The sequence below is a fragment of the Amycolatopsis taiwanensis DSM 45107 genome (assembly GCF_000519205.1).
In the GTDB taxonomy this organism is placed as follows: domain Bacteria; phylum Actinomycetota; class Actinomycetes; order Mycobacteriales; family Pseudonocardiaceae; genus Amycolatopsis_E; species Amycolatopsis_E taiwanensis.
Map to the genome: position 1 here is coordinate 457742 of NZ_JAFB01000003.1, position 41376 is coordinate 499117.

Below are 41376 nucleotides of genomic sequence, written 5' to 3' on the forward strand. Positions count from 1 at the left end.
CCCGGCCGGGGCCCCGACGAGTTGGCGGCGGATCTCGACGGCGAGTGCGAGTGGCTCGTGGCGAACGGCGTCCTACCCGCCGACCTGGTCACGCGCAACTACCAGGTCGCCGCGGCCGCGCTCCGGCCGTGGACTCCGGTGTTCACACACGGCGATCTGCAGCTCACTCACGTGTTCGTGGACGGTGACGAGATCACCGGCGTCATCGACTGGTCCGAGGCGGGCCAGGGTGATGCCCTGTTCGACCTCGCCACCTTGACGCTCGGACACGAGGAGCACCTCGACGACGTCGTCGCCGGCTATGGCACCGACGTCGATCTCGACATGATCCGCGCGTGGTGGTCGTTGCGAAGCCTGCTGGCGGTTCGCTGGCTGGTCGAGCACGGCTTCGACCCGTCCGCGCCGGGCTGTGAGGTCGACGTACTGAGATCCAACGTCTTCACCCGAAACAACTAGGAACGTAAAGCCCGCCGCGAGAGTTGATCGGCATGGCGAACGGGTTCCGGGATGCGGTAACGAGGACTGAGGTCGAGCACGGTCATCACGGCTGTGGTCGGCTCGATCAGATGTCCGGCCGAAACGAATACCGGCTTGACCTCCGCCCGGGTTCGCACCGCATAGCCGACGACCTCGCCGTCATGCCTGATGGGTGTCCGGGATCCCCGCTCGGGCCCGGGATCGGAGAAAACACCGACGAAATTGTTCTTCGCCACCCCGATGGTGGGAAGGCCGGTAACCAGGCCAACATGGCATGCGAGCCCGAACCGGCGTACGTGCGCAACACCGTGCCCGTCGCAGATGACGACGTCCGGGATGGTCGACACCTTTCGCATGGCTTCGATCAGCGGCGGCAATTCCCGGAAGGCGAAAAGGCCGGGTACGTAAGGAAAACTCACGGTACCGGTGACGACGTACTCCTCCAGTATCGTGAAATCGTCCGCCTTCAGCACGACCGCCGCCGCCGCGATTCGCGAAGAGGAATCGTCGTAGGTGACGTCCAACCCGAGAACGGTACGCACGGGGTCCGCGATTCTGCCGCCCAGCTTCACCAACCGGCGGAGACTGAGTTGCAAATCGACCGCTTCGGCGAGGCTCGCCGGCCATGTTTGAGGCTCGTCAACGTTCAAGAGAGCATTCCCCACGCGGAAAACATCACGCTACGGATTGTAGTAAGCCTCATTCGACGTCGGAAACCGCTTGATGCCGTACTCTGGGTCATGTCACGATTGCGCTGTGTTCACCGTTCGCAGTGCTGAGCCCGCCGACGCCGCTGGTTGTGCCGCTATCGCGCGAGGATCACCCGACTATTTCACCGACTATGCCGTCACGGAAATCGCGACCGAGGCAACGAGTCAGCCGACCTGGATCGCGGCTGACGGCGACGACCTCGCCGGGTTCGCGATCGTCGACCGCCGGTCTCCACGTGCCGCGGAGATCCTCTGGATGGCCGTCGCGGCGCCGCTGCGCGGTGGAGGCATCGGCACGCTGCTGCTGGGCCACGTGCTGCGCGATCTCGCCGAGACCGGGGTCCAGGTAGTGGAGGTCAAAACGCTCGACGCCAGCGCTGGGTACGAGCCTTACCGGGCCACTCGCGCCTTCTGGGAGCGACGCGGCTTCATCCACGTCGACACGATCGATCCCCCGCCCGGCTGGGAACCGGGAAACCCCGCAGCGATCTACATCGCCGCGCTCGCGCCCACTCGGCGGGGAACACAGGACGACGGTGGGCGGTTGCACTCCATGTGAGCAGGCTTGGACCATCCACGGACTACGCTGCCGCGCGCCGTCGCGCGATCCTGGCCCAGGTGCGGGCCGCGATCGCCAGCCGGCAGCACGACCCGGCCGCGCTGATGACGTTAGACGACGTCGTCGCCGCGCTCGGCTTCACCAGTGTCTCGGGCAGCCGGCGCACCGAGGTTCCGGCTGAAGCGATCATCGGCACGATGGCCCGCCGCGACGAATTCGATCGCGAGTTCCGCCCCCGCACGACGAGGGTGCGCGACCGGTGGCTGCGGGTGGCCGGCGCCGTCGAAGCCGGAGAGGTCCTGCCACCGGTCGAGCTGACCCGGGTCGGGGACATGTACTTCGTCCGGGACGGGCATCATCGGGTCGCGGTGGCCAAGGCGCTGGGCCACCCGGTCGTCGACGCTCATGTGCGGCGACTGTGCACCGTGGCGTTCGGGATGCTGTGCCTGCAGTTGAAGCACCTGCCGAGCAAGGCGGCCGAGCGGCTGTTCCTGGAGCGGGTCCCGCTACCCGACGACGTCCGGACCAAGTTGTGGCTGGACGACCCCGCGGACTGGATGCGGCTGGCCGACTCGGCGGAGGCATGGGGATTCCGCAGCGGCATGACCGCCGCCACCGAGCGCGAACGCCGGGTCTTCGCCGAAGCATGGTGGACCGGCGAAGTGCTGCCGTCGCTTGCGGCACATCCGGACGTGCAGTGCCAGTATGAGGTCCAACGCTATGTCACCCTGCTGCATCGACGGCAACGCACGCCAGCGCGGCCTAGCAATCCAGCGCGATGATCAGGTCCGAGGGTCCTTTTAGGACTGTGGCGGGGTTCGCGTGCTCGCCATCCATGTGCTGCGGCATTTGACCGTATCCGTGCCTTCCGTCAGCACTTGATCACCGACATCGACGACCGGCCCGCCCAGCACCGGCGCTCACCCAATTCGTCGATGACATTACGACAATTAGCGATGAGTAAAGCGGTATTGATCAACACAACCGCCCTTCACTGCTGCCGGCCCACGGGCCAGAGCATTTTCGAAACTTAATAAGTCCGATACTCGTGGTTACGGCAATTGGTGGCTGTGGGCTGGGCTGCGTTACGCAAGACTCCGGCACAGTGGTTGTTTCGCTGGTCAACCTCCTGGGGGTCGGACCCTTGCATATTCCACTGATCGTGGTGGTCGTGGTGATCACCGCGCTCGTTATGGATTTCACCTGCGGCTTTCACGAATGCTCGGACGCGGTGGCCACGTCCGTGGCCACCGGTGCGTTCCGGCCACTCGTCGCGGTCGGTGTCGCCGCAGTGGGAAACCTCATCGGCGCGTTGCTGTCCACCAAGATCGCGTTGACGATCTCCAACGGCATCGTGGACGACACCAAGATCACACCGACGGTCATCTTCGCCGGCCTGGTCGCCGTGATCATCTGGAACCTGGTCACCTGGGTGGTCGGCCTGCCCTCGAGCACGACACATGCGCTCTACGGCGGGCTGATCGGAGCGACCGTGGTCGCGGTCGGCATGGGCGGTGTGCATTTCGCGAAGGTCGCCAGCACGTTCCTGATCCCCGCCATCGCGGCTCCGGTGATCGCGGGCATCGTGACACTCATCGGCACCCGGATCTCCTACCGCATGACCCGCGGAGCCAGTGATCGGGTCGCCACCAGGGCGTATCGGGCCGGGCAGATGGTGTCGGCATCGATGATGTCGCTGGCACACGGCAGCAACGACGGACAGAAGACCATGGGCGTGATCACCCTGGCGCTGGTGACATCACACCTGTTGCCGCACAACTCCCACCCGCCGTTGTGGGTCATCCTGTCGGCGGCGGTCGGGATCGGAGCGGGCACGTTCTTCGGTGGCTGGCGCATCATCCGGACCGTGGGCAAACGCCTCACCGATTTGCGGAGCCCGCAGGGTTTCGTCGCGGAATCGGCTTCCACGGCGGTCGTGCTCGCCTCGGGCCATCTCGGTCTCGCGCTGTCCACCACGCATGTCTCCGGTGGAGCGGTGATCGGTTCCGGGCTGGGCAGGCGGGGTGCGGCGGTCCGTTGGAGCGTCGCAGGCAGGCTTTTGCTGACGTGGTTGGTGACGGTTCCCGCCGCGGCCATCGTGGCCGGTATCGCGGTTCCGGTGGCTTCCGCCGGCGCGGTGGGCACCGGAGTGGTCGCGGCCATCACCGTCGCGGTGGGCATCGTGACGTACCTGCTGTCCCGGCGAAACCCGGTCAATTCCGGAAACGTCAACGACGTGCCCGCGGTGCAACCGGCGGGCACACAGGAAACCGCCCCGGCCTGAGGGGAGAAGTGATGCAAATCGCCGGCGCGATCGGTTCGATCGCGGCCACCTCGCTGGCTGCGGTCATCGCCGTGGTCGTCCTGTTCGGGCTCGGCGTGCTGGGTATATCCCGGTACGAAACGGCACGCGCCAACGGCAGCCGCGGGTTGCTCAATGCTGTCGGCGCGGGAGCCGCTTTTATGGTCTGCCTCGCCATTGCGGTGTTCGGCCTGTACCTGATCGTCGTGAAGTAAGCGACCAGCACCTGAAGGGTGAGGACCGGCTCCCCCTTGACGACCCCCAACCCTCACTTCGCGTCGCCCAGTTCCCGCCAGAAGTCCCGGAGCACGTCGACGATCGCCCGCTCGACGTCGCCGTAGCGGCCGGCCGCGCGAGCCAGGTCGTTGCTGGTGGTGTGCAGGGTCTGCGCGGACCTCGTCAGTTCCGTCTCCCACGCGTCGGCGCAGTCGCCCAGCGCCTGGCTGGCCGCCCAGCCCCCGGCCGCGCCGCTGTCGACCAGATGTGGCGCGTGCGCGCGGACGTCGGCATGCAGTTGGTTGCCGATCCGGCCCGCCGCCCCGGCGGCCTCGCGAAGTGCGGCGGGATCGACGTGAATGTGATCCGTCATGTCGTCAGGATGTCCCGCACCGCTCCAAAACCGGTACAACCGCTGCTCAAGCACTGCCCTGGCCCGGGCGCTGAGCGTAGGCCCGGGGGGTGAGTGCAGGTTCACCCGGCTGTCCCGGCTCGTTGGCCGCCCGGACGGCCGCGTTGAGCTGTTCCGCCCGGCGCCGCGAAAGGCCGAGCCCGCTGGTCACGAGATTCGTGTACAGGCCCAGCTCGTGCGCGGTGCCGACGATGTCCACCACGTCGTGGCGCTGCAGTGGCTCGCCGCCCGAGAAATGTGCCTGCAGGACGCCCAGATCCCGCGCCTCTTCCAGCACCCGCTGCCACTGCCCGGTCGTCATCTCGTCCCGGTAACCGTCGAGGTCGATGGGGTTCGAGCAGTATCCACAATGGAGCGGGCAGGCGTAGGTGAGCTCCGCGACCAGTCCGAACGGTCTAGTCACGGCCGGCCTCCAGGTATCGCCGGGCGGCCAGCCGGGTGAGGAAATTCCGCACCTCGTCGACGATCACGTGGTCGTACCGGCGACTCAGCTCCCGCACGATCCCGGCCAACGTCGACTGCCCCTGGCACAACCGGAGCACCGCCGCGCCGGTCGCGTTCAGGACCATCACGGATTCCGGAGCCAGCAGCACGTGGTGCCCTCGCACCTCGTCGAACACCAACCGAACATGGGCGGAAAGCCTCGGGCGCGCCGAGAGCGGTAGTGAATTCTCAGTCGGGGTAACCTCGGTCGATGGCATCCAGCACGCTCCACAGGACGTCGCATTTGAAGGAGAGCGCCTGGATGGCGCGTTCTTGTTCGCCGATCGAGCGGCATCGTTCGGTGACCACTTCGAGCGCGTGTTCCGCGTCGCGGGGCGCCTGCTGCAGCCGGGCCCGGAAATAGGCGAGTCCGTCGCTTTCGATCCACGGATACGAACGCTCGAAGGCCGCGATCCGCTCGGCCATGAGATCGGGTGCGAACAGCTCGGTCAGCGACGACGCCACCGCCTCCACCCACGGCCGGGTGCGGGCGAAGTTCACGTAGGCATCAACGGCGAAACGCACGCCGGGAAGAAGGTGGCGCTGGTCCCACAGCTCCTTGCGGGGCAGCCCGACGGCCTCGCCGAGCCGCAGCCACGCCTCGATGCCGCCCTCCTGGCCGGCCGTGCCGTCGTGGTCGGTGATGCGCCGGATCCAGCGCCGCCGGACGTCGGGTTCGGGACAGTTGGCCAGGATCGCGGCATCCTTGCGGGGAATGCTTTCCTGATAATAGAAGCGGTTCGCCACCCATCCCTGGATCTGTCGCCGGTTCAGCCGCCCCTCGTTCATCTTGACGTGAAAGGGATGCCGGTCGTGATAGCGCTGAGAATGGGCGCGCAGCGCCGCGACGAAACTTTCCGTGCCGGACGAAGTCACATCAGCCCTTTCCTCGGCTTTCTCGGTGATGCGCCAAGTGTGGAGGGATGCCGGATTCCGGCATCCCTCCGTGGCCCGTCAGTCCTCCAGCCGGGCGACGTACATGGTCACCTCGGGTGCGACCCCGATCTCCTCGAACTCCGGGGCCTCCCACACTTCGGCGGCTTCCATCGCTTCACACCTCCTCTCTCGCGAGGATCGCGGCGCCAGCCTCAAACAGTCACTGGTCCGGGAGGGCGCGTTGAACTCGCCCGACGGCGTGCCGCAGAAGACGAGGTCGCCGGCCATGGCCAGCACCGAGGACGAGATCGGCAGGTGCCAGCTCCAACGCCACACCTCTTCACTCGTGGCCGCGTCGAACGCCTTGACCTGGCCCGCCATGTCGTCGGTGGGCGACCAGCCTGCCCAGCGTCGCCCGATTCTGCCGGTCCAGCCCGATCTCGCTTATCAGACCGGAAAGTTCCCGCTCGGCGGTTGCCACCGGCCTCACCTCCAACCCCGAGTTACCGTGTGAAATGAGAATTCAGCGCCCACGTGCCATTATGCGAAATTACCGGGGCGTCACCACCGTAGATAAACGACGTTATATCCGCTCCATCACCGCGGCATCAACGAACTTGTGCGGAACGGAACCCCACGGGCAACAAGCGGCGGTCACCGGGCAACCACCGGTCGGCGTACCGGGGCAACGCCGGCGCCGCGCGGTCCCATTGCCGCTGGTTCGCCGGCGGCCACCGTTCGTTGCCGCCTTGCTACCGCTGATCCCCGATTCCTTGCCAGACTCGCCGCTGGCGCAATACTTTCCGCCCGAAACGGCCGCGAGTCGAACCGTGTACCTGCGCGAGTTGAACGTGGGTTGCCGCGAGGTGAACCCATCACGGCGAAGAGAGGATTCCGATGCCAGGAAACCGCGTGGTTGTCTACAAAGGACCGGGAACGGTCGGGGTCGAGACGATCGACTACCCGAAGCTCGAACTGCCCGACGACGTCGTCAACGGGCTCGGCGTGCCGAAGAAGGCTCCGCACGCCGCGATCCTGAAGCTGGTTTCCACCAATATCTGCGGCAGCGACCAGCACATGGTGCGCGGTCGCACCACCGCTCCCGTCGGGCAGAGCCTTGGCCACGAGATCACCGGCGAGGTGGTCGAGACCGGTGAGGACGTGCTGTTCGTCAAGCCGGGCGACATCTGCTCGGTTCCCTTCAACATCGCGTGCGGGCGCTGCCGGATGTGCAACGAGGGCAAGACCGGGATCTGCCTCAACGTCAACCCGGCGCGGCCCGGTGCCGCCTACGGCTATGTCGACATGGGTGGCTGGATCGGCGGCCAGGCGGAGTACGTGATGGTGCCCTTCGCCGACTTCAACCTGTTGCGCTTTCCCGACCGCGACCAGGCGCTGGAAAAGATCCTCGACCTGACCATGCTGTCGGACATCTTCCCGACGGGCTACCACGGCGCCTACACCGCCGGGGTCACCACCGGTTCCACCGTCTACGTGGCCGGTGCCGGCCCGGTCGGGCTCGCCGCCGCGCACGCCGCGCAGTTGCTCGGCGCGTCGGCGGTGATCGTCGGAGACATGATCCCCGAGCGGCTCGCCCAGGCGCGCAGCTTCGGGTGCGAGACGGTGGACCTGCGCGAGTCCGCCGAACTCGCCGACATGATCGAGCAGATCGTGGGCGAGCCGGTGGTCGACGCCGCCGTGGACGCGGTCGGGTTCGAGGCCCGCGGGCACGGCGACGGTGCCGCCGAGCAACCGGCCACGGTACTCAACGACGTCATGACCATCGCGCGGGCGGGCGCGTCACTGGGCATTCCCGGCCTGTACGTGACCGGGGACCCGGGCGGCGTCGACGAGCACGCCAAGGTCGGTCAGCTCGGCGTGCGCATCGGGCTCGGCTGGGCGAAGTCGCATTCCTTCACCACCGGCCAGTGCCCTGTCAAGAAGTACAACCGGCAGCTGATGAACCTGATCCTGTCCGGCAAGGCGCAGATCGCCAAGGCGGTCAACGCCACCGTCATCACACTCGACGACGCCCCGCGCGGATACGCCGAGTTCGACGGCGGCGCGGCCAAGAAGTACGTCATCGATCCCCACCGCATGGTCGCCGCCTAGGGAAATCCGGCCTGGGGTGCAATTACAGTTGCACTTCCAGGCCGGCCAGGCCGACCTCGATGCCCATGGACGTGATCAGCGCGTGCTCGGGTGAGGTCCGGTCGAGGATCGGGTTCGTGTTGTTGATGTGGGTGAACACCTTGCGCTTGGCCGGCAGCTGGGCGAGCCGCGTCAGCGAGCCGTGCTCGCCGCCGATGGGCAGGTGGCCCATGTCCCGCGCGGTGCGGGTCCCGCCACTGACGCGCGGCATTTCGTCGTCGGTGAAGAACGTGCCGTCGACCATCACACAGTCGACGGCTTCGGCCCACGCCGCGAAGTCCTCGTCCCAGCGCGGCACCGTCGGCGCGTACACCGCCGTGCCTCCGGTGACGGTGTCCCGCAGGTGATACGCGACTTCCCAGTCATCGAACGCCTTCGGCTCGCGCACGTAGCGTGGTGGTTTCCGGCCCGTCGGAAACGCGGTCACTCGCAATCGCCCGTCGAGATCGAAGCCTACCCCGCTTTCGATTTCGTGCCAGGACAGTGCCGCGTAATCGGCGAGCAGATCCCGGACCGGGAAGTCGTTCGCGAGCGTGCCCAGTACCGGCGCCGTCCCGTAGACGGTCAGCGGCGAACCCTCTCTCAGGATCAGCAGCCCGATCGTGTGGTCGAACTCGGCGTCACTGAGCAGCACACCGGCGACCGGGGTGTCGCGCGGCCCGGGGCCGGGATGCAGGAACGGTGTCGCCGCGATCTGGTGATGGACGTCCGGAGTGGCGTTGAGCAGGTACCAGCGCGTTCCGTCGCCGGACACCGCGAGGCTCGCGTGCAGCGATGCTGTTTCCGGGTGGCGGCGAGCCCTGCGGCAGCCCGGGCAGGCACAGTTCCACTGTGGATAGCCGCCGCCGGCCGCGGCGCCCAGGGATCGAAGCAACATCCGCCGGTTACCCTCCCTTCACAGCCCGCTGTTGTCCGGGCGGCGTGGCTACGATGGCTGAGTCCGGCCGGTCCGGCAACAACCGGACCCCCAGTGGCGTGCTTTTCCGCACGAACGGACGACCACCGCCAACGAACGGTACCCGGCAGGTTTCACACGCCGAGCAGGCGGCGTACCTCGGCGGTGTGACTGCGCGAGACCGGGATGAACTCGGGTGCCCGAGGGTCGGTGATCAGGAGCAGCTCCCCCTTGACCCCGCGCTCCAGTTCCGCGACCCTGCGCAGGTTCACGACGAACCGGCGGTGCACACGGCAGAAGCCGAACGGCCGCAACTCGCGTGCCATGTTGTCGAGCCCCCGGGTGGCCGCCTGCACCTTCCCGCGGTCGGTGTTCAGCCATACCGTGTTCCGGTCGGCCTCGGCGTAGCGAATCTCCGCGGGCGAGAGCACGACGACGCGGTCCTTACGAACGCCGATGACACGTTGCGGCATCGGCAAGGCAGGCGGCTCGCCGGGGTTCTCGTAGCGCTCGTCGCCGTTCTGAGAGCCGAATTCGCACAGTATGCCGATGATGCGGTTGGCCGCGAGGATCGGCCGGAGGCTCACCGGCACGACCGCGTCGGGTTCGGTCCCGGACAGGCGGGCCCGTCCTGTCCACTGTGGATCCGTCAGCGAACGCTTGGTCGCCCAGCCGAGTACGGTGGACAGCTCGGGCCAGTCGGGCCGGGCGCGGTCGGACACCTCGACCCTCGGCGCGGCCGCCGGCAGGCCGAGCGTTGACTGGGCGGTCTCGTCCGCGACGATGGCCCGCCCGCCGAGATCGAACCCGGCGAAGGAACCGCCACCGTTGCGAGAGCTGAGGTCGGTCACCCGCTCGACGACGATCTTGCCCTCCCACACCACGCGACGCCGGATCTCAGCCTCCACGCCCGCCACCGACCTCGCCAGCCACGACGTCACCTGCGCCGGGATACCCGCCGACCAGCGGGACACGTTGATCATCGCGACCGGGGAGTCCGTGACCACGTCGCGGATCGCGATGGCGGCACAGGACCAGTGGTGGAACCCCTCGCACCAATGCTCCGGTCCGGTCACCGTGATCGGACCCCGGCTTTCCAGCGCGGTACCCATCCCGTTGGTACCCGTCGTGTTCTCCGCCCACGCCGACCACGGGGCGAGATTGCTCTTCTCCGCGTGCGCCCGCACCGCGGGATCGCCCCAGGAAGCGAGGACGCGGCCACGACCGTCCGCCACGGCGACGATGCCGTGCTCTCCCTCCAGCCGCTGCCCCGCCGTCGCGGCGATGCCGCCCAACTCGGCCAGCAGGACGTCGTGGTCCAGCCGGTGGTCGGTGTGGTCGGAGGCGCCCGGCGCGGCCTCGAGGTTCGGATCGACATCGTAGGTGTCGCGGCACCGGTACCACGACGCCAGGATCTGCGGCCGGACACCCCGCACGCTCGCCTCACCCGAGGTGAAACTCTCCCACGCGCGAGCGATGGTGCTGCGGTCGTTCGTGCCCGAGGTTTGTCCGGTCTTCCGAGTGCGACGACTGGTCGTGCGCTGCAGGGTGACAGGCGGGTCCGTCATCCGACCTCCTTGTCATAGATGCCGATACCGACCGCAGTGAAGCGCCAACGGTGACCCCAGTCACACGCTAACGCCGACCGGCATCTCACTCAAGGAGCATCGGGCACCGAACTCCGGACGGCACCGGCCGGGGAAGGCGGATCGTGTCCACTATGGACAATAGGCGCGGCTATCGGCCGCTCGCCTTCAACGCCTTGTCGAGCCGGGGATAGACGCGGCGGATGTTGTGCTCGTAGACCTTGGCCGCATCCCCGGCTGGAAGGCACAACGCGTCGACATAGCGGCGGGTTTCGTCGAAGTAATGGCCGGTCGCCGGGTCGATGCCGCGCACCGCGCCGACCATTTCCGAACCGAACAAAATGTTGTCCACGCCGATCACCTCGAACAGCAGGTTCATGCCCGGCTGGTGATACACGCAGGTGTCGAAGAAGACATTGCGCATCACGTGCTCGGCCGGCGCCGGCCGGCCGAGCATGTCGGCCAGGCCGCGATAACGGCCCCAGTGGTAGGGCACCGCTCCCCCGCCGTGCGGGATCACGAACCGCAGCCCGGGCAGGTCGCCGAACAGTTCGCCCTGCAGGAACTGCATGAACGCGGTGGTGTCCGCGTTGAGATAGGCCGCACCGGTGGCGTGGAAGTTCGGGTTCGCCGACGCCGACACGTGCACCATCGCGGGCACATCGAGCTCGATCATGGCTTCGTAGAACGGGTACCAGCTCTTGTCGGTCAGCGGCGGCGAGGTCCAGTGCCCACCGCTGGGGTCGGGGTTGAGGTTGCAGCCGACGAAGCCGAGTTCGAGCACGCAGCGCCGCAGTTCGGCGATCGAGTGCTCGATCGACACGCCGGGTGACTGCGGCAGCTGGCACACCCCGATGAACCGGTCGGGGAAGAGCAAGACGACCCGGTGGATCAGGTCGTTGCAGGCCCGCGCCCAGGCCGCGCTGACCGCTTCGTCGCCGATGTGGTGGGCCATGGCCGACGCGCGCGGCGAGAACACGGTCACATCGACGCCGCGTTCGTTCATCAGCCGCAGCTGGTTGCCTTCGATCGACTCGCGGATCTCGTCGTCACCGATGCCGGGATAGGCCGGCGGCGTGGTTCCCGCGTCGAACGCGGCCCGCTGCGCCTCCCGCCAGGAGGTGTGCGCGGCCGGGGCCGTGGTGTAGTGGCCGTGGCAGTCGATGATCACCTGTGTCCCTCCATTTCGGACGGTGTGCGCGCCGGGCGGCGCCGCCCCGGACACCGAACGTAACCACCTCGCCGGGATCGTCTCAACGATGTCCTACGAAATTGTTGACGATTTTGTCCGAGGTTGCCTACGGTAGAGGACGCCGAGGAGAGGAGCGGGCATGTCGCGTGCTTCGATCAGCGGTGTGCCGTGCATGCTCATGCGGGGCGGCACGTCCAAGGGAGCGTACTTCCTCGCCGGCGACCTGCCCATCGATCCCGCCGAACGCGACGAAATGCTGTTGCGGATCATGGGCAGCCCCGATCCGGGGCAGCTCGACGGCATCGGCGGGGCGCACCCGCTGACCAGCAAGGTCGCGGTGATCTCCCCGAGCGCCGGGCCGGACGCCGACGTGGATTACCTGTTCCTGCAGGTGGCCGTCGACGAGGCGACCGTGTCCGACCGGCAGAACTGCGGCAACATCCTGGCCGGCGTCGGGCCGTTCGCGATCGAACGCGGCCTGGTGTCGCCCGGACCCGAGCACACGACCGTACGGATCAGGATGGTCAACTCGGGCAGCATCGCGGTCGCGCACATCGCGACGCCCGGCGGTGTGGTCCGGTACTCCGGCGACACCGCGATCTCCGGCGTGCCCGGGACAGCGGCGCCGGTCGTGCTCGACTTCACCGGCACCGAAGGCTCGGCGGGGTCCGGGCTGCTTCCGACCGGCCACGTGACCGACGAGATCGACGGGCTGCGGGTCACCTGCGTCGACAACGGCATGCCGGTCGTCGTGGCCTACGCCAAGGACTTCGGGCTCACCGGATACGAGCCGGTGGACCAACTCGAGGCCGACGACGCGCTGGGAGACCGCGTGCAGTCGCTGCGATTGCGGGCGGCCGAGCTGATGGGGCTCGGTGACGTGCGGGAGAGCTCGGTCCCCAAGACGACGCTGGTGGCGCCGCCCGCGGACGGCGGCACGATCTGTACCCGGACGTTCATCCCGCTGCGGCCGCACACCTCGATCGGTGTGCTCGGTGCGGTCAGCGTGGTCACGGCGATCCTGCTCGACGGTGCCGTCGGCCACGACGTCGCACACATACCCGACGGCGCGACCAGGTTCGACGTCGAGCACCCGAGCGGGCACGTCCAGGTCGAGGTCGAGGTCGACGCCCGGGCCGGCCCGCCCCGCGTGCGGCGCAGCGGTGTCGTGCGCACCGCCCGGAAACTGTTCGACGGCACCGTGTTTCCCCGATAACAGGGCTTCCCCGACCACAGGAGCGTTACATGGCCCCGACACACGAGATCGCCCACCTCGGCCACGTCGAGCTCTTGACCCCCGAGCCGGAACGCAGCCTGTGGTTCTTCACCGACATCCTGGGCATGACCGAGAACGGCCGCGACGGCGATTCGGTCTACCTGCGCACCTACGACGACTACGAGCAGTACAGCCTGATCCTCACCGGGCACGAGACGTCGGGCCTCCGGCGCACCGCGCTGCGCACCTCCAGTCAGGAAAACCTGGACCGGCTCGCGAAACGCGCGGAGCAGGCCGGCCGCGGTGTCGCCCGGCTACCGGCCGCCGCCGGGATCGGCCCCAGCTACCTGTGCACCGACCCGGACGGGCACGAGATCCAGCTGTACTGGGAGACCGAGTGGTACCAGGCGCCGGAGGAGCTACGTCCGGCACTGAAGAACCAGCCGCAGGCGTTTCCGGGCCACGGTGTGGGCGTGCGGCGGCTGGACCACGTCAACTACCTGGCCGCCGAGGTCGAGCCGAACGGCGCCTTCGTCCGTGACGTGCTCGGCGGTGCCGTCAGTGAGCAGATCATGAACGACGACGGGTCGATCCCCGCCCAGTGGCTCCACTTCACCAACAAATCCTATGAGTTGGTCTACACCAGCGACTGGACCGGCAGCCGGGGCCGGCTGCACCACATCGCGTTCGCGACCAACGCCCGTGAGGACATTCTGCGCGCCGCCGACATCTGCCTGGAAAACGGCGTGTTCATCGAGACCGGCCCGCACAAGCACGCGATCCAGCAGACGTTCTTCCTCTACGTGTACGAGCCGGGCGGCAACCGCATCGAACTGTGCAACCCGCTGACCAGGCTGATCCTCGCCCCCGACTGGAAGACGATCACCTGGACCCAGGGGGAACGCGCCAAGGGCCAGGCGTGGGGCCTGAAGACCATCGAGTCCTTCCACACGCACGGCACCCCACCGGTAGCCGCGAACACCTGAGTGTCCGCGGCGGACTTCGCCCCGGACCGAACGCTGAGTCCGTCAGCGCATCGTTGCCTATGCGACCGAGTTCCGCACCAAGCGCCACAGTGAGGTGACTTCACGTCGTCGGGCTTCATGAAGTGGATCGGTGGCGTCCTTGGCCCGCGGGTGCCGCGGGGAGGTGTCGTATCGGGCGGCGACCCGAAGGCCGGCAGCGGCGATCCGGGTGAGGAGTTCATCGCGGGTCCGCAGTCGGAGGCGCTCGGCGAGATCGGACAGGACGAGCCATCCCTCACCGGCCGGGGTGAGGTGGTCCCGGAGACCGCCCAGGAAACGGTGGAGCATGGCGCATTCGGGGTCGTAGATTCCGAGTTCCAGAGCAGAGGCCGGCCGTGCGGGAAGCCAGGGCGGGTTGCACACGATCAGGTCGGCCCGCCCGCTCGGCCACAGGTCGGCCTCGACAATCCGCACTCGATTGGCAAGGCCGAGATGGTGCATGTTCGCGCGTGCGCAGGTCACCGCGCGGGGGTTGATATCGGTGGCCACCACCCTCGAGCCCCGTCGGGCGAGGACCGCGGCGAGCACTCCGGTGCCGGTACCGAGATCGAATGCGAGCGGCCGCTCCGACCCCGACGGGAATGGTGCTCGGGCGACGAGATCGACGTACTCGCCACGGACCGGTGAGAAGACGCCGTAGTCCGGGTAAATGCGTGCGTCCAGAGCAGGAACGTCGACGCCTTTCTGGTGCCATTGGTAGGCACTGAGCACGCCGAGGAGTTCAGGCAGCGACACACACATCCGCCCGGTGTCGCTGTTGATCGGGTCATCGGTGAATGCGCCGTACGCGTGGTCGCAGGCCTGCCGCACGTCCGGCGCACGACGCAGCCGGAGGGTGTGACCGGGCTCCAACAGGACCAGCAGCCTCCCGAGCAGTTTCGCCCGCTCGGCCCGCACAGCCCGATGGCTGTGGAAGAGGGCCGCCGCATCGCTTCCCGCCACGATGGCGTGGGGGCTTCGTTGCAGACGGCGGTCCAAAGCCCGCATGAGCTGGCGGGCATTGTGGAAATCACCTCGCCAGAGCAGACTCGTGCCGGCCCTGGCCAGACGGTAAGCGGCTTTCGCGGTGATGTGATCGTCGACAACGACAACGCGGGCGGGCGCCGGGGCCGCATTCTCGGAATGCCAGCGGGCAGCCAAGAACGATCCGTTCTCGGCCCAGCTGATCGTGGGCATGAGGTACTCCTGTGGGAACGAAGGTGCCTTGGGCCGGCGACGCTTCGATACAGGAGTACAGCAGGGATTACGCGCTGATCAGCACGATGACAGAACGGATCACTCCCGCGTCGAAGCGTGGGAGCGGTGATCGCCTAACACCATGCCCATGACCACGGTCGATCCTTCCGTCGTACGTCCCCATAATCGCAGAGGTTCACCCGGACAGGGTCAAGGTTTGCGCGCGACACCCGCCATGATCCGCGACTTCGACGGGGCATCCGCGAACGCCTGGCCCGCCACGGGATGCCACGCCGGGGCGTAGACCAGGCCGGGCTCCACCATCTCCCAGTCGGCGAAGAACCGCCCAAACTCCTCGAAGGTGCGAAACTGTCCGGGGTTGGTGGTGCCCTCGTAGTACTGGGCCAGGTCGAGCAGCGCCTGCCGCTCTTCGTCGTCTGCCGGGTTCTCGTCGGTCAGCTGGCACAACACCAGCATCGAGCCCGGGGCGGCCTTCTCACGGTAGAACGCGAGCGCCTCGTAGGGCCCCTGCTCATCCTTGACGAAGTGCAGGACCGCGTTGATCAGCAGCACGATCGGCTGGTCGGGGTCGATGATTCCGGTTGCGAGGACTCGCTTCCACAGGTCTCGCGGCTGGAGCAGGTCGGCGGCGATGGCCACGTGGCGCTCGGGGTCGGCGGTGTCGGCCAGCAGGATCTGCGAGTGCGCGAGCGCGATGGGTTCGTTGTCGATGTAGACGACGCGCGTGTCGTGCTCGGGCCGGGTTTCGTCGGCGACCTCGTGCACGTTGCCCGCCGTGGGCAGCCCGGAGCCGATGTCCACGAACTGCGTGATCCCGGCCTGCGCGCAGTGGCGGACCGCCCGGCCCAGGAACTGCCGGCAGGTGACCGCGGACTTGGGTATCAACGGCAGGCGCGCGGCCACCTTCTTCCCGAACTCTTCGTCGATCGCGTAGTGGTGAGTGCCACCGATGAAGTAGTCGTACACCCGTGCCGCGGAGGGTTTGTCGAGGCTGTCCTGAACGGCCCGCAACACTTCGTCATCCGCCATGATCGAAATCATGCCACAACCGAGAGAAGCGTCACCATATGGGGACGATCTTCACCAACCGGATAAGCGCAAGCTTTCGGCTGAAGAACTGGTGGCCAGGCACAGGACGCTGCCGCACGTCGACTTTGCCCGCATGCGCGCGGAGGCCGACGAGTTCTTCGGCACCGAAGACCGCGTCGGCGATGCCCCGGGGATCGACCACCGTGGCTCAGCGTCGACGGTCCGGCGTACTCGATACCTGTGTCTACCTGGACCTCGCCACGATCGACCCGGCGATCCTGCCGAACGTCCCGAAGATCACGGCGGTCACACTGGCCGAACTAAATCAGGGCGTGGCGATGGCCAGAGACCCGGCCGTCCGCGCGGCTCGCATCGAGCAGTTGGGGGCCGCGCTGGCCGGCTTTGACGCTTTGCCGTTCGACGACATGGCAGCTGCCCGGTACGGCACGTTGGTCTCCATGACGATTGCCGCGCGGCGGGATCCCCGGCCCCGCCGGATGGACCTGATGATCGGTGCCATCGCTTCGGTCCGGGACCTGCCGCTTTACACACGCAACGTGTGCGACTTCAGCGGCCCGGAACGCGCTCTCACCGTCATTCCGGTGTAGTCGCCGGGCGGGGCCGGTCGCGGATCATCCGGATCGGGCGCTGTCGGCCATCGCGTAGGCACTGAGCACGTCTTCGCCATAGATGTCCCGCAGCCAGTTCGTCTGGTACACCGTGTCCAGGTAGCGCTCCCCGAGGTCCGGCGCGATCGCGACCGCGGTCAGTCCGCCGGCGTCGTGCTGGGTGAGCCAGTCCACCGCGCCCCGGACGACCGTGCCGGTGGAGCCGCCGAACAGGAATCCCCGGCTGGCCAGCAGGTGGCACATGCGGATGGTGTCGGGTTCCTCGACCCAGGTCACGTCATCCACATAGGACTCGTTCAGCAGCGGCGGCCGGACGCTGGTGCCCAGGCCCGGAATCATGCGGCGGCCGGGCAGGCCACCGAAGATCACCGAGCCGACGCTGTCGACCGCGATGGTGTGCACGCGGGGGCGCCACTGACGGAAGTAGCGTGCGCAGCCCATCAGCGTTCCGGTGGTGCCGGTGCCGACGAAGAGCACGTCGAGGTCGGGGAACTGGCGCGCGATCGAGGGCGCGGTCGTGTGGTAGTGGACCTTCCAGTTGTTCGAGTTGGCGTACTGGTTGAGCCAGACGTAACGGCTGTCGGAGGCGCACAGTGCGCGCACGTACTCGATGCGGGCGCCGAGGAGATCGCCGTCGGCATCGGGTTCGGTGATGACGTGAACCTCGCTGCCCAGCGCTTCCATCAGGCGCCGGGTGGACAGGTTGCAACGCGAATCGGTCACGCACACGAACTGGTAGCCCTTGCTTGCGGTCAGCATGCTCAGCGCCACGCCGAGGTTTCCGGACGAGGACTCGACCAGGATCGAGCCCGGTATGAGCACGCCTTCGGCCTCGGCGGCCTCGACCATGGCGACCGCGGCCTTCAGCTTCACCGAGCCGGCGAAGTTGAAGCCCTCGCACTTGAGGAAGAGCGAATGTCCCAGCAGTGGCTGCAGATCCACGTAGAGCTCTTCTTCATTGAATTCTTCGGGAACGGAGATGACTGGCACAATCCCTCCTCAGCTGCTCTCCCCCGGTCATCCGTACCGGCGCAGGTCGTGGAAAAAGTCGTCGACGAGGCAAAGGCGGCCGGAGCGGGCCACCTCGTCGTAGACGTACTTGCCCACGGCGAGGTCGAGCACCCCGAGGCCGAACGGGGAGAACACCAGCGGCGCCTCGCGCGGCAGCCTCACCCGTTCCACCATCACGTCGTACAGCGTTCCTCGCACGAAATCCCGGTTGCCCGTGAGCTGTTCGGCCAGATGCGGCGATGTGTTGGCTCTGAGGCAGTGCTCGACGTCATCGACGATATTGGTCGACGCGAGCAGAATCTCCGGAGCGAGGTCGCGCAGCGACACGTGCAGGACCACGGGGTTGTGGTCGAACCACGAGAGGTCGCTGACGTGCGGCTTGCCGACACTGGTGGCAAAAACCACCAGGTCACTGGAGCGGATCAACCGCTCCGCGCGGTCATGGACGGTGATCCGGCCGCCGGTGCCGGACCGCTCGAGATAGCCCCGGAAGCCGGCCGCGCTGTCGGCGCACGTGTCGTAGACGCCGATCTCGTCGAAGGACCAGCCGGTGGCCGCCAGATACGTGTGGATGTAGCGGGCGATCAGGCCGGCCCCGAAGAACCCGGCCCGGCTGGGGCGGCAGCGGTGGCGGGACAGCCAGCCGGCCGCCGAGGCCGCCAGCGCGGCCGTCCGGCTGGCGCTGATGATCGAGCTTTCCAGGCAGGCGAACGGGTAGCCGGTGTCGTGGTCGTTGAGGATCAGCACCGCCGAGGCCCGCGGAAGGCCCGCCGGCACGTTGTCCGGGAAGCTGGAAATCCACTTCAGACCGTCCACCCGCACCCGGCCGTCGATCGAGGCGGGCAGGGCGATGATCCGGGCCGTCGGCCGGTCCGGGAACCGCAGGAAGTACGACGGCGGGTTCACCGACCCACCGGTGCTGTGCGCCCGGTAGGTGCCTTCCACCAGTTCCATGACCTGGCTCTCGCGGCCCCGCAACGCCTGCTGCACCTGGTTTCCGGGCACCACCGCGAACGTCGGCACGTTCACCGAGGAGTCCATGACGGATTCCGTGGTGGGAAGGATGCGCGTCATCCTGCCCTCACCTCGATCGACGGCGAGCACTCGGTCAGCCGCACCGGGCCGGCCATCCCCACCAGCACCTCGCGGGAACCCTGGTACGGCTCCCTGCTGTGGGCGGTGCGGATGTTGTCGACCAGCATCAGGTCCCCCACCTGCCACGGTTCGCGCTCGGTGTGGTTCTCGTAGACGTCGTTGAGCAGGTCCACGACCTCCGCGGGAATCCGGTCCCCGTTGCCGAACCGGGTGTTGAACGGCAGCCCTTCGGCGCCGTAGGAGTCCACGAGGTATTCGTGCACCTCGGGCTCCATCGTCCATTCGTTGAGGAACGCGATCTGGTTGAACCAGCAGCGCTCGCCGGTGGCCGGGTGCCGCACCACCGCGCTGCGCCGTTGCCTGGTGCGCAGCTCGCCGTCGGGTTGCCAGTCGAACTCGATCGCGTTGGCCCGGCAGTAGCTTTCGACGCCGGCACGGTCGTCGGTGCCGAACGCTTCGGCGACCGAAGCCCCGATCTCTTCGTTGAAGCTTCGGGTGAGCACCCAGCCTTCCCGCTCGAAGCGCTCGGTCAGCTCCGCCGGCAGCGCGCGGAGCACGGCCGGCGACGACGACACCCCGGTCGCCCCGCCCGTCGTCGGCGCGGCGAGGCAGGCGAACAGCATCAGGCCGGGAAATTCGAGCGTGTAACTGAGTTCGTGGTGCATGCACATGGGCTGGTTCGCCGGCCACTTCGCCGAGGAGTAGATGCCCTCGCCGTAAACCCGCCGGGATGCGAACGGTTCGCGTTCGGGCATCAAGCGGCCGGCGAGGCCTCTGAAGACGGCCGCCACTTCGTCTGGGTTGGACAGTCCCAGACCGCGCAGGAGCAGGGCGCCGTGCTGAGCCACCGCGGCGTGCAGCGCTTGCGCGTGCGCGGCTACCCACCCCGGCGGATCGCCGCCGGCTTCGGGCAGGAGCATCGGCGGTTTCCCTGGCGATTTCTCGACGGGTAATGCCGGCGCCGGGGGTGAGACAGACATTTCGATCTCCTTCTGCTGCATGGCTTGTCAAGGTTTCGCGGCGGCCGGCGACCGGGCCGGAGTCCGCGCGGCCGGGCCGTCGATGACCGCCGCGAGGTCGGCGAGGACCGGGTGCCGGGCCAGATCCGCCAGGGAAACGGCGCGGTCCAGGGCGATGGCCAGCTTGACCGCGGACAGGGAGGTGCCGCCGCGGTCGAAGAAGTTGTCGTGACGGCCGATTTCCTCCGCGGGCACGCCGAGCACGCCGGCCCAGGCGCGCGCGACCCGCCGTTCGGTCGGGGTGGCGGGGCCGTCATGGTTCGTGCCCGGGTCGAGCCCGGTGGCGAGGCGCACCAGGGCCTTCCGGTCGACCTTGCTGGTGGCGGTCTTCGGGAGGGTGGCCTGCCAGTGGAACGCGGCGGGAACCATGTAATCGGGCAAGGTGGCGCCCAGCCGGTCCCGCAGCCGCGACGCGGGCAGCGGAGCCGGGCTGGTGTAGAAGGCGACCAGCTGGGCGTTGGCACCGGCCGAGGTCGTCACCACCGCGGCGTCGCGGACGCCGGGCACGGTCAGCAGGGCATTCTCGATCTCGCCGATCTCGATGCGGAAGCCGCGGATCTTGACCTGGTGGTCGCGGCGGCCGAGGAATTCCAGCTTGCCGCCGGGATGCCAGCGGCCGTAGTCGCCGCCCAGGTAAAGGCGCTCCCCCGCGCGATACGGGTCGGTCAGGAAGGTCGCGCGCGTGCGTTCGGGGTCGTTGACGTAGCCACGGCCGACGCAGACGCCGGAAAAGGCGATCAGGCCGGGCGCGCCCAGGGGTACCGGGGTGAGGTTCTCGTCGACGACGTAAACGCGCACGTTGTTCACGCAGCGGCCCAACAGAATGCGCTCCGGCGGGCCCGTGATGACCTCGTGGTTGGTGTCGTCGGAGGTTTCGGTCAGCCCGTAGGCGTTGACCAGCGGAATACCCGGCTGCACGGCGAACCAGCGGCGCGCCAGTTCGGGTTTGAGCGCTTCCCCGGTGACCGACACGACCGTCAGGTCGGGCAGGGCGCGCGGATGTTGTTCCAGGCTGGAGACCAGCGCGTCGAGGTAGGAGGGCACCACCTGAAGCACGCCGACGCGGCCGGCGACGATCTTGTCCAGCAACCGCGGCACGTCGAGGATGACGTCCTGCTCGACGATCAGGGTGCGCCCACCGACCAGCAACGCGACCACCAGCTGCCACAGCGAGATGTCGAAGCTCTGGGGCGCGGTCTGGGCCACCACCTGCCCGGCGCCGATTCCGAGATCGTCGATCTTGGCGTGCAGGTGGTTGAGCATGCCCTCGTGCTCGCACATCGCGCCCTTCGGCTCGCCGGTGGAGCCGGAGGTGAAGTAGATGTAGGCGAGCTGGCCGGGCTCGACGGGCACGCCGAGGTCGCCGTCGTCATGGCCTTCGGCGTAGGCGTCGTCGATCAGCAGCCGGCCGGCGCCGGGCCACTCGGCCAGCGCGGCATCGAGGGTGCCGGTGCTGCCGGGTTCGGTCAGCACCAGCGCGCACTCGGCGCGGGAGAGCATGGCGGCGATCCGCTCGGCCGGCAACCGCGGCTCGACCGGCAGGTAGGCGGCCCCGGCCTTGAAGATCGCGATCACCGCGGCCAGCCAGTCCAGGTTCCGCTCGGTGACCACCGCCACCACGCCCTCGCGGCGCACGCCGCGCGCCCGGATCGCCCGGGCCAGCCGGTTGGCGTGCGCGTTGAGCCGGCGGTAGGTCCACGCCTGCGCACCGTGCACCGCGGCCACCGTTTCGGGATGCCGCCGCACCCGGTCTTCGAAGAGCTCGTGGAAACCGCGGTCGGGCAGCGGGCGGACCGGCCCGGCCAGGCCGTCCAGGTGCACGCACATTTCCTTGGGTGACAACAGGTTCTGCTTCGCGTGCGGCGCTGCAGGGTCGCGCGCGATCAGTTCCAGCGCCCGGCGGTAGTAGCCGGCGATCCGGGACACCGCCGCCGAGTCCAAGGCCTCGGTCCGGTACCGCAACCGCAGCACGATCTTGCCGCCCTTCCGGCCGGCCCCCACGCGCAGTGCCGTGCCGTCTTCGATGGCCTCATCTCCGGCCGGGTCGAGCACGGCCTCGAACTCCGGGCCCCGCACACCCAGTTCCCGCCGCAACCGATCGACGGGAAAGTCCGCGTGCGCGCGCAGATCGGCCTCCGCCCGCGCCGCCGTGTGCAGCAATCCCCGCCACGTCCGGGATCCGGTGGACACCCGGCACGGCAACACCCGGCCCGGCCCGGCCTGGTAACCCGTGACGACACTGCTCTCGCCGGACAACGCGGCCAATACCTTGGCATGCGCGGCCAGCAGCACCGAACTCAGCGGGATGGCGACCCCGCCGGCCAACCGTTCCAGCCCGGCCGAAACCCGGCGGGAAATCACGACCTCGCGCTCGGCCACTCCGCCCTCGGCCGCCTCGCTCCAGCGCGGAACCGCGGTCACTCCGCCTTCGGCCAGCGCGTCCCGCCAGAACTCGGTGCCTTCGTCAACCGGCGTGCCCATCGAGCGCTCCCTCCGGTTCTCGGTGGGACTGCCGGATGTGCACCGGCCTGGCCGGGTTTCCGGCCCAGAACGCGCCCGCCGGGACCTCCTCGCCCTTCATCAGGAAGGCATCCGGACCGAGTTCCGCACCGTCGGACAACGTCCCGCCATAGTGGATCAACGCGTGGTTCCCGATCGTGCAACCGGAGCCGAGCGTGATGCGGTCGGACTTGAAGGTGCCGTCCTCCTGGGAGTGGCACTGCAACCGGGCCTGGTAGTTGAGCGTGCAGTCGTCGCCGATCGTGATCATCGTCTTTTCCACCAGGTCGGCCCCGTCGTCGAAACAACGCTTGCCGATCCGCGCGCCCAGCAGCCGCCAGGCCCAGATCTTGAACGGAGTGCCGTCGAGGAACTTCGGCATGAAGCTGAGCTTCCAGTAGCGCTCGTGGAACCAGAAGTACTTGTCGTAGATGGAGCAGTACTGGGGTCGCAGCGGCCGGAAGCCGGCGGCCGCGCGTTCGAGCAGGATCAGGTAGAGGAAGCTGACGATCAGGGTGAGGATCGTGCCCACCGCGATCGCCCCGGCGCCCAGCGCATCGTAGAACGCGGCGGCGAACCAACCGATCAGCGTGCCCAGGAACACGTAGAACCAGCGTCCCAGCAGGAAAAGGCCCATCGTGCTGAGGTCGTAGCGGACCTTGATGGCGAGCCGGCGGCGCAGTTCGTCCTCCTGCTTCAGGTGATCGAACCGGCTGTCCCGCGCGACCGACCGGGGAATCTCGAAGCTGGGTGCGCCGAGGATCCCGATGTTTTCGTAGCTCTTTCCGTCGATCGGAACCGTCACCTTCGTCGCGAGCAGGCAGTTGTCCCTGGCCCGGGACTCCGGCGGGTAGGCGATGAGGTTGCCCAGGAAGTTGTGGTCTCCGATGGTCACCTTGGACACGCGGAAAGACGTGCTGGAGAACTCGGCGTTCATGATCGACAGCCCGTCGGCGACCATCGTCCCGGTGCCGACCCTGGTCAGGAACGGGTTCTCGTGCCGGATGTCGAAGCCGAAGTTCGAGCCGGTCTGCTCGACCGGCTTCATCTTGTATCCCAGGGAACGCAGGAAATGGACGATGAAACAGGTGTCGCCGAGCATCGTGATGAAGAACCGGACATTCGTCATGCGCGCGATCGTCCGGTGTGCCCAGTGGTGGAAGCCGTACAAGCGATACACCTTGCCGGGCTTGATAAACAGGTTGAGCAGCCGGGGAATCGTGATCATGAAAATGAACCCGAGAAGCGCGGCACCGAACAGCAACGCGAACGACATGAGCAAGGCGTCGCGATAGAAGTTCCAGCTCGTGAACGGCTCCGGCGGCCCGTCCGTCGTGGCCACCACCCCGTTGAGCTGCGGGGCCAAGGCGAGCATGAGAGCCACGCCACCCACGACAATCGGCACGTAAATGAACAACACGTTCAGCAGCTGTCCCAGGCCGAACACGGTTCTCCGCACGGCGCCGCAGGGAACGGGCGGGACGGCCCGGTGCGGCTCGTCGATGCGCTGCGCCGGGGATCCCTGCCACCGCTCGCCCGCCGGCACCGACTGCCCGGTGTGCAAGCACGACGCGTGGTCGAGTTCGGCGCCGTCGCCGATTTCGGTGTCGATGTCGAGCACCGACATTTCGCCGACGTGTACGTTGCGGCCGACGGTCACCGAACCGATTTCGATCATGCCCGCCCGGGCCCGGTAGCCGTTGTAAAAGACGTCCTTGCGGACCGTCGCGCCGTCGGCGAGCGTGATCAGGTCCGTGGCCACCGGCACGTTGCGCGAATAGATCGCCACGCCGCGCCCGATCTTCGCGCCCAGCGCGCGGAGGTAGAGGTTGAACAGCGGCGAGGTGGTGCTGGTGCGCGAGCGCCCACCGACCAGCAGCAGCAACGGGTTCGCCCGGATCATCATCTTCACGATCCAGAACCGCACATACGTCATGCTCCAGACCCGGAACCGGCGCGGCTTCCACCGTCCGATCAGGATCCATTTCACCAGGATCGGGATGATGCACAGGGCGGCCACGCCCACCGCGCTGAACTCGACCGCCCGCACGTAGATGCCCAGCGGGCCATTACCTCTGGCGACCCAGTCATAGCCGTGCGAGGTGACCAGCGCCGCCAGATAGGCATATGCGGCGAAGGTCAGGAACTGCAGTGTTCCGCACAGCACGTGCTGTGCGGCGCTGACCGGCTTCGGTGGCTGCGCCGCCGTCGCGACGGGGGCCTCGACCGCGGCCGGACCGCCGTTGCCCAGCGCCGTGGCCAGGCTCTTGACGGTGGGGTGCCGGTAGATGTCTTTCATGGACACCGACGGCAGGTCGGTGCGTTTCCTGACCCGGGCACAGAACCGGGCCATCAGCATCGAGTCCGCCCCGAGATCTTCAAAGAAATGGCTGTCCACCGGCACCGGATCGACGCCGACGATGTCCGCCAGCACTTCGGCGAGCGCCTGCTCGGTTCCGATGGTGTATTTGCGGTATTTGCCCTGATTGCTGGTGCGCCCTGGACCGGACGGCACAACGTCGACAGTCTCACCCACGCGAGCTCCCCTGACACTGAATCATACGCAGTGATTGTTCACATGTTCGGACGGCTTATGACAGGAGTGCACGGACACTTGAGAACGTCCAACATAGTGGAGTTCCGCGCAATTTCCCGGCGGACGCCTGTCCGCCCTGATGCCGGCGATCCCATGGCCTTCAGCGGCGAGTCGTCCCTCTTCATCGCGATCTCTGGTCGCTCGCCATCCACGATAGTGGCTCCGGGCGACTCTTGAAACATCAACCTGGAACAAATCCTTAACAACCCGTTTCGGCCGCCGTAACAGGCGCTCCGACCGCGCCTACGCGGCGGAGTCCGGATCGGACGGCCACCCGCCGGCGCCGGCGGTGACACAGCACGAAACGGTGGCAACTTTCGGCAACCGGCACGGTCCCGCCTGGCGTACACGATGGACCACGCACCACTCACCCGGACAACGCCTGAAGCATCCGCGGCGGCCGTCCTTGGAGGCGAAGCTAGCGTTGCCGGCCCGCGTCCGGTTCACGTTCTCCGGGTGAACCCACTCGTTATTCCGGCCTGCCGTCACCGAAGACCCGGCACGAAAAGAGGTATTGTTATCGACTTTCACAAGATTCTCCGCCGGATATCGAATTCCGCCAGTTGCCCCGGCGACCGGGCTCCGGCGAATGATCCTGCCGCGTCGGTCCGTGCCGCGCAGTTCAGCAAAAAGAGGTGAGCCTGTGTCCGGGCCGCAGTGCGAGGCTGCGGGAGGCCACCGCTAGGGAGGGTGAGGCGATGAAGGCCTTCGTGATGAAGGAGATCGGCAAGGTCGGTTTCACGGACAAACCCATACCGCAACCAGGCCCGGTCGACGCGGTCGTGCGCACGACCAGCGGGCTCATCTGCACCTCGGACACCCACACCGTCAGTGGCGGCATGGGGCCAAAGGAAAAGAACCTGACGCTCGGCCACGAAGCGGTCGGCGTGGTGCACGAGGTCGGCAGCGAAGTGCGGGATTTCCGCCCGGGCGACCGCGTTCTGGTCGGCGCCATCACGCCCGACTGGGGAAGCGCGGCCGCGCAGAACGGGTACCCGTCACAGTCCGGCGGTCCGCTGAACGGCTTCAAGTTCGCGAACATCAAGGACGGTATCTTCGCCGAGTACTTCCACGTGAACGAGGCCGACGCCAACCTGGCGAAGATCCCGGACAGCATTTCCGACGACGTGGCGGTCTACTGCGCCGACATGTTCTCGACCGGTTTCATGGGGGCGGAACACGGAAACATCCCGGTCGGCGGGACGGTGGCCGTACTGGCCCAGGGACCGGTGGGGATGATGGCGACGGTGGGCGCCCGGCTGCGCGGCGCCGGGCTCGTCATCGGGATCGAATCGGTCCCCCGGCGGCAGGAGATCGCGCGGACCTACGGTGCCGACGAGATCGTCGACTTCACCAAAGAGGACGTCGTCGAGCGTGTCCTGGAGCTGACCCGGGGCGAGGGCGTGGACACCGCGATCGAGGCGCTCGGCGCGGACAGCACCTTCCAGACCGCCGTCAAGATCACCAAGCCGGGCGGCACGATTTCCAACATCGGCTATTTCTGGGAAGGCGAGTTCGTGCACATTCCCCGGGTCGAATGGGGAGTCGGCATGGCCGACAAGACGATCGCGACCGGCCTGTGCCCGGGCGGCCGGCTACGGATGGAACGATTGCTGCGGCTGCTGGAAAACCACCGCGTCGATCCCACGCACATGACGACCCACCGGTTCTCCTTCGACGAGATGGAGCGCGCCTTCGAGGTTGCCGACAAGAAACTCGAAGACGTGATCAAGGTGCTGATCACCTTCTGATGCCGATCATCTTCAGCCACCGGTCGGAGACAGCACATGTTCGATCCCGATCCACCGTTCCGGTCTCTTCGCCGCCACGACGGCTACCTGCCGCTGGAGGATCTCGGCCTCATCGGGGACGGGACGACGGTGGCGCTGGTCGGGCTCGACGGTTCCATCCCGTGGCTGTGCCTGCCCCGGTTCGACTCCGATCCGGTGTTCTGCGGGCTGCTGGATCACGAACGCGGTGGGCAGTTCACCGTCGCACCGGAACACGTCACGCAGGCACGCCAGCACTACGAGCCGGACACGGCGGTCCTGATGACCGAGTTGGCCACCGCCACGGGCCTGGTCCGCATCACGGACGCGCTGGCCCTGCGTTCCGGTGCCGATCTCACCGACGACACTCCCGCGCAGCGGGCCGAGCTGGTGCGGTCCGCCGTCGTCCTCGACGGCGACGTCCGCCTGCGGGTGGACCTGGAGCCACGCGGCGCGGCGCAGGTCCGATCGCTGTTCAGCGGGCTGGAACTGCGCCTGCACGCGCGGCCCGAACTGCGTCTGCACCTGCGCTCCAACCGTCCGGTGACCGGCCTGACCAGCACGCATGACCTGCGCAAGGGTGAGCGTCTCGACCTGGTCCTGTCCTGGGGCCGCATTCGGCGCCACCACCGGTTCGACGCCGAGGCGCTGCTGCGGGACACCGTCGACGCGTGGCACCGGTGGATGACGCACTTCACCTACGGCGGGATCGAGGAGCCGCTGGTCCGGCGCGCCGCGATCACCCTGAAACTGTGCGATGACTGGGTGAACGGTTCGCTGGTCGCGGCGCCGACGTCCTCGCTTCCCGCGCCGATCGGCGGGGTCCGCAACTGGGACTACCGGTACGTCTGGATCCGCGACGCGTCCTACACCGTGTTCGCGATGCGCAGGATCGGCTTCATCGGCGAAGCGGACGCCTTCCTGGGCTGGGTCATCGACGCATTCGAGCAGAGCCGGGCGGCACGGATCATGTACGACGTCGGTGGCCACCCGGTCCCTGACGAGTTCGAGGACGCCGAGTTGGCGGGCTACCGGGGCTCGGCGCCGGTGCGCTGGGGCAACGGCGCGGCTGACCAGCGTCAGCACGACGTGTACGGCGAGGTGCTGGATTGCACCTACCAGTGGCTGCGCGCCGGCGGCGACCTCGAACCCGCGCTCTGGACCGGCCTCGGCCGGCTCGCCGACACCGCGGGGCGGGCGTGGCGGCAGCCGGACCAGGGCATCTGGGAGGTGCGCAGCGAAGGCCGGGTGTTCACCTACTCGGCCGGCATGTGCCAGGTGGCCCTGGATCGGGCGGCGCGGATCGGCGAGCGGCTCGGCCTGCCCGGGCCGATCAAGACCTGGCGGGCGTCGGCCGAGCGGCTGCGCAGGCTGATCCTGAGCAGGTCATGGGACGCCGATGCCCAGACCTTTCGCGAACATCTCGACGGGAGCGGCGGCCTGGACGCGAGCCTGCTCGCGCTTCCGCTGCGCCAGGTCGTGCCGGCCGGCCATCCGCGCATGGTGGCCACCACCGCGGCCGTCGCCGAGCAGTTGTCCGCCGGAGACGGGCTGCTCTACCGGTATCTGCACGACAAGTCGGTCGACGGGCTGCCCGGCGACGAGGGCGCTTTCCTGCTGTGCAGCTTCTGGCTGGTCGACAACCTGACCGCCCAGGGCCGGGTCGACGAGGCCGAACGGCTCTATGCTTCCCTGTGCGCCCGCGCGAGCCCGCTCGGGCTGCTGTCGGAACAGATCGACCCGACGACCGGGCAGTTCATGGGCAACTTCCCGCAGGCGTTCAGCCACATCGGCGTCATCGCCAGCGGGGTGAACCTCGCGCGAGCCCGCGCGGAGGAAGGGCATCCATGATCGATCGACTCGCCATTTTCGGTGCCACAGGCGATCTTAGCGCACGCTACCTGTTGCCCGGACTGACCGCGCTCTGGACGGCCGGGCACCTCGGCGAAGGGTTCCAGCTGGCGTGCGCCGACCGGAGCGACTGGGACACCGAGCGGTTCCGGTCCTGGGCGACGGCGCAACTGGAACGGCACGGCGGCGACTATCCGGCCGACGCCAGGAAGGCGATCGTGGCGTCCGCCCGCTTTCACCGCGCCGACGTCACCGACCCTGCCGGCGTCGCGGCGGTCATCGCCGGCGACCGGCCCATCGCCGTCTACCTCGCGCTTCCCCCTGCGCTGTTCTCCCGCTCGGTCTCCACCCTGCATCGCGCGGGACTGCCCGCGGGCAGCCGGATCGTGCTGGAGAAGCCGTTCGGCGAAGATCTGGACAGCGCGGTCGAGCTGAACCGGGTGCTCGCCGAGCTGGTGCCCGAGGACGCGGTGTTCCGGGTCGACCACTTCCTGGCGATGACCACCGTCGAGAACGTGCTCGGCAGCCGGCTCGCCAACCGGGTGCTCGAGCCCCTGTGGAACAGCGCCCACATCGCCGAAGTGGAGATCGTCTGGGACGAGCGCCTCACCCTGGAAGGCCGGGCGGGGTACTACGACCACGCCGGCGCGCTCAAGGACATGGTGCAGAACCATCTGCTGCAACTGCTGTGCCTGGTCGCCATGGAGCCCCCGATCAGCCTCGGCGAACGTGACCTGCGGAACCGGAAGGTCGACGTGCTGCGCTCGGTGCGGCCGCTGACCGGCGAGGACGTGCTGCGCCGCACGCGCCGGGGACGCTACCTGGCGGGCCGTATCGATGGCCACGAAGTGCCCGCCTACACCGACGAGGACGGTGTGGACCCGAGCCGGGACACCGAGACCTTCGCCGAGGTCGTGCTGGAGCTGGACAGCTGGCGCTGGTCGGGCACGAAGTTCCGGCTCCGCAGCGGCAAGGCGCTCCGGCGTGACCGCATGGAGGTCGCCGTCCACTTCCGGCCCGTGCCGCACCTGCCGTTCGGGCACAGCGGTGACGTCCTGCCGAACGTGCTCCGGTTCGGGCTCGACCCGGAGGGCCTGACCCTCGATCTGACCGGAACCGGTTCCCGCGCGCGGACGTTCGCACCGCTCCGGCTGACCGCGCAGATGCCGCAGTCCGAGCTGCCGCCCTACGGCCGGCTGCTCCTCGACGTGCTCACCGGGAACCCCGCCCTGTCCATCCGCGGCGACGAAGCCGAGGAGGCGTGGCGGGTGCTGGCCCCGGTGCTGTCGGCCTGGTCGGAGAATCTCGTTCCGCTCGAGGGGTATCCGGCCGGATCGGACGGGCCGGCCCCGCGCTAGCCGGTGTTCGAAGCGGCGGAGCCGTCGGCTTCTGACCGCGGGCTCACCACAGCACGGGAACGTTGTCCAACCCCCCGGCGAGCCGGTTCGAGCGGATTTCGAGCGCGTCCACGTCGACGGCGAGGCGCAGGCCGGGGAACCGGCGGAACAGTGCGGGGAACACGGTCCGGAGTTCGGTGCGGGCCAGGCTGGCGCCGATGCAGAAATGCGCGCCGTGCCCGAAGGCGAGGTGCGTGTTGGGCTTGCGCCCGGGATTGAACTCGTCGGGGTCGGCGAACACGGAATCGTCACGGTTTGCCGCGCCGTTGGAAATGATGACCGCGTCGCCACGCGCGATCGTCACCCCGCCGATCTCGACATCGTCGTGCGCGTACCGCAACAGGCCCATCCCACCGGGTGCGGCGATACGTAAGATCTCCTCGACGGTCGGCTCCACCAGGTTGTCCGGGTCGGCGACGAACGCGTCCCGCCGGTCCTGCTCGGCGAGCAGGAACAGCACGCCGACGTCGATCCGGTTGGAGGTCGTCTCGTGCCCGGCGAAGAGCAGGCCGGCGGCCAGTTGCGTCAGCTTGTCGTTGTCGAACGTGGGATCCTCGGTCTGGGCCCGCACCAGGTCCGAGACGACGTCGGGCCCCGGGTTCTTCCGCTTGTCCTCCGCCAGCCCGGCCATGTATTTCTTGAAGTCCATCATCGCCTGCTGCGCGTCCGCGCCCCCGTCGAGCATGCCGATCCGGTCGGACAGCTGGCGGAAATGGTCGCGGTCGGCGTACGGCACACCCAGCAGTTCACAGATCACCAGGACGGGCAGCGGGAACGACAGCAGTTCGTGCAGGTTCACCGGCTCGCCGGGCGAACGGTCGCGCGCCGCCTGCATGTCGTCGAAGCAGCGGCCGGCCAGTTCTTCGATGTGGTCGGCGAGCCGGCGCATCCGCTTCGCGGAGAACGCGGGGACCAGCAGCTTCCGCATCCGGCTGTGTTCGCGTTCCTCGTTGTCGTAGTCGCCCATGGGACCGGCCTGAATCGCCGCTCTGGACACCTGTGACGCCTGTTCCGGCGCGGGATGGGACCGGCCGAACCGGCGGTCGGCGAAAATCTCCCGCGCCTCGGCGAAGGTGGTCACCAGCCAGGCGGGATCGCCGGCCGGGGTGGTCACCCTGGCCACCGGCCCTTCGCGCCGGAGCACGCGGTACAGCGGCGCGATTTCGAGCACGTTCGGCCGCTCGAACGGAAGCTGGGGCGCAGAATTCACCGTGCTGGTCATCGGCCTTCCCTCATTGCTCGTCGTTGCTGATGGTTTGACTCTCGGCGTGGATTCGGGCGCGGACTCCCACCAGCCAGTCCAACTCGGCGTCCATCCGTTGGCACACCGCGTCGAGCACCAGCCGGCTCCATGGTTCCGCCTGCACCACGGCGTGCGTGGCGAGCCGGTCCCGCTCCCGCGTCAGCGCGGACTCCCGCACATCGAGCACCCGGAGTCTTTCCCCAGGCTGCAGCCACCCGAAGTTCGCCAGCCTCCCGAGGAACTCCGAGTCGTTGAGCGCTAGCTCATCGGGAAGGTCGGCGAGCATGTCGTGCAGGAACTCCCGCCCCACGTCGGTGATCGTGTAGACGTGACGCGGTGGCTTGCCGGCCTGCTCCTCCGGGCTCCGTAGTACCGCGCCTGCGTCAACGAACCGGCGCAATGTGGGATACAGCGAGTTGTTCGACAGCGTGTGTCCTGTCGATGCTTCCACCTCTTTGCGCAGCTCGTAGCCGTGCAGCGGCCCTCGGGCGAGCTTGGCCAGAAGCAGGATCTCGATCCACACCTAGGTTACAGTAACCTAGGGTCGAGGGGTTGTGAACCTACCTTTGAACGTCTGGATGTCGGCGGCGTCGCCGGCCAGGTTCTGCGCCCAGTCGATCGCGTCCTTCAGCGTCGGCCGCGGTCTGGCGTAAGCCTTGTCGAACGACCAGAACAGCTTCCGCTCCGCCAGCGGTTCCGCGGCGAGTTCGGCGACGACCAGCGAAGCGGGGACGTCCTTGTGACGCAAGAACTCCTCCCATTGCGGGCGTTGCATCTTCAGGTGCCGCAGTCCCTCCGACTCGTTCAGGTCGAGGACGCTTGCCGCGCTCGCATCGGTGAGGTCGAGCGCGTAGAGGCGAGGGCAAGACAGCAACGGCCGCAGATCGACCGGCTTTTCGGTGTGCAGTACGACCTTCCGCACCGTCGGATGGCCTGCTATGCCGGACAGATCGATGGTGCTCAGGTCGAGGTCGAGCACTTCGACCGGGGTATCGAGCAACGGTGAGAGATCGGCGCCGGGGCAGTTCCGCACCGAGACCTGCCACAACGCGGGCGCGCCGCGCAGGGGGCCGAAGTCGACCAAGGGTGCGTTGCTCACGGTGAGCTCGCGGGTCTCCGGACGCATTCCGCGAACCGGCGCGGCCTGGAGCCCGGTCACCTCGAGCGTGCAGGTCTTGTCGTAGTGGCGCTTGTGATGTTCCGGATCGCCGGCGTTGATCCACAGGCCGTCGTCACCGTGTTCGAAGGAACCAGAGGCCAGTGCCGCCACTTGCCTGCGAAGCAGGCTGGTCACCGAGTCGGTGACGTAGGTCGGGCCGTCGTCGTGGTCCCGCCCGATGAGGATCACCTGACCGGGCCGGCCGCGCGGGCCGGGCGCCATGTCGACGGCGAGATAGTTGCCGCAGCTGTCGGTCGCGAACGGAATCCAGGCGGGGTGGTCGCTGAGCCGCCGGATCGACAGCGGCGGCCCGAACTCGTTGATGAACGACTGGGAGACATAACGCCGCCACCCACGCGTTACCCACCAGCGTTCGTCCGCACGGCAGTGCTCCGCCACCATCTCCAAGCCGAACCAGCCATAGCCGTGGAGCAGACCTCGCCCACCGTCACCGTCCACGAACGCATACAGGGCCTGGAGATCCCGCGGCAGGGCGGCGTAAAACCCGGCCGTGATCTCCTGGCGATGCGACTGGCGCAGCGGAGGTGGCAGGTCCCGCCGGGAGTCCGGCCCGAGCACCTCCCCCAGCCGGCGCAGATACTCGCCGAGCAGGGCGACCGCTTCGCCGGGATCGCCTGCCTCGGGCGTGTCCGGGCAGGCCTGCAGCTCGCCGGGCTCGGCTGGTTCGGACTCCTGGTCGAGCACGTACCGGAACCCCCGGCCGCCCGAGCGGCCGAGCCGCTCGCTCAGGACCGCACGGTAGCGGCCCCGGGATTCGATCTCCAGTTCGATCGTGAGGTCGTCCGCCGCCTCCATCAACGTGTGCAGCTCTCGCATGCCGTCGAACACGTTGATGTCGTCCGCGTCGTAGTCGTCGAGTTCGCTCGGCTCGAACCGGAAGCCGCGGTGTCCGGCGCCGTCCGGGCCGGTCGCGTATCCGCGCAGCTCCGCGCGCTTCCAGCCGCGCGGAGCACCGGCGGCGATCTCCTCGGCCATCGCCGTGAGCACGGCCGTGACCGCACTATCCCGGTTGTCGCTCACGTGCGCCCCGCGCCTCAGCTGCGGTTACTCAGCAAGGCAAGGGCGAGTTCGTACTGCTCCCGCGTCGGCGGCCGTGTCCAGGTGCATCCCGGCATGTTGCGCTCCAGCATCCGCGCCATCACGACCGACAGGACGTCATGGGGCTCGGCGTAGCGCATGTGCGGCCTGGCTTCCCGATACTCGTTGGCCATCCGTTCGAAGCAGAACATCAGCGTGTTGATGTACTTGCTCTTCTCCACTTCGGCTCGATCGAAGGCCTCGAGGTACTCCGGGTTCTCCGGCTTCATGACGTCCTTCCAGACGTCCAGGCGGTTCTTGTAGTCCGGCGCCGGCCCGGCGAGCGCGTGCGCTTGGTCGTACATCCGGTCGACGTGCTGGGGATTCTTCACGAGCACGCCCATCGTGGCGTAGCCCTTGTCCTCGTCGGCATAGCCACCGGCGAACTCGTGGTCCACTCCCTGCGCATGCATCGCGGACATCACGGCGTCGGTGAACCGGTACTTGTCCATCCCGTCGATCTCTTCGACGCCCTCGCCCATCCACTCGTCGTCGTAGTAGAGGACACCGAGCGTCTCGCCCTGCGCGGCCCGGTCCACCAACTCGCGGACGGCGCGTGCCGGATCCTGTATCGCGGCCGGTCCCATCGCGGCGAACTGTTCGGTCATGGAGAACAGCGAAATGAGCATCATCGGGCTGTAGACACGCAGGATTCCCTCTTCCCGCTTGGGATAGCAGCCGCCTTCGTTGTCGTCGAACGCTTCGAGGCCGGCCATGAACGCCTTCTCCTGTTCCGGCGTCAGTGTGAGCTCCCACGGCCACTTCTGCTCGACGTGGAACTTGTAGAAGTCCTCACCTTTGAGCGGGTCTCTGATCTTGAAGAACCACAGCGCGAACCCACCGACCGCGACTACGAGCACGCCGAGCACAACGAGAACGACCAGCATGAGCGAACACCTCCGGGGCGGGGGGACCTGGCGGCCTCTCCTCCGGACGAGAACCGTATCCGGTCCGTTATCCGGAAGATCATCAACCCTTCCCCCGCCGCCTTCAGACGCTGCGCAACACCGAGACGACGGCACCCAGGACAACAGCGCTGTCACCGTCGATGACGTCGTAATCGGGGTTGCGCGGTTCGAGATAAACATGGCCGTTGCGGCGGCGATACACCTTGACGGTGGCCTCGTCGTCGATCATGGCGGCGACGATCTGGCCCGAATGAGCCTCGGATTGCTGTCGCACCACGACGATATCGCCGTCACAGATCGCCGCATCGATCATCGAGTCACCGCGCACGCGTAACGCGAAAACGTTGCCACGCCCGGTAAGTCCGCGGGACAGCGTCAGAATGTCGTCGACGTGTTCGTCGGCCGCGATGGGAATTCCGGCGGCGATATCGCCGACCACCGGCACGGTCACCGAGTCGCCGGCAGGCTCCTCGGCCGGAGGTTGCCGGAGGAACGCACGCACATCGATCGGCCGGGCCATGGTGGTACCACGCCGGAGAAACCCCCGTTCCTCGAGGCTCGCCAGGTGTTTCGACACCGACGACGAGGACCGCAGGCCGACCGCATCGCCGATCTGCCGAGTGCTCGGCGAATACCCGTACCTGACGACCCAGTCCCGGATCATGGCCAGGATCTGCCGCTGACGTGGCGGCAGGGTCGAGGTGTCCAGGTACTCGAACTCGGCAAGATCGTCGTATGCGGTCACCTGCGGAATCGTAGATCGTCGCGGGACTGCCCCGCCGTCGGCGTGATCGCGCGGCTCAGGCCGTGGCCAGCTCGCGGTCGGGACCGAACACCTCGTACCGAATCCGCTCGGCCGCCACGCCCCGCTTGAGCAGGGCCGCCTTGACGGCCGCCATGAACGGCACCGGTCCGCACAGGCTGGCGCTGGGCAGCGAGGCGACGAGCTCCTTCAGTAGGTCCAAGATCCATTGGCGAGCAAGGGAATACCCCGGCGCCCCGGCCCGTTGAGATGGATGCAAACGCATAGACCCGGCGGTGCGGGCGCCGATGTGGGGCCCGGCACAGCGCGAATGTGGAGGAGGCACGGTCATGCAGTTCGGAGTGTTCTCGGTCAGCGACATCACCCGGGACCCGGTTTCGGGCGAGACGCCGAGCGAGGCCGAGCGGATCGACGCGATCGTGCGGATCGCGCAGAAGACCGAGGAGGTGGGGCTCGACGTGTTCGCCATCGGCGAGCATCACAACCCTCCGTTCTTCTCGTCCGCGCCGACGACCCTGTTGTCCTACATCGCGGCGACCACCAAGAGGCTGATCGTCACCACGTCCACGACGCTCATCACGACGAACGACCCGGTGCGCATCGCCGAGGAGTACGCGATGCTGCAGCATCTGTCGAAGGGACGGATGGACCTGATGCTCGGGCGCGGCAACACGGCCCCGGTGTATCCGTGGTTCGGTCAGGACATCCGTCAGGGCCTGCCGCTGGCGCTGGAGAACTACAACCTGCTGCACCGGCTGTGGCGGGAGGATGTGGTGGACTGGCAAGGAAAGTTCCGCACCCCGCTGCAGGGCTTCACCTCGATCCCGCGGCCGCTGGACGATGTGCCGCCGTTCGTTTGGCACGGCTCGATCCGCACCCCCGAGATCGCCGAACAGGCCGCTTATTACGGAGACGGGTTCTTCGCGAATCACATTTTCTGGCCGAAGGAGCACTCCATGCGCCTGATCCGGCTCTACCGGCAGCGCTTCGCGCACTACGGCCACGGCACCGAGAAGCAGGCGATCATCGGCCTGGGTGGCCAGGCCTACCTCGCCAAGAAGTCGCAGGACGCCATCCGGGAATTCCGGCCGTACTTCAACGAAGCGCCGGTCTACGGGCACGGCCCCTCGATGGAGGACTTCATGGACCTGACGCCGCTGTCGGTGGGCAGTCCCCAGGAAGTCATCGACAAGACCCTGACCTTCCGCGAGTACTTCGGCGACTACCACCGCCAGTTGTTCCTCATGGACCACGCCGGGCTGCCGCTGAAGACCGTGCTGAACCAGTTGGACCTGCTCGGCGAGGAGGTCGTGCCCACCCTGCGCAAGGAGTTGGCCGCCAAGCGCGACCCGGAGGTCTCGGACGCTCCGACGCACGCCGGCCTGGTCCGGGCGAAGTACGGCGACGAGGCGCCCCGCCAGCCGCGTCCGAACGCCAACCGTGGTGACAACGTGACGGGCGCCTCGCCGTACCAGGACACCGCCCCGGCGGTCCGAGCCGACTACCCGAGCCTGTGAGCGCCGGCATGCCCCAGTTGGCCAACAACGCGTGGGAGGCGCTGCTGTCGGCGCACGCCCGCCTGATGAAGGAGTTCGCGGCCGAGGACATCTGGCAGGAGTTGTCCATGCGGGAGTACGACGTGCTCTACACGCTGTCCAAGTGCCGCGAACCCCTGCGTATCGGCGAACTGCACCGGCATGTCCTGCTCAGCCAGCCGGCGCTGTCGCGCATGGTGGACCGGCTCGTCGAGCGCGGGTTCATCGAGCGAGGGCCGGACCCCGCGGACGGGCGCGGCGTCCGGTTGTCGCTCACCGACACCGGCCGGGACGTCCAGCGGCGCATCGGCCGCCGGCATGCCCGTGACGTCGCCCGCGCCGTGACCGCCAGGTTGAGCACGGAAGAACTGCGGCAACTGGAAACGATCTGCGGGAAGCTGGCCCGTTGACCAAGAACGAGGAAACAGAGATGAACACCACGGAAAAGCAGTCGTTCACGGTCGTGGTCGTCACGGCCGGAACCAGCGACCCCTCCTCGACCAGGATGCTGGCCGACCGGACCGCGCAGCGGGCCGCCGAGCTGGCGGGCCGGCGCGGGAACGAGGTGGCCGTCCGGGTCATCGACCTCCGGGAGCTCGCCACCGAAATCACCGCCGCGCTGATCTCCCAGTTGGCCGGCCCGAAACTGCAGCAGGCCATCGCCGCGCTCGGTGAGGCCGACGGCATCATCGCGAGCACACCGGTCTACAAGGCCGGCGCCAGCGGCCTGTTCACGTCGTTCTTCCAGATCCTGGACAACGACCTGCTCATCGCCAAACCGGTCGTGCTCGCCGCCACCGCGGGAACGGCCAGGCACGCACTGGTGGTCGACGAGCAATTGCGGTCGCTGTTCGCGTTCATGCGGACCACCACCGCGCCGACATCGCTGTTCGCCACCTCGCAGGACTGGGGTGACCCGGCGCTCACCACACGCATCGAGCGGGCCGCGTTGGAACTCGTGCTGCTCATGGAGAGCGGTTTCGCCCGGCAGGTCCGGGACGAGTCCTGGCAGAGCTACCAGCACGAGTTCGGCAGCGCGGGCGGCACGGAGGTGTCCATCGACCTCGACTCCGACCTCATGCGGCTGGCCGCCGGAGGATCGGCGAGCGCCGGCTGAGCACGACCCCGCCGAAGGTGACGTGCACAACGATGGGCACGTCACCGCGGTGTCACGCCGGGGGTCAGATCAGGCCGAGGGCGAGCATCGCCTCGGCCACGCGGGCGTAACCGCCGATGTTGGCACCGGCCACGTAGTTGCCGGGCACGCCGTACTCCTCGGCGGTGGCGTAGCAGCGGTCGTGGATGTCGACCATGATCTCGCGCAACCTGGTCTCGGAGTACTCGAAGGTCCACGAGTCACGCGAGGCGTTCTGCTGCATCTCCAGCGCCGACGCGGCCACGCCGCCGGCGTTCGCGGCCTTGCCCGGCGCGAACGAGACGCCACCCTCCATCAGGATCCGCACGGCGCCGGGAGTCGTCGGCATGTTCGCGCCTTCCCCGACGGCGATACAGCCGTTGCGCAGCAGAGCGCGCGCGTCGTCCTCGTCCAGCTCGTTCTGGGTGGCCGACGGCATGGCGACCGCACAGGGCACCTCCCACACCGAGCGGCCGGTCACGAACTCGGCGTTGGCCCGCTGCTCGGCGTAGGCCGCGATCCGCTCACGACGGACCTCCTTGACCTCCTTGAGCAGCTCCAGGTCGATGCCCTTGGGGTCGTGCACGAACCCGCTCGAGTCCGAGCAGGCGACCACGCGGCCACCGAGTTGCTGGACCTTCTCGATGGTGTAGATCGCGACGTTGCCGGAGCCGGAGACCACGACGTCCTTGCCGTCGAAGGATTCCCCGCGGGCACGCAGCATCTGGTCGACGAAGAACGTGCAGCCGTACCCGGTCGCTTCCTTCCGGACCTGGGCGCCGCCGTAGATCAGGCCCTTCCCGGTGAGCACACCGGACTCGTACCGGTTGGTGATGCGCTTGTACTGACCGAAAAGGTAACCGAGTTCACGTCCGCCGACGCCCATGTCGCCCGCCGGCACGTCGGTGTACTCGCCGAGGTGGCGGTAGAGCTCCAGCATGAAGCTCTGGCAGAACCGCATCACTTCACGGTCGGAGCGCCCGCGCGGGTCGAAGTCCGATCCGCCCTTTCCGCCGCCGATCGGCAGGCCGGTGAGGGCGTTCTTGAAGATCTGCTCGAAGCCGAGGAACTTCACGGTGCCCAGCATCACCGTGGGGTGAAAGCGCAGCCCGCCCTTGTACGGTCCGAGCGCGCTGTTGAACTCGACGCGGAAGCCGCGGTTGATGTGGATCTCACCGTGGTCGTCCTCCCACGGCACCCGGAAGATGATCTGCCGTTCGGGCTCGCAGATGCGCTCGACGATCCGGGCATCGGCGTACTCGGGGTGCTTGTCGACCGCCGGGCCTATGCTCTCGAGCACCTCCTGAACCGCTTGGTGGAACTCGACTTCACCGGGGTTGCGGGCCAGTACCCGCTCATAGATCGACGCCAACGCGACATGCATTCGTTCGGTCCGTACCCTTCTTTGCTTTACCGGACATCCATCCTATTTTGCGCTCGCCCCATTTTCCCCGGTCAGCGGCCCCGAAACAGCTCCCGTTACCAGCCTCACAGCGTTCCTCCCGAGATCACCTCGATGATCGTCTCGCTGAACCGCCGGGATTCGACGAGATCGTGATGCGGGCCACCCAGAATGGCCGGATCACTGGTCCAGGTTGGACATCCGGCAAAAGCGATGTGCGGCGGACCGCAAGGGGCAGCTGTTAGGAAAGGCAGCAACGATGCCGAGCGACACGCTTAGTTTGATCACATCGCTGATTCCCGCCGGAACGCGGGCCCTGGTTCCGCGTCCTCAGGAAGAGCCGGCGGACTCGGACGACTCCGTGTCCGGCGTGATGACGCGCAACGTCGCGGTGTTGGCGGTCGTTCCCGAGTGGGTGCTCCAAGGCGTGGTGGCACAGGTGAAAGGGGTCATCGAACGCGCCACCCACGAACTGGACCGGCTGGACATCCGGCTACGTCTGGACATTCGCCGCGCACCGCAAGCCGGGACGGACACCAGCGAGTCCGTCGACAGCCTGGAGCGTCACATCCTCGACCTCGCCGCCGAGGTCCAGCGCCTCCGCCAAGCCTGACCTCACCGGCGCCGCGCCCGGGGTTCACGGGTCGCGGGGGTCGGCAGCCTGAAGAGCGGGCTCGACGTGTGCGAGCGCCTCGCGCAGCAGGCCGGCCAGTGGCCGCTCCCCCACCACGACGAGCAACCCCTTCGGCGCGTCGCCGGCCGGGCGTATCCAGTGCTCGATCGCGACCCGGACGGCGGCCGAAATCGCGGCGGCGAGCACAGCGGGTGCGAGGACGTCGTCCCCGCCGATGCGATCCGCGATCGCCGAGGCGAGCGGTTGCCGGATCGCGGACACTGCCTCGATGAACTCCGCGCACAAGCGTGGCGTCGACGTGATCAGCGTGAGCGCGTCGCCCGCGGGTTCGCTCGTGTACTGCTCGACCACCGCCTCGACCACGGCTCGGGCGAGCGGTTCGTCCTCCGGCCGGGCACGCAGCGCCGCCGCGATCCGCAACGCCCGTTCGGCGTTGATCGCCGCGACGATCGCCTGCTCCCGGCTGGAGAAGTAGTTGTTGTAGGTCCGCGGTGACACGCCCGCGGCCTCGGCGATGTCGTCGACTCGCACATTGTCCGGGCCATGCTCCAGTGCCAGGCGCAGCGCGGCCTCGCGCAGCGCCTTGCGGGTGGCGACCTTCTTGCGCTCGCGCAGGCCACCGTTCTCGTTCACCGCCATTCCGCGAGCATATCAGTTTGTTGCGGGTACGCATTTTTGCGCGCACGCATCTTTGTGTATGGTGTGGTTGGCACTCGGCACCTGAGAGTGCCAAGGAAGGTGGCCGGTGCCGGTGGGATCTGCCGATCCAGCCGTCGCGGGCGCCGGTGCCGGCGACCTCAAAGCCAGTCCAGGGAGAGGACAACACCGAAATGGCCAAACTGATTGCGTTCGACGAGGACGCCCGCCGTGGTCTTGAGCGCGGCCTGAACACCCTCGCCGAAGCCGTCAAGGTGACGCTTGGCCCCCGTGGCCGCAATGTCGTGCTCGAGAAGAAGTGGGGCGCGCCGACCATCACCAATGATGGTGTTTCCATTGCCAAGGAGATCGAGCTCGAGGACCCGTGGGAGAAGATCGGGGCCGAGCTGGTCAAGGAAGTTGCCAAGAAGACCGATGATGTAGCCGGTGACGGCACGACCACGGCGACCGTGCTGGCTCAGGCGCTGGTGCGTGAGGGTCTGCGTAACGTGGCTGCGGGTGCCGACCCGATCAGCCTCAAGCGTGGGATCGAGACCGCTGTCGAGGCGGTTGTGGAGCAGTTGCACAAGGCTGCCAAGGAGGTCGAGACCAAGGAGCAGATCGCGGCTACGGCCTCGATCTCGGCCGCGGACCGCACCATCGGTGAGCTG

42 protein-coding genes (1 of these 42 running past the window's edge) are annotated in these 41376 nt (G+C 67.8%); 17 read left to right on the plus strand and 25 right to left on the minus strand.

What is annotated here, in order from left to right; translation table 11 throughout:
• On the plus strand, window positions 1-456 hold the 3' portion of the coding sequence (locus A3CU_RS0102160) for a phosphotransferase family protein (protein ID WP_027940865.1). The gene continues 297 nt to the left of window position 1, outside the view; the window shows 456 of its 753 coding nt (coding positions 298-753); the start codon falls outside the window, past its left edge; the stop codon is at window positions 454-456.
• On the opposite strand, the gene A3CU_RS0102165 is transcribed toward A3CU_RS0102160, so the two are convergent.
• The gene (locus A3CU_RS0102165; RefSeq protein WP_342668880.1) at window positions 453-1142 is read right to left on the minus strand and encodes an endonuclease V; all 690 of its coding nucleotides are present in this window, start codon (window positions 1140-1142) and stop codon (window positions 453-455) included. The genes A3CU_RS0102160 and A3CU_RS0102165 overlap by 4 nt on opposite strands.
• 91 nt (window positions 1143-1233) lie before the next feature.
• On the opposite strand from A3CU_RS0102165, the gene A3CU_RS43185 reads away from it, so the two are divergent.
• The 4 genes from A3CU_RS43185 (at window position 1234) to A3CU_RS0102185 (ending at window position 4263) form a co-directional block, all read left to right on the plus strand.
• On the plus strand, window positions 1234-1746 hold the full coding sequence (locus tag A3CU_RS43185; protein WP_052371377.1) for a GNAT family N-acetyltransferase: 513 nt from the start codon (window positions 1234-1236) through the stop codon (window positions 1744-1746).
• Window positions 1743-2528, plus strand: a complete 786-nt coding sequence (locus A3CU_RS43190; protein ID WP_052371378.1) for a hypothetical protein — start codon at window positions 1743-1745, stop codon at window positions 2526-2528. Before A3CU_RS43185 ends, A3CU_RS43190 begins: the two co-directional genes overlap by 4 nt.
• Before the next feature lie 362 nt (window positions 2529-2890).
• Window positions 2891-4030, plus strand: a complete 1140-nt coding sequence (locus A3CU_RS0102180) for an inorganic phosphate transporter (protein ID WP_027940867.1) — start codon at window positions 2891-2893, stop codon at window positions 4028-4030.
• A gap of 11 nt (window positions 4031-4041) precedes the next feature.
• Window positions 4042-4263, plus strand: a complete 222-nt coding sequence (locus A3CU_RS0102185) for a hypothetical protein (protein WP_027940868.1) — start codon at window positions 4042-4044, stop codon at window positions 4261-4263.
• Between the two features lie 53 nt (window positions 4264-4316).
• Here the strand turns inward: A3CU_RS0102185 and A3CU_RS0102190 are convergent, their stop codons facing one another.
• The 5 genes from A3CU_RS0102190 to pqqA form a co-directional block, all read right to left on the minus strand.
• Window positions 4317-4637 carry a type VII secretion target gene (locus tag A3CU_RS0102190; RefSeq protein ID WP_027940869.1) on the minus strand — a complete coding sequence of 107 codons (321 nt, stop codon included), beginning with the start codon at window positions 4635-4637 and terminating at the stop codon, window positions 4317-4319.
• A gap of 46 nt (window positions 4638-4683) precedes the next feature.
• The gene (locus A3CU_RS0102195) at window positions 4684-5079 is read right to left on the minus strand and encodes a radical SAM protein (protein ID WP_027940870.1); all 396 of its coding nucleotides are present in this window, start codon (window positions 5077-5079) and stop codon (window positions 4684-4686) included.
• Entirely contained in the window at window positions 5072-5377 is a 306-nt protein-coding gene (gene pqqD, locus A3CU_RS43195) for a pyrroloquinoline quinone biosynthesis peptide chaperone PqqD (protein ID WP_043840480.1), read from the minus strand. Before pqqD ends, A3CU_RS0102195 begins: the two co-directional genes overlap by 8 nt.
• Window positions 5349-6035 (minus strand): pyrroloquinoline-quinone synthase PqqC, encoded by a 687-nt coding sequence (gene pqqC / locus A3CU_RS0102205; RefSeq protein ID WP_027940871.1) that lies wholly within the window; start codon window positions 6033-6035, stop codon window positions 5349-5351. The genes pqqD and pqqC overlap by 29 nt, the downstream gene beginning before the upstream one ends.
• A gap of 78 nt (window positions 6036-6113) precedes the next feature.
• Window positions 6114-6416, minus strand: a complete 303-nt coding sequence (pqqA, locus tag A3CU_RS54270; RefSeq protein WP_043840481.1) for a pyrroloquinoline quinone precursor peptide PqqA — start codon at window positions 6414-6416, stop codon at window positions 6114-6116.
• Window positions 6417-6947: 531 nt separating this feature from the next.
• Here pqqA and fdhA point away from each other — a divergent pair.
• Window positions 6948-8147 carry a formaldehyde dehydrogenase, glutathione-independent gene (fdhA, locus tag A3CU_RS0102215; RefSeq protein ID WP_245616848.1) on the plus strand — a complete coding sequence of 400 codons (1200 nt, stop codon included), beginning with the start codon at window positions 6948-6950 and terminating at the stop codon, window positions 8145-8147.
• A gap of 22 nt (window positions 8148-8169) precedes the next feature.
• Here the strand turns inward: fdhA and pqqB are convergent, their stop codons facing one another.
• The 3 genes from pqqB to A3CU_RS0102230 form a co-directional block, all read right to left on the minus strand.
• On the minus strand, window positions 8170-9063 hold the full coding sequence (gene pqqB, locus A3CU_RS0102220) for a pyrroloquinoline quinone biosynthesis protein PqqB (RefSeq protein ID WP_027940874.1): 894 nt from the start codon (window positions 9061-9063) through the stop codon (window positions 8170-8172).
• 152 nt (window positions 9064-9215) lie between these two features.
• Window positions 9216-10649: a DNA-binding protein gene (locus tag A3CU_RS0102225; RefSeq protein WP_027940875.1), complete on the minus strand. Its 1434-nt coding sequence runs from the start codon at window positions 10647-10649 to the stop codon at window positions 9216-9218.
• A 169-nt stretch (window positions 10650-10818) separates the two neighbouring features.
• Window positions 10819-11838: an amidohydrolase family protein gene (locus tag A3CU_RS0102230; protein ID WP_027940876.1), complete on the minus strand. Its 1020-nt coding sequence runs from the start codon at window positions 11836-11838 to the stop codon at window positions 10819-10821.
• Between the two features lie 160 nt (window positions 11839-11998).
• On the opposite strand from A3CU_RS0102230, the gene A3CU_RS0102235 reads away from it, so the two are divergent.
• The gene (locus tag A3CU_RS0102235; protein WP_027940877.1) at window positions 11999-13075 is read left to right on the plus strand and encodes a 4-oxalomesaconate tautomerase; all 1077 of its coding nucleotides are present in this window, start codon (window positions 11999-12001) and stop codon (window positions 13073-13075) included.
• A 29-nt stretch (window positions 13076-13104) separates the two neighbouring features.
• The gene (locus tag A3CU_RS0102240) at window positions 13105-14061 is read left to right on the plus strand and encodes a catechol 2,3-dioxygenase (protein ID WP_027940878.1); all 957 of its coding nucleotides are present in this window, start codon (window positions 13105-13107) and stop codon (window positions 14059-14061) included.
• Between the two features lie 57 nt (window positions 14062-14118).
• On the opposite strand, the gene A3CU_RS0102245 is transcribed toward A3CU_RS0102240, so the two are convergent.
• From A3CU_RS0102245 to A3CU_RS52130, 3 genes are all read right to left on the minus strand, one after another.
• Window positions 14119-15276 (minus strand): methyltransferase, encoded by a 1158-nt coding sequence (locus A3CU_RS0102245; RefSeq protein ID WP_027940879.1) that lies wholly within the window; start codon window positions 15274-15276, stop codon window positions 14119-14121.
• A gap of 210 nt (window positions 15277-15486) precedes the next feature.
• Window positions 15487-16326 (minus strand): SAM-dependent methyltransferase, encoded by an 840-nt coding sequence (locus A3CU_RS0102250; RefSeq protein WP_425388210.1) that lies wholly within the window; start codon window positions 16324-16326, stop codon window positions 15487-15489.
• A 31-nt stretch (window positions 16327-16357) separates the two neighbouring features.
• Entirely contained in the window at window positions 16358-16528 is a 171-nt protein-coding gene (locus A3CU_RS52130) for a hypothetical protein (protein ID WP_156960194.1), read from the minus strand.
• Window position 16529: 1 nt separating this feature from the next.
• Between A3CU_RS52130 and A3CU_RS0102260 the strand changes: the two genes are divergently transcribed.
• Window positions 16530-16934 (plus strand): PIN domain-containing protein, encoded by a 405-nt coding sequence (locus tag A3CU_RS0102260; protein WP_027940881.1) that lies wholly within the window; start codon window positions 16530-16532, stop codon window positions 16932-16934.
• Window positions 16935-16958: 24 nt separating this feature from the next.
• Here A3CU_RS0102260 and sbnA read toward each other — a convergent pair whose 3' ends face one another.
• Genes sbnA through A3CU_RS43215 form a run of 5 tightly spaced genes read right to left on the minus strand, consistent with a single transcriptional unit; the run spans window position 16959 to window position 25115 of the window.
• Complete coding sequence (sbnA, locus tag A3CU_RS43205; RefSeq protein WP_043840482.1) at window positions 16959-17945, minus strand: 2,3-diaminopropionate biosynthesis protein SbnA; 987 nt, start codon at window positions 17943-17945, stop codon at window positions 16959-16961.
• Window positions 17946-17972: 27 nt separating this feature from the next.
• A complete protein-coding gene (gene sbnB / locus A3CU_RS0102270; protein WP_211246323.1) occupies window positions 17973-19007 on the minus strand; it encodes a 2,3-diaminopropionate biosynthesis protein SbnB in 1035 nt (344 codons plus the stop codon).
• A gap of 29 nt (window positions 19008-19036) precedes the next feature.
• Window positions 19037-20041, minus strand: coding sequence for a TauD/TfdA family dioxygenase (locus A3CU_RS0102275; RefSeq protein ID WP_027940883.1), 1005 nt, complete (start codon window positions 20039-20041; stop codon window positions 19037-19039).
• Between the two features lie 27 nt (window positions 20042-20068).
• Entirely contained in the window at window positions 20069-22561 is a 2493-nt protein-coding gene (locus A3CU_RS43210) for a non-ribosomal peptide synthetase (protein ID WP_052371379.1), read from the minus strand.
• Window positions 22545-25115, minus strand: a complete 2571-nt coding sequence (locus A3CU_RS43215) for a Pls/PosA family non-ribosomal peptide synthetase (protein ID WP_052371380.1) — start codon at window positions 25113-25115, stop codon at window positions 22545-22547. Before A3CU_RS43215 ends, A3CU_RS43210 begins: the two co-directional genes overlap by 17 nt.
• 758 nt (window positions 25116-25873) lie before the next feature.
• Here A3CU_RS43215 and A3CU_RS0102290 point away from each other — a divergent pair.
• Genes A3CU_RS0102290 through A3CU_RS0102300 form a run of 3 tightly spaced genes read left to right on the plus strand, consistent with a single transcriptional unit; the run spans window position 25874 to window position 30153 of the window.
• Window positions 25874-26926: an NAD(P)-dependent alcohol dehydrogenase gene (locus tag A3CU_RS0102290; protein WP_027940884.1), complete on the plus strand. Its 1053-nt coding sequence runs from the start codon at window positions 25874-25876 to the stop codon at window positions 26924-26926.
• Window positions 26927-26962: 36 nt separating this feature from the next.
• Window positions 26963-28795: a glycoside hydrolase family 15 protein gene (locus A3CU_RS0102295; protein WP_027940885.1), complete on the plus strand. Its 1833-nt coding sequence runs from the start codon at window positions 26963-26965 to the stop codon at window positions 28793-28795.
• Window positions 28792-30153 carry a glucose-6-phosphate dehydrogenase gene (locus A3CU_RS0102300; RefSeq protein WP_027940886.1) on the plus strand — a complete coding sequence of 454 codons (1362 nt, stop codon included), beginning with the start codon at window positions 28792-28794 and terminating at the stop codon, window positions 30151-30153. The genes A3CU_RS0102295 and A3CU_RS0102300 overlap by 4 nt, the downstream gene beginning before the upstream one ends.
• 43 nt (window positions 30154-30196) lie before the next feature.
• Here A3CU_RS0102300 and A3CU_RS0102305 read toward each other — a convergent pair whose 3' ends face one another.
• From A3CU_RS0102305 to A3CU_RS52135, 6 genes are all read right to left on the minus strand, one after another.
• Window positions 30197-31414, minus strand: coding sequence for a cytochrome P450 (locus A3CU_RS0102305; RefSeq protein ID WP_027940887.1), 1218 nt, complete (start codon window positions 31412-31414; stop codon window positions 30197-30199).
• A gap of 10 nt (window positions 31415-31424) precedes the next feature.
• On the minus strand, window positions 31425-31958 hold the full coding sequence (locus A3CU_RS43220) for a PadR family transcriptional regulator (RefSeq protein ID WP_052371381.1): 534 nt from the start codon (window positions 31956-31958) through the stop codon (window positions 31425-31427).
• Between the two features lie 15 nt (window positions 31959-31973).
• Window positions 31974-33635 carry an SMI1/KNR4 family protein gene (locus tag A3CU_RS49605; protein ID WP_027940888.1) on the minus strand — a complete coding sequence of 554 codons (1662 nt, stop codon included), beginning with the start codon at window positions 33633-33635 and terminating at the stop codon, window positions 31974-31976.
• A gap of 14 nt (window positions 33636-33649) precedes the next feature.
• Window positions 33650-34579, minus strand: a complete 930-nt coding sequence (locus tag A3CU_RS0102320; protein WP_027940889.1) for a hypothetical protein — start codon at window positions 34577-34579, stop codon at window positions 33650-33652.
• A 103-nt stretch (window positions 34580-34682) separates the two neighbouring features.
• On the minus strand, window positions 34683-35345 hold the full coding sequence (gene lexA / locus A3CU_RS0102325; protein ID WP_027940890.1) for a transcriptional repressor LexA: 663 nt from the start codon (window positions 35343-35345) through the stop codon (window positions 34683-34685).
• A gap of 55 nt (window positions 35346-35400) precedes the next feature.
• Window positions 35401-35565 (minus strand): hypothetical protein, encoded by a 165-nt coding sequence (locus tag A3CU_RS52135; RefSeq protein WP_211246326.1) that lies wholly within the window; start codon window positions 35563-35565, stop codon window positions 35401-35403.
• Window positions 35566-35692: 127 nt separating this feature from the next.
• Between A3CU_RS52135 and A3CU_RS0102335 the strand changes: the two genes are divergently transcribed.
• The 3 genes from A3CU_RS0102335 to A3CU_RS0102345 are packed head-to-tail and all read left to right on the plus strand — an operon-like array spanning window position 35693 to window position 38015.
• Window positions 35693-36880, plus strand: a complete 1188-nt coding sequence (locus A3CU_RS0102335) for an LLM class flavin-dependent oxidoreductase (RefSeq protein WP_027940891.1) — start codon at window positions 35693-35695, stop codon at window positions 36878-36880.
• 8 nt (window positions 36881-36888) lie between these two features.
• Window positions 36889-37308: a MarR family winged helix-turn-helix transcriptional regulator gene (locus A3CU_RS0102340; protein ID WP_027940892.1), complete on the plus strand. Its 420-nt coding sequence runs from the start codon at window positions 36889-36891 to the stop codon at window positions 37306-37308.
• 20 nt (window positions 37309-37328) lie between these two features.
• Window positions 37329-38015 (plus strand): CE1759 family FMN reductase, encoded by a 687-nt coding sequence (locus A3CU_RS0102345; protein WP_027940893.1) that lies wholly within the window; start codon window positions 37329-37331, stop codon window positions 38013-38015.
• 64 nt (window positions 38016-38079) lie between these two features.
• Here the strand turns inward: A3CU_RS0102345 and gdhA are convergent, their stop codons facing one another.
• The gene (gene gdhA, locus A3CU_RS0102350; RefSeq protein ID WP_027940894.1) at window positions 38080-39417 is read right to left on the minus strand and encodes an NADP-specific glutamate dehydrogenase; all 1338 of its coding nucleotides are present in this window, start codon (window positions 39415-39417) and stop codon (window positions 38080-38082) included.
• Window positions 39418-39694: 277 nt separating this feature from the next.
• Between gdhA and A3CU_RS52140 the strand changes: the two genes are divergently transcribed.
• Window positions 39695-40048: a hypothetical protein gene (locus A3CU_RS52140; protein ID WP_027940895.1), complete on the plus strand. Its 354-nt coding sequence runs from the start codon at window positions 39695-39697 to the stop codon at window positions 40046-40048.
• A 24-nt stretch (window positions 40049-40072) separates the two neighbouring features.
• On the opposite strand, the gene A3CU_RS0102360 is transcribed toward A3CU_RS52140, so the two are convergent.
• On the minus strand, window positions 40073-40708 hold the full coding sequence (locus A3CU_RS0102360) for a TetR/AcrR family transcriptional regulator (RefSeq protein ID WP_027940896.1): 636 nt from the start codon (window positions 40706-40708) through the stop codon (window positions 40073-40075).
• Between the two features lie 191 nt (window positions 40709-40899).
• Here A3CU_RS0102360 and A3CU_RS0102365 point away from each other — a divergent pair.
• On the plus strand, window positions 40900-41376 hold a 477-nt coding region (locus A3CU_RS0102365; RefSeq protein ID WP_027940897.1), incomplete at its 3' end, for a TCP-1/cpn60 chaperonin family protein.

What these genes read in the sequence shown, in the direction of transcription:
- A3CU_RS0102185 (WP_027940868.1), top strand. Translation starts at nt 4,042, where the DNA reads ATGCAAATCGCCGGCGCGATCGGTTCGATCGCGGCCACCTCGCTGGCT.
- A3CU_RS0102190 (WP_027940869.1), bottom strand. Translation starts at nt 4,637, where the DNA reads ATGACGGATCACATTCACGTCGATCCCGCCGCACTTCGCGAGGCCGCC.
- pqqD (WP_043840480.1), bottom strand. Translation starts at nt 5,377, where the DNA reads ATGCCATCGACCGAGGTTACCCCGACTGAGAATTCACTACCGCTCTCG.
- pqqA (WP_043840481.1), bottom strand. Translation starts at nt 6,416, where the DNA reads ATGGCGGGCCAGGTCAAGGCGTTCGACGCGGCCACGAGTGAAGAGGTG.
- pqqB (WP_027940874.1), bottom strand. Translation starts at nt 9,063, where the DNA reads ATGTTGCTTCGATCCCTGGGCGCCGCGGCCGGCGGCGGCTATCCACAG.
- A3CU_RS0102225 (WP_027940875.1), bottom strand. Translation starts at nt 10,649, where the DNA reads ATGACGGACCCGCCTGTCACCCTGCAGCGCACGACCAGTCGTCGCACT.
- A3CU_RS0102235 (WP_027940877.1), top strand. Translation starts at nt 11,999, where the DNA reads ATGTCGCGTGCTTCGATCAGCGGTGTGCCGTGCATGCTCATGCGGGGC.
- A3CU_RS0102240 (WP_027940878.1), top strand. Translation starts at nt 13,105, where the DNA reads ATGGCCCCGACACACGAGATCGCCCACCTCGGCCACGTCGAGCTCTTG.
- A3CU_RS0102245 (WP_027940879.1), bottom strand. Translation starts at nt 15,276, where the DNA reads ATGCCCACGATCAGCTGGGCCGAGAACGGATCGTTCTTGGCTGCCCGC.
- A3CU_RS0102250 (WP_425388210.1), bottom strand. Translation starts at nt 16,326, where the DNA reads ATGGCGGATGACGAAGTGTTGCGGGCCGTTCAGGACAGCCTCGACAAA.
- sbnB (WP_211246323.1), bottom strand. Translation starts at nt 19,007, where the DNA reads ATGGACTCCTCGGTGAACGTGCCGACGTTCGCGGTGGTGCCCGGAAAC.
- A3CU_RS0102275 (WP_027940883.1), bottom strand. Translation starts at nt 20,041, where the DNA reads ATGTCTGTCTCACCCCCGGCGCCGGCATTACCCGTCGAGAAATCGCCA.
- A3CU_RS43210 (WP_052371379.1), bottom strand. Translation starts at nt 22,561, where the DNA reads ATGGGCACGCCGGTTGACGAAGGCACCGAGTTCTGGCGGGACGCGCTG.
- A3CU_RS0102290 (WP_027940884.1), top strand. Translation starts at nt 25,874, where the DNA reads ATGAAGGCCTTCGTGATGAAGGAGATCGGCAAGGTCGGTTTCACGGAC.
- A3CU_RS0102295 (WP_027940885.1), top strand. Translation starts at nt 26,963, where the DNA reads ATGTTCGATCCCGATCCACCGTTCCGGTCTCTTCGCCGCCACGACGGC.
- A3CU_RS0102300 (WP_027940886.1), top strand. Translation starts at nt 28,792, where the DNA reads ATGATCGATCGACTCGCCATTTTCGGTGCCACAGGCGATCTTAGCGCA.
- A3CU_RS0102305 (WP_027940887.1), bottom strand. Translation starts at nt 31,414, where the DNA reads ATGACCAGCACGGTGAATTCTGCGCCCCAGCTTCCGTTCGAGCGGCCG.
- A3CU_RS0102320 (WP_027940889.1), bottom strand. Translation starts at nt 34,579, where the DNA reads ATGCTGGTCGTTCTCGTTGTGCTCGGCGTGCTCGTAGTCGCGGTCGGT.
- A3CU_RS0102335 (WP_027940891.1), top strand. Translation starts at nt 35,693, where the DNA reads ATGCAGTTCGGAGTGTTCTCGGTCAGCGACATCACCCGGGACCCGGTT.
- A3CU_RS0102340 (WP_027940892.1), top strand. Translation starts at nt 36,889, where the DNA reads ATGCCCCAGTTGGCCAACAACGCGTGGGAGGCGCTGCTGTCGGCGCAC.
- A3CU_RS0102345 (WP_027940893.1), top strand. Translation starts at nt 37,329, where the DNA reads ATGAACACCACGGAAAAGCAGTCGTTCACGGTCGTGGTCGTCACGGCC.
- gdhA (WP_027940894.1), bottom strand. Translation starts at nt 39,417, where the DNA reads ATGCATGTCGCGTTGGCGTCGATCTATGAGCGGGTACTGGCCCGCAAC.
- A3CU_RS52140 (WP_027940895.1), top strand. Translation starts at nt 39,695, where the DNA reads ATGCCGAGCGACACGCTTAGTTTGATCACATCGCTGATTCCCGCCGGA.
- A3CU_RS0102360 (WP_027940896.1), bottom strand. Translation starts at nt 40,708, where the DNA reads ATGGCGGTGAACGAGAACGGTGGCCTGCGCGAGCGCAAGAAGGTCGCC.